Here is a 57,546-nt window from a genome sequence, read left to right as displayed (position 1 = left end):
GGTAACGGAGCGCATGTCAAGGGAACTGATACACAGGGCGTTCGGTCGTGCCGTGGCGACCCGAAGGAAGCAGCATGGCAACATGACCCAATTGGAGCTCGCTCAGAAAACGGGGCTCTCGCGTGCGTCGATTGCGAACATAGAGCGCGGTCAGCAGAATGTTGGCCTCCATCACCTTTATTCGATAGCCAACGCACTCGAAGTGTCTTCGTTATCTGACCTGCTACCTCCTCTGAGTATTGGTCAGGATAGGGAGGAAGAACCGCAAATGCGTACTAGCGAGAAACTGTCTGAAGCCAGCAAGGCAGGTGTAGAGCAACTCATCCGCAACGCTTTGAAACAGGGCGCGAAGCAGAGTACCGGACGATGAGTGCGGACAAAGAACGAGCAATCACGGCGGCGCGCAGAATCCTTGAAGAGCACAATATTCAACGAGCGCCAGTTCCCGTAGAGCGCATTATCAAGAGCCGGAACATAGTGCTTGATTACGCGCCTCTTGATGAGGACTTATCGGGTATGGCCTATAGCCAGGACGGTGTTTCGATGATCGGGGTAAACGCTTTGCACCATCCCAATCGACAAAGGTTTTCGGCGGCGCATGAGCTGGCACATCACGTATTGCATGAGGAAAGACTGCATGGCGAAGTCCACCTTTCCAAGGGATTGCGGGCATTGAGGCGCGATCAAGTATCTTCGCAAGGCACAGACCCGTTGGAGGTCGAAGCGAATACATTCGCTTCGGAACTTCTAATGCCTCACCAACTACTGCTGGATGCTTGTGGCAAAGAGGGCTTGGATTTGGATGATGAGGCCAAGGTCGAGAAGCTCGCCAAGAAATTTCGGGTCAGCGTGTCTGCAATGAAATACCGACTGGCCAGCCTCATGTGATTTTGGTGGCCACTTGTCGTTCATATTTTTTGACACTGAAACTACTGGTTTGCACGCTGGTTTCGATCAGATCGTTCAATTTGCAGCCGTCAGAACAGACAATGACCTCAACGAAACCGATCGGTTCGAATTGAGATCAAGAATCGATCCGAATGTTGTTCCGGACGTTCAGGCGATGCTTGCCAACGGTTTGTCAATTGAAGCACTGACAGACCAGCATCTTTCCACCCATTATCAAATGATGCGGGATTTGAATGAGCGGCTGGTGTCTTGGTCTCCAGCCATTTTTTTAGGATACAATTCCATAAGATTTGACGAAGAGTTTCTTCGCCATGCGTTGTATCGAACATTGCACCCTCCCTACCTTACGAGCTTTCATGGGAACGGTCGGAATGACGTTATGTCACTCGCTTTGTCCTGCTCGGCGTCTGGTGACAACGCCCTACGCGTGCCGCTCAAGGACTCAGGTGATCCAAGCTTCCGCTTGCATGATATTGCAGCGGCCAACGGCATTGCAGTGCTCAAGGCACACGATGCAATGTTCGACACGCAAACAACGCTTGAGCTCTGCCGCCTTGTGAAGAAGCTGAGCCCGGATCTTTGGCGAAGGTTTGTGCGTTTCTCCAACAAAGCTTCTGTTGCCGATTTTGTTACGTCGGACGAACCCTTCGTACTTACGGAGTTTTATGGAAACAGAGCATATCACACTCCTGTAGTTTTCGCTGCAAATGAACCCGACCAACCAAATGGCATGCTTTGCTTGAGCTTGGTCGAGCCAATCGAAGAGCTCGCATCAATGTCAGATGAGCAGTTGGCAATCTGGTTATTGAGCCCACCACGCCCAATCCGGAGAGTTCGATCAAACGCAGGTCCGACAATGATGCCACTTTGGGAAGCATCTGAGGAATTTTTCGTGGGCACCTCATGCGAAGAACTAGAGGATCGGGCCGCGCGAATTGTGGAAGACGAGGGGCTCAAAACTCGAATCGAGCGAGTCTTCTCAGAAAACCGTGCGCAGTATCCTGAGCCAGCTCATGTTGAAGAGATGTTGTACACCAAGTTTTCAAGTCGGAACGACGCCACGCTGTGTGATCGGTTCCACAGCGCTCCTTGGAACGAACGGCGCGCAATCGCACAGTCCTTCGAAGATGACCGACTCAAAGAACTAGCGCTGCGCATTTGCCACTTTGAATGCCGTTCTGCACTCGCACCCGAGTTGGTGCAGGCGATGGATGTCGATCTCGCGCATCGACTTATGTCTACCGACGCTCGGCCCCCGTCGGTTGAGCGGGCCCTAAAGAAAGTCGAAGAGGGGCGAGCGAGTTCCGAGTGTGAAGTGAGCGATATCGGGCTGCTGGAAGGCTATGGGGCCTTTCTTTCTGAGCGTCGGATAAAAATTATGAGGTTTCTTGAGGCGCAATAGGAGGTTGTAACGGTTCGTTGGGAAACCGCTGTATCGTATCAGGGAATGGCGACATTCTACTCCATAGGCGCGACGCCTCACCTACCCGGCAGATAGAACTCTGTAATCCCCCGCTTCCCCTCGACCCGCCCGAGCTGCACGATCACATCGATGGACTTGCGGATGTATTCCCGAACCTCGGCGAAGGTCAGCGGCGTTCCCGCCTGAAGCACCATGATCGCCAGCCGGTCGATGGCGAGTTCCGCGGTTTCCGCGTGGATGGTGGAGACCGACCCGCCATGACCGGTGTTGATCGCCTCGAGATAGGTCAGGGCTTCGGCACCGCGCAGCTCGCCGACGATGATCCGATCGGGTCGCATACGGAGCGAGGCCTGTAAGAGGGCGTTGGCGCCGCGTTGTGAGCCAGCACCGCGGTCGGCCAGAAGGGCGACGGTGTTCGGCTGGCCGGGGAAGAGCTCGAAGGCGTCTTCGATGGTGATCAGCCGCTCGTGCTCGCTCACATGGGTCAGAAGGTGGCGGGCGAAGGTTGTCTTGCCGGTCGAGGTGCCGCCGCTGATCAGAACGTTGAGCCGCGCCTCGACTAGGGTCTGTAGGGCGGCCTCGAGGTTTTCTTCGGCGAGACTGGCGATGTTTTTCATCTTCTCGGCGCGGAGCGCGTCGAGCGAGACGGCCTTACCGAAGAGATAGGCGGGGGCGTAATCCCGGACGCTGCCCGAGGCGAAGAGGCGGATGGTGATCGAGGCCCCGCGATCGATGGCGGGCGGCACGGCAACCTGGACCCGAAGGGGGCGGCCTGCATATTCCACCTTCCCGGAGACGAGGGGGTTCTTTTCAGAGACGCGGGCCTTGGCATCGCCGACGATGGTCTGGGCCATGTTGAGGGCTGTGGTCCGATCCACGGTCTGACCTTCGTGGCGCATGGTGGCATCCCCCGCGACCTCGAGCCAGACCTTGCCGTCGGGGTTGATCGCGATCTCGACCACGTCGTCACGCCGCAGGAGATCGCGGAACGGGTCGAGATAACGCTCGAGGTAGGAGGCTGGGCTTTCTGACTGGCTCAATAGATCACCACATCCCGGTCCACGAGCACGGTGACGGAGGCGCCCTGATCGACATAGATCGTGGGTGCGATCGACACCTGGTCGGCAATGACCGAACCGACAGCGTCCTGTAGGTCGCTGCCGACATCGCCCAGAACGATGCTGGTTGTTTCGTTGTTGGCACTCTCCGCAGCGACGGCCGGGGCCGCCCCGATCACGGAAATCAGCGCCGCCCCGCCGAAGCGCTCGGCAAACTTGGTGTCGACGAGACCAGTGAGGCCCGAGCGGCCAAGCTGGTCCCCGCCCACAGCGGCGATTTCCATCGAGGTGCCGTCCGGGGTCAGGACGCGGGTCCAAAGGATCAGGATGCGCTTCTGGTGCATTTCGATCTCGGAGCGGTATTGGCCAAAAAGGCGGGAGCCCCGGGGGATCAGGATCCGGTCCCCGGAAAACGCCGGAACCGGCTCGGAGACGACCGCGACCACGGAGCCGGGCAGATCGCTGTTAATAGCGGTCTGGAGCGCGGCCTGGATGACGGACCCTTGGGTCAGCGTGCGTTCGGGATGGGTGAGGCGGGCGGCTTCCTGCACTTCGAGCGGTCGCGCACTCTGCAGGAACGCCTCATTGCCTGAGAGGGCCGGTCCACTTGTGCCTGCGGCAGCAGGATCGGCCACCGCCGCGCCACTTTGGCCACCTCGCGGACCGTCGGCATAGACCACGGCTGGCGACTTGATCTGCGCGGTCAGAAGCTCCTCGGCGACCCGCTCGGCCTCGCGCTGGCGCTGCTCCTCTTCCTGACGGCGGCGTTCTTCGAGCAGACGTTGATCGGCGATCAGCCCTTCGCGGTCGAGCTCAGCCTCAAGGCCCTCGCGTTGCGCCCTCTCGGCATCGAGCATGGCTTGCAACCCGGCGATACGGGACTCGGTCTGGCGCTGCAGGTTGGCAAGCTCGGTTTCCTTCTCGGCGAGCGTCGCTTCTAGGGCTGACTTCTGTCCATCGAAGGCTTCGCGCAGGTCAGAAACGGCGGATTGGATTTCCGAGTTGCGCGCGGCCTGGCTGGCGGCGAGGGCCTCGCGGAGCTTGGCGATCTCGGCCAGCACCTCGGCGCTCGGTTCAGGGGCAGGGGCGGCGGGGACATCGAGCGCTGCCTCGACCGCAATCAGCGCGTCATTGACCCGCTGCTCGGTCTCATCAGGTGGAAACTCCAGCCGCCCGCCGGTGCCGGGGCGGCGATCCTGGAAGGTCTCGACATCGGAGGTCTCGAGCGCGCTGTCACCCTCCTGTAGCCCGGTGGCCAGGAAATACGCCACCCCGGCCCCACCAAGGGCGAGGGCGGCGGCGAGCGCGCCGACTCCGAGGCTGTTTCCCCGGCGTTTGGATTTGCCGCGCTGGTTGAATTGATCGAGGCGGTCCTGCAGGTCGGGAGGGGTTTGATCGGCCATGGTCAGTTGCTCACGTAAATCGCGCTGTCGTCGCGCCAGGCGCAGATCGCCTCATCGCCGATACGCAGCGTCCAGTAGGTGTTCACCCCGAGCACGCGGACGGTGTTGCCTTGTTGGGTCCAATTGACCGTGCGCTCACGGCCCTGATCGTCGGCTTTGAAGAGGGCGGGCTGGCGACCGTTCTCCGGGAAGACGAAATACGTGTAGCGCCCGTCGTCGTAGATATGGCTGGGGCGGAAATCCCCTTCTCCCGAGACGCGGTAATTGTAGTTCCGCGGGGCCTCAAAGCCTTTGGGCTGGGTGGCACCTGCCGCACGGCGCTCCTCGTCGGGGTAGCGGAAGCGCACCTCGAAGAACATGCCGGTGCGGTTCGGGATCGAACCTTCGCGCAAATGGAAGGAATAGGTGCGACGGTTGGTGATCACCGTCATGTTGGTTGAGGCCTGCGCCACATGCGGTTTGATTGTCAGCACATTGCCGAGCTCGGGTATCGGATCGACCTGAAAGCTCTCGGTGTCGCCGACGATCACGGCCTCGAAGCGCTCGCCTGCCCCAAAATGAATCGTGGTCGAATGCCGCAAGTCAGTTTCGATCCTGTAGACCTGGTTTTCATTGTAGATGGCAGTGCGGATGCGGATATCGAGCGGGCCGCCTTGCGGCGTGGCCTCGGCGAGGGCTGCAACAGGAAGGGCAAGCGCTAGGAGAAGCGCAGGTAGAGATCTCATTTGGGTCAGTTCTCCAGGGTCTCGGCGTCGACGCGGTAGGAGGTCACCACGAAGCCCAAGGGGTTGGCCCAGACGTCCTGAAGGCGCTGGCGGGTTTCGGGTTGGAAGTCGTAGCCGACGGTGGCCACGTAAGACCGGGTCACGGTGCGCGTGTCGCGCGGCCGGCGCAGCGTGCGGGTGAAACGGACCTGGGCCACGCCGCGCTCGATCTGGTTCACCGACTTGATCACCACCTCGATTTTGGCGTCGCGGCCATAGACGGTGATCGGGTAGTCTTCGTTGGTGGAGGACCAGAGATCGCGCAGAGTGCGGGCGGCATCGCCATCCGAGCGATCGAGGACCGAGTTGATGCGCTGCTCGCCGTCGGACAGGTCATAGGTCTCTCGATCATCCACATAGGCTACGAGATTGGCCTGGATGATGGCGTCGCTCTCGGAAAGCGTGAGCGCCTGGACAGCCGCAACCCGGTCCATCTCGCCGGTTTCCTTGTCGACCACAACGACGAAGGTCTCGGTCGTCTTGAGCGGAAAGAGGCTCGCGCCCGCGACCATGCCCGCCACGCCAACCAATACGCCTGCGGCTGCCACGAACCACGCAAAGCGCTCGCGCCGCCTTGGCCCGTAGATGAAATCCGCCTCGAAAGCGTCGCGGTCAGGCGCGGAGGAACTGGTCACAAGCTTCTTCAAAGTCGTCGTCTTTCAAATCAGAGTTTGCGGAAGGCCTTGGCGGCAGAGAGAAGCGCGCCGGGGCTTTGCCGGATCAACTCGCCGGTCTTCACCACGCCCGCATTGGCCATCTGGTTCAGCTCATGCGGGGATTTTCCGGTGACGAGGCGCGAGGTCGCGCCCGTGCCATACTCCCGCGTGTTCACAAAACCCTGCCGCGCGAGGCCCGTGAGGCCCACGGCATTCGAGGCAATGCCGACGACGCCGGTGAGGTTGGAGGCGATGTAGGGGACCGAGGCCATGATCCCGGCGCTGAGGATCAGGATGACGAGGAAGGGCAGGATGAGGCTGACGGTCTCCACGTCACCGGGATCGGCGGAGGCGTCCCCGATGGCTTCGGCGATCGCCACGATGATGCCTGCGGCCCCGGCGGCTGCGACGGGCATGAGCGCATAGCCGATGGTGGCGCGGGTCCAGGCCTCGAAGAGGGACTGGGTCGGTTTGAAGAGCGAGGTCACGATCATGAAGGGGGCGATCACGATCATCAGCGCGAAAACGATGCGAGCGAAAGCGATGATCCCGGCGGTGACAGCGGCAAAGACGGCAGAAAGGACGAAGAAGATCGCACCGAGGACCGCGCCGAAGACCCAGCCCGCGCGGTCGCCGATCGTGTCGCCATAGGCGGTGATGCGCGCGACCATGTTGTCGAGGCTCTCATAGACCCCGGCCTCGTCGCCCGAGCCGGTGAGCGCGAGGATCGAGGCACCGACGGAGTCGGGCACGCGCGTGACGATGTCATAGATGACGCTAAAATTGTCCCAACTCTGCGCGAATATCCCCACCAGTGCCACCTTCATCCCGAAGGCAAAGCCGGTGCCGAAGGGCAGGGGGCGGAGTTGCATCACCGCGTTGATCCCGAGAAGCACGACCAGGAGCGCGGCCCCGGCGGAGATCACGTCGCCAACGGCACCCGCCGAGGAGACAAAGCCGTCCTGTGCCACGGTATCCACCGCGGCGTCGACCTGGCTCAGAATGTCGCGAATAATGCCCATCTACTCGGCACAGCCTGCGGCAACTTGCGCCTCGAGTGCGTCGGCCTGTGCGTAGAGATCGAGCACCTTGAACGGCAGACGCGGATTGTCCGAGGTCTGGAACCGGGGCAGGGCGGTGAGCGCCTGATCCCAGGTGAAGTCGCCCAGTGGGCAGGTGCAGGGTTCCGAGGCGAGGGCTTCTTCAGCAACAAGGATGCGCAGGATCGCGCGGTAGCCGTTGCGCAGGTAGGTGGTTTCGGCCAGATCGGCGGGCGGTTTCGGGACACGGCATGCGTCGGCCTCGTCCCGCGCGATCGCCATCGAGCTGAAGGCTGTGTCGCCGGACGGGTCCGTGCTCGGTGCCTGGGCCAGCGCGGCACAGGGCAGGGCGGCCACGACAAGCGCGGCGAGACCAAGAGACCGAATTGGTGCCAAGCTGTGGGTCATGAATTGCCTCATGGATCCACCGCCATCGAGCGGAACTTGCGCTCGTCCGCGAGGGTCGCGGCATCGACAACGCCAAGTTGGCCGGCACTGACGCCTTGCGCCGCTTCCAGCCGCCAGATCTGGGTCAGGATGATGCCGAGCTCGGCGGTGACGCGGGTGTTGAGATCGACGGCGGCTTTCAGCCCGTCCTGATCGTCGATCAGCCCGACCATGGTCTCGAGCCGTTCAAGGCTTTGGCCCGCCTCTTCGTGGCTTTCCTGCGCGGCGACGGACAGCATGGCACTGGCCCCGGCCGAGGTGGCGATGCGGTTGTCGGCAGGCTGATCGGAGCCCGAGAGAGTGCTCAGGCGCTCCGAGTTGAAGCCGCTGCCCGACAGCACCCGTTCGACGGACGCTGACAATTCCGCGCCCGGATTGAACCCGCTCAGGAAATCGCCGCTGGCCAGCGACTGCGCGGTGTTGAGAGGGGCGACCAGCTTGCCGCGCAGCGCGCGGAATTCCTCGACGGTGGCGAAGAGTTCACCCAAGCCGCTGCCTTCAATGAGTGAGGTCAGTTGCGCCTCGAGGTTGGTGAGCTGCGACAGCTGGGTTTCCAGTTCCAGCCGCATGGTGGCCAGCTGCTGCATCTGGACGTTCAGGTCTTCCGCCATGTGCTCGAGCTGTGCCACGAGCTGACCAAGCTGCGATCCATCGAAGGTTGGGACGCCCTGGGCCGTTGCGGGTGAGGCGAGCCCGAGTGTGGTGACCGCAGCTACGGTCAGGAGAAGATGTCTCATTCGGGAACTCCCATTTGCATGAAGTCGCGCTCGGCCAGCCGGTCGGCGACGAGGTGCTGCGCATAGGCCGCCTCGCGCTGCTGGTTGGCGGCCATCAGCCGGACGCGGAGATTGAGGATGCGGCCGATCTCGGCCTTGGCGTAGGTGTTGAGCTCCCATGCCGCCTTGGCATTGGGTTGGGCGTCGATCTGCATGATGATCGCGCGCAGGCGATTGATGACCTGCTCGGTGGTGGCCGAACTGTCGGCGGCGTAATAGACGCCGGCCTCTGAGATGCTGGCATATTCGGCGAGCGCAAAGTCCGAGGGAGAGAGTGTGCCGAGCGCGTCGGCGCCGCCCACGACTGCCAGGTATTCGTTGTAGAACTTCGAGATGTTGCGCACGTAGCCTTGGGTCTCAGCAAAGGGCGGCACGCCGCCATACTCGATGACTCGACCCGGCCCCGCGTTATAGGCCGCAAGCGCATGGGGGATGTTGCCGAAGCGATTGAGCTGCGTGGTTATGTAGCGCGCGCCGCCACGCAAGTTGTCTTTCACATCGTAGCGGTCGACGCCGAGATCGGAGGCGGTGCCGGGCATGAGCTGGGTCAGGCCATAGGCCCCGACCGGGCTTTGTGCCGCGACGTTGAAACGGCTCTCCTGCTTGATCAGGGCCTGGAAGAGGCAGCGCCACTGGGTGGCCGAGAGGCCCGCGCGGGCCACACCCGGTGCGCCTGCGAACTCGCCCGCGACTTCGACGATCATCATCTCGACCGTCTCGCGGCCTTCGCCGAACAGACGGCTGTTCATCGGGTTCGGATCGGTGTTGGGATAGACCGCCGCCACCCCGAAATCCGCGTTCCCTTCGAGCGCACGGATATCGAAGCCGGGGCCGGTGATGGCCGCTGTCATCTCCTCGAGCACGCGCAGCTGGTCGGCCTGCACGTCCGCCAAGGTGGACTCGGTCCGATCCTTGTCCTGCTGGACGCCCAGATCCTCGGCCAGTGCCGTCACCCGCGCGATCGCGCGGCCAATCGCGGAATTATCCTGCGTCGGCACGCCCTGGGCATGCGCGGGCAGGACGCCAAGGCCAAGGCAGAGCCCGGCGGATATGATCGCCGCGCGGCTCATTCCGGACGGGGCAGGGGCTCGAAGCTGCAGTCGTGCTTGGCCGTTGCGTGAGCCGGTGCGCCCATGGTCGAGAAGGAGAGGGCGGCGCGCGTCACTTGCGGATCGCCATTGCGTCCGAAGCAGGGGGAGGTTTTCTCGGTGTATTTCTCGCAAGCCGAGAGAAGGCCTGCGGAGGCGCAAAACACGAGGAGGGGTTTTGAACTCATATCACATGTCTCCAGAAATCGGGATTGGCGCGCCAATCGGCGGGCACGCGGGCTTCGCCGGTGGCGCCACCGCCAAGGATGGGGAGAAGGTCTCCGAGCGCTGATAGGTCCGCATCGACGAAGACGCTGTCGCCGGCCGAGCGGACAAGCGCGATGCGCTGGCCGATGGTGGGCTGCACGAGGAGTGTCGCCTCCTTGGCATTAACGCGCAGAAAGTCGTAATCTGAGACCGTGGCGCGATCGTTCGGAAATAAGATCTGGGTCGGTACCGTCTCGACGATGGTCTTGCCGACGCGGGAATCCCGCAGCTGGCTCGGATATTGCGTCATCATGATCACGACGCAATTCATCTTGCGAAGCGTCACCAACCAGTTTTCCAGCCGCCCCCCGAAATACGGATCGTCCAGGAGCTTCCAGGCTTCGTCGAGCACGATGATCGTGGGGCGGCGGTCTTCGACCACGCGTTCGATCTGGCGGAAGATGTAGGAGAGTACGGCCATCCGCTCGGTGCTCATGTCGAGGATTTCGGTCATATCAAACCCGACGATATCGCCCGTGAGCTTGAGTCCCGCGCCTCGCTCGGGCTCGTCGAAGACCCAACCGTAGCGCCCACCCGGCGCCCATTCGGCGACGCGGCTTTGCAACTCGCCATCGTCATCGAGCGACTGGAACAGAGTCTCGAAACTGACAAAGCGTTGCAGGCCTGCCCCCGCGTCGGCGTTCTGGCCGACCGCGCTCTGGATATGGCGCGATTGCTCGCCCGAGAGCGTGCCGTTGCGCGTGAGAAGGGTCGCAAGCCAGTCCGAGAGCCAGGCACGGCCGCGCTCGTCGGTCTCGGTGGCGAGCGGGTTCAGCCCCGTGGGAACACCGGCCCGGATCTCGTTATAGCGCCCGCCAAGGGCGCGGACCGCCATTTCGAGACCGCGATCCTTGTCGAAGAAAAAAAGCCGTGCGCCGACCCTCTGCGCCTGGGCCGCAAGGAAGGCGGTGGTCAGCGTCTTGCCGGTGCCGGTACGCCCCAGAACCAGCGTATGGCCAACCGTGGGCTCCTTGCCCGGGTTGCCCGCCTCATGGAAATTGAAGCGATAGCCCGCGGTGCCGACCGTCGGCAGGACCGAGATGGTCTGGCCCCAGGGCGACTGGTCCGGCCCACGTCCCTCGACGCTGCCTTGAAGCGCCGCGAAATCAGCGAAGTTGGTCGAGGAGATCGGTGTCTTCCGCGCCCGGTAGCCGAAATTGCCGGGGGATTGCGCGAAGTATGTGGCTTTCAGCGCCATGTTTTCGCGCACGATGACCGACATGATCTCCTGGCCGACACGCTTGATCTGGGCGGCGGCGCGCTCGAGCGTGTCACGGTCGGGCGCATAGACGGCGATGGAGAGGTGATGATCGCCAAAGGCGATGCGGCCTGCCTCCTGGTCGTCGGCGGCTTGTCCCAGCTGTTCCCGCAAGGAGACGGCGGCATCGTCGGACGCCTGCATCTGCCGGATGATCCGCTGGATGCGCTCCGCCATGATGTTGTTCGGGATCGGGCTGAAGGAATTCGTCAGCACGATATCGAGGGGCAGGTCGAGTGCGTCGAGCAGCGTCACATCGGTCAATGCCGGATAGGTCTTCATGGAAAAGAGCGCGCCGTATTTGACGTGGCCGGTCACGGCGTCGGTCAGGGTGACGACATCGCCATCAAAGGTGGCGCGGCAATTGCTCAAGGTATGTGAGAGGGGCAGGGCGCTTTGCCCGAACGCAATGGGGGAGAATGTCCCAGCGTTCAGCGTGTTGAGATAGCCCAGCCATTCACCGCCCCTGCGGGTCAGCCGGACGGGATTGGCGGAGGAGAGCGCCACCTCGAAGAAGCCCATGACCTCGTTCAGCTCCTGCAGGCGCGTCGCGCGATCCTTGACCCAGGCCTTGCGGGCCAGCGCCCGCAAGAGCGGAATGCGCGCCGAAATATCAGGCCGCCGGATGACGCTGAGATAGAGTTGGCGCTTGGCCGGGCGCAGGTCTTTGACATGGGCTTGCCAGCGGGCATCGATTGCGGCGGCAAAGCTGTCCCCCTCGATGGGGCGCATCCCAAGATCCTGCGGCACGGAGATGCGGTGGATGTAGAAGCCGAAGGCGTTGCCGGTCTGGGCGACGATGGCGGCGACCGCGCGCTTGAGCGCGTCGAGCCGGGCGTCCTCAGTGGTCATCGGATTGAGTCCGTCGAGGCGCAGGGTCGCCAGGAGATCGCCCTCGCGCAAGATCATGACATCTTCATCGGCGAGCGCGAAATACGGCAAATGCTCCGCGAGATAGCTCTCCCGGGCGAACTCCCCGCCGCCGGCCTGAAGCAGAGCGGTTCCGTGAGCGGAAAGTGTGCCCGCATCAAGCGCCAAAGCTGTCGCCTCCATGCAGAGCCCGGTTCTTCGTCGGGCGCACCACGCCGTAGGAGACCCGCAGCACCTCGAAGAAATGCGGCTCGCGGTCGGCGACGAACCAGAGGATCGGATAGGCGACGAGACCAATCAGGAAGAAGACCATGGACTTCGTCCAGATGAACGGCAGAACGACCCCGGTCGCCAGCACCACTAGGTATCCGACAGGGAGACCCAGATACTTGGGCGGTCGGGCGAGGCCCAGAAAGAGGGGGGATCGTTCTGCCACTGCTCTACTCGGTTCTCAGGAGAAGCCGTCAACGATGGTGCCAGCCGAGAAGATCAGCACGATCCCGATGATGACCGAGGCGAACCAGCCCCAGTTCAGCCGCCCCATCATGCACATGAAGCCGGTGCCGATGACCGCGAGCGTCGCAACCGCGATCCCGATCGGACCGGTCAGCGCGGCCTCGACGGTTTCCAGCATGGTCTGGATCGGTGACAAGTCCTGCGCGAGGACGGGCGTTGCGAAAGCCGTCAAGGTTGTGGCGATGGGCAAGAGGCGGCTGAGGCGATGTCGAAGCATGCGAAGTTCCCTTGTTCTGCTGAAGTTCGATGAGGACCGGCGCGCGGGCTGGCACCCGGTCTGCGACGCGGGTGTCCGGGGCGGAAACGGATGTGCCTGCCAGCCGGGACCGGATCCGATGGATGCGTGCGATGTAGTCGCGGGTCTCGGTGAAAGGCGGGATGCCGGAGTACTCGACCACGCGGTGCGGCCCGGCATTATAGGCTGCGAGCGCCAGGTCGATGTCCTTGAACGTGGCAAGCTGGGCGAGCAGGTAGCGCGCGGCGCCGTCGAGGTTCTGGGAGGGATCGCGCGGGTCGACCCCGAGTGCGCGCGCCGTGTCCGGCATCAGCTGGCCGAGACCATAGGCGCCCTTGGGGCTCACGGCGGTCGGGTTGTAGCTGCTTTCGGCCTCGACCAGAGCGCGGAACAGGATCTGCCAGTCCTGCGCGTCGAGACCGACGCGACCCAAGGCACGATTGCCCGCATGGCGCTCTGCGGTGGTGCGGATCAGCGCGAGAATGTCGTCGCGACTGGAAGGCGGCGTGGCGGCCAGCGAGGCCAGAACGACTTCGGCCTCAGCGCTATCATCCAGCCCTGCCCAGGCAGGTCGTTCGCCATGAAAGGTCCAGCTAGAAGTCCGGGCCGTGCCATCGCGGCCGAAGGCGATGACGTCAGCCGCGCTCCTCGAGGGTGATGCTGTAGTCAGGACCAAAGCGCAGATCGCGCCCGTCACCGAACTCGAGATGATGTTTGAAGAGCCCCGGCCATATGTTGAAATACCGCGGCTCGGGCCCGTGCGGGGTGATCCGGGTCGAGACCAGAATGGCTTCCGGCTCGCCCTCGCGCAGGTAGATGCACTGGTAGCGCGGCTTGCCATCTTCCGTGAACCCCACGAGTTCATACCGGCAGCGAAACGCTATGCCCTGTTCGGACAGGTCTTTGACACCATCGATGGTGATCAGGATCTGGTTGCGCGCTATCGGCATGTTCGGACTCTCCCCACGAGAGCCCTTCTACTTCACGACACTAAGGCCATAAAGTCATATGGAGTCAATACAACATATTGCAGAAAAATACATATTGCACGATAGTTGCCGCAACTTTTGCGGGAGAACGACATGAAACGACAGGCGATGGCAGCTGCAATGGGAGTGATGGCGGTGTTCGGAGCCCCTGAGAAGGCGCAGGCCTATGACATCGACTGCGCCATCATGCTCTGTATGGCGGGAGGGTTCCCCCCGAGCGCTGTCTGCGCACGCGCATACCGCACCATGATCCGCCGCATCACGCCCTGGCCGAGCCTGCCGCCCTTCGGGGTCTGCACCTTTGCCCATGTGCCGGTCGAGTTGGGCGGGCCCGGCGGCGAGGGCGAGCTCGACACCAATCTGCCGGAATACGAATGGCTGAACCGCACTCATGTGATCTGGTTCACCGGGCGCTCCTACGAGCCGCGTGACGAGCCGCGACAATGGGATTGGTCGGTTCGGTCCTGCGATCGCGAGAACCGGACCTGTCGCTACATTCAGCGCGTCCACGGTTCCTACACGCCTTGGCCCGCGACATTCATCTCGGAAAGCGGTCAGGAGATCGCCTACCCAAGCGGTGGTGGCCTATGGCACTTTTATTCGCGCAGCATCATGGTCGAATACGGCGACCACGAGGGCAACATGGGCCACTCGGAGTGGTTTTCCTACTGATCCGAACGGCCCGATGCCTTCAGGGCGACTGGGCGAAGCTCGGCCAGACAAGCATCAAAGCGTTCCGGATCAACATGCCAACGGCGGCTCACCGAACAATCATTCCAACGGTAATCGGTGAACAGGTGGATCTCCTGTGTACCGTCGTTCAGAAACCCTTCCTGGAAAGGCCAGCCTGTCTTCTTCTTACCCATTGAACTCACTACGCTCCATTTGACTACCTCGTGAGACGTTCCGATCCAGGACGCATCAGGGGCTGGCAAATACTGGCTAGCGTTTTGTGAAAAGCTCTTCGGGATCGACATTGAGCGCTTTGGCGATACGTTCGAGAAGGTCGAGGGAGGCCGCAAATTTGGCGTTCTCGACCTTGCCCATATGGCCGCGGCTCACGTCGGCCCGATGAGCAAGCTCCTCCTGGCTGAGGCCGCGGGCGCGTCTCAATTCCTGGATGTTCAGTGCTACACGGTCCCGCAAGTTCATGCCCGCGAAACGGACACGGTGCGCGAAATATCGCCACGCGATATATGTTACATTCGGAGGCGCAGAGAACAATTCTTGGAACGGCGCGAGGTCGCCGGAATGGGATGCCTGCCGATATGCAGGTCACGGGATGTTCAGTCTCGCAAGCATTCTGGGCCGTTCAATTGTTCTTTCGCAAAAGGGCGGCACCGGCAATACCGGTGCCGCCAGTCGGTCGTCTACAGGGAGGTTGTAGAGGACGAATTCTACAGGGAAACTTGGGGTTGGTAAGAAAAGTAGTTGTGACACCCTTGAAGCCAAAAATTTATTTCGTTTGTAAGCACCCTTATTCCGATATGTGCTATGATGAAGTGCACTGGTCAGTGCAATTTGAGCCGAGGTCTGACGCGTCTCATCGCCTTGCCCAAGGCAGTCAGAACGACTGCGCGAAGCCAGCCCTGTACAGAACTCAAGTGCTGAAAGTGCAGGTATTTGTAGGCGCGACGTGCGAGCCATCCTTCGAAGGTAACGGTTCCGATTGCCTTTCCCATGAGAGCCGCAACCGCCCCTTCCTGACTGATCGCCACCAATGAGCCGCGATCAATATAGTGGAAATTCCGCAGAGGCGTACCGGCAAGATGCGCGGTGAGTTGCGTCTCAAGAAACTCGGCTTGCTGGGTTGCGACCTGTGCACGTGGCGGCAGAAATCCGTCCTTCTCAGGCCAGACGCATTCGGCACAATCGCCAATCACATAAATCTTTTCGTCATGCGTAGATTGCAGGGTAGGGCGTACCTTCAGCCGGCCAAGGCTACCGGTTTCAAGCGTCGAAAGCGTGCCGACGACCTCGGGTGCTATGATGCCGGCTGCCCAGATTGTCAGGGTTGTTGGAAGAATCGTTCCGTCAGCTAGGTGAACTTCTTGCGAGGTCACATGCTGGACGCGCGCATTGACCGAAACCGCAACCGAAAGTTCACCAAGATGTCGTGTGACTTTCTTCGAAACCTTTTCCGGAAGGGCAGCAAGAACTCTTGGGGCCGCTTCGATGATGCGAATGTGAACAATTCCGGGATCTCTCAGGCGGTCTATACCGCTATGCGCAAGCTGCTCGGTTGCTTCGCGCAGCTCGGCGGCCAGCTCCACACCGGTTGCCCCGCCGCCGACGATATTGATATTGATCGTACTGTGGTCTTTGCCCAAGGCACCTGTTTCGAGCCGCAGGAACAGGTTCAGTAGCTCAGATTGTAACCGTTTTGCCTGAGTTGGCGTGTCGAGCATCAGGCAATGTTCTTTGATCCCCGGTGTCCTGAAGTCGTTCGAGCGGCTGCCGATGGCCAGCACCAAGATATCGTAGGGCAGGGATCTGAGCGGCGCGAGAGGTCGGTTGTGCAGATCGTTGACAGGGTCAAGCTGCACCATGCACCGGTCCCGATCGATGCCCGCGAACCGCCCAAGGCGGAAATTGTAGCGATTTCGATGCGAATGCTCGAGCAGGCTGATTTCCTCGTCGCTTCCTTTTGTTCCGACAGCATATTCATGCAGCGAGGGTTTCCACAGGTGAGTCAGGTTTTCGTCGACAAGCGTGATTTCGGCGACTTTTTTCCTGCCGAGCGATCGGCTTAGCCTAGTGGCCAGGTTTAGTCCCGCAGCCCCTGCACCGACGATTACGATCCGTGGCGGGTTCGCCTTGCTAAGTGTCATATTCCAAGTGCCTTGTAGATCTCTGCAAGCCGCCTTACGGCAATGACGTAGGCCGCAGTGCGCAGGTCGGGGATTTCAGGATTGCTGTTCCAAAGCATCGACATCTCGGCGTAGGCAGACCGGATCTTGTCGTCGAGCCCGGAGCGAACAAGGTCAATTTCGCGCGCGCCGCTCATAAGTTCTTGGGCCGTTTCAGTAGGGAAGCTGCGGCCTGTCATATGTTCGATCGATTGGGTCAGCACCCTGTGACCGCGTTCGTCACGACGCCGTTCCATAAGGCCAAAGGGGATGTGGGTCAGGTTCTTGACCCACTCGAAATAGCTTACCGTGACACCGCCTGCGTTGGCGAAGAGATCGGGGATAACCACGATGCCTCGATTGCGCAGAATTGTGTTGGCATCATAGGTGATCGGGCCATTGGCTGCCTCGACAATCAGGCGCGCTTTTACATGAGGCGCATTGTCTTTGGTAATGACGCTTTCGAGCGCGGCGGGGATCAGGATATCGCAGGCGTCTGTCAGTGCGGCTTTGCCGTCTGCATCATGTGTCCCGCCAGCAAAGCCCGCCACGCCCCCCGTGGCCGTGACATGCGCCTTGAGAGCGTCGATATCGAGGCCGTCGGGATTGCGGACGACGCCATCGCGTTCGATCACCGCGATGATGCGGCAGCCATCCTCAAGACTGAGGAATTTGGCCGCGTGATACCCCACGTTGCCAAGGCCTTGGATCACGACCGTGCGATCCGAAAGCCCGTCGGGCAGCCTCGTGCGCTCCAGGTCCTGGGGATGGCGGAAGAATTCCTGAATGCCATATTGCACCCCACGTCCCGTTGCTTCGATCCGCCCCTCAATCCCACCCATGGCTAGCGGCTTTCCGGTGACGCAGGCGAGCGCGTTGATATCGCCGGACTTCATCCGGCGGTATTCGTCGGCGATCCAGATCATCGTTGTCTCATTGGTGCCGACATCGGGCGCGGGGACGTTTTGGCTGGGACTAAGAAAGTCGTGGCGTGCGAGCTCTTGCGCAAAGCGGCGGGTGATCCGCTCAAGCTCATGGGGCTCCCATTCGGAGGGATCGATTTTCAGCGCACCCTTTGAGCCGCCAAAGGGGATGTCCATCAGCGCGCATTTGTAGGTCATCAAAGCGGCCAGCGCTTCGACCTCATCGAGATCGGCATAGGGCGCATAGCGAATGCCGCCTTTGGCAGGGCTTGGGTGGTTCGAATGCACCGAACGCCACCCCTCGAATGTGTACATCTTCCCGCGCAGCCGTACGCCGAACCGGGTAATATAAGAGGCGTTGCAGACGTTGATTTTATTCGCCAGACCCTCCTCCATGGACATCAGCTGTGCGGCGTCCGAGAACATTTGGTTCACGTCATTTAAAAAAGAATGGTCGGAGGACATGTGTTGAGTTTCCGGGAATGGGGAAAGGGTTTGGGACGATGGCAGGAGGACCACCGTCCCAGAGATTGGGCGGACTAGGAGATTCCGCCCAAACAGACGTTTTTCAGTTCCAGGAAGTCTTCGACCCCGTATTTGGAGCCTTCGCGGCCCAAACCGGATTGCTTGATGCCACCAAAGGGCGCCACCTCGGTCGAGATCAGGCCAGTGTTCACTCCGACCATGCCCGACTCCAGCGCCTCGGCAACGCGCCAGACGCGGGAAAGGTCGTTGGCGTAGAAGTAGGACGCCAGACCGAACTCGCTGTCATTGGCCATATCGATGACCTCCGCTTCGGTGTCGAAGCGCACCAGCGCCGCAAGCGGGCCAAAGGTTTCCTCGTGGCAGATCAGCATGTCGCGGGTCACACCCTTGAGAACCGTCGGCGCAAAGAAGGTGCCGCCGGTGTTGGAGCGGTTGCCGCCGGTCGTCACCTCGGCCCCTTTGTCCAAAGCGTCAGCGATATGCGTTTCGACCTTGGCAACCGCGGCTTCGTTGATCAGCGGACCGGTGGTCACACCTTCTTCAAAGCCGTTGCCGACATGCAATTGGCGCACGGCCTCTTTCAGCTTTTCGGCAAAGGCATCGTAGATACCGGATTGCACATAGATCCGGTTGGCGCAGACGCAGGTCTGGCCGTTGTTGCGGAACTTGGCGATCATCGCGCCTTCGACGGCGGCGTCCAGACCGGCGTCGTCAAAGACGATGAAAGGCGCGTTGCCTCCGAGCTCCAGCGACATCTTCTTGATGGTGCCGGCGGCCTGTTCCATCAGGATCTTGCCGACGCGGGTCGACCCGGTGAAGGTGATCTTGCGCACCTTGGGGTTGGAGCAGAGTTCTTTCCCCACGCCCGAGGCATCGGTGGACGGGATCACGTTGAACACCCCCGCCGGAATGCCCGCGCGTTCGCCCAGCACCGCCATGGCCAGCGCCGACAAGGGCGTCAATTCGGCCGGACGGGCGACAAAGGTGCAGCCGGCGGCGAGTGCGGGGCCGACCTTGCGCGCGATCATCGCATTGGGGAAGTTCCAGGGCGTGATCGACCCAACAACCCCCACGGGCTGTTTCAGCACCATGATCCGCTTGTCGCGCTGGTGGCCGGGAATGACATCGCCATAGATCCGCTTGGCCTCTTCCGCGAACCATTCGATGAAAGAGGCCCCATAAAGGATTTCGCCCCGTGCCTCGGCCCAGGGTTTGCCCATCTCGGCAGTCAGGATCGTCGCCAGATCGTCTGCGTTCTCGATCATCAGATCGTTCCAGCGGCGCAGGATCGCGGCGCGTTCCTTGCCAGTCATCGCCGCCCAGTTGTGGCCTGCGGCATGGGCGGCATCCACCGCCCGCGCCGTTGCGGCCACGTCCAGATCCGCGACCGAAGCCACAAGCTGCCCGGTGGCGGGATCGAAGACATCAAAGCGCGCCTCGCCCTCGATCCAGGTGCCGTTCACATAGGCGCGGGTTTCCAGAAGGCTCGGGTCCTTCAGGGACAGGGTCATCATATCCTTCATCTCAGGCCCCTTTCACGGCGTCGATCGAGGCCTCAAGAATGTCCAGCGCCTCGGAAAAGATCGCGTCGGGAATGGTCAGCGGCGCAAGGAATCGGATCACGTTGCCATAGATACCGCAGGTCAGCAGGACGAGCCCGCGGGACAGCGCCTCGGCCCGGATGGCATTGGTCATCTCGGGGTTCGGGGCCTTGCCGTCGGCGGTGTTGAACTCGGCCGCGATCATGAAGCCGGGGCCGCGCACGTCGACCATTTCCGGTACACGCGACCGGATCGCATTCAGACGCTGTTTCAGGCGCGATCCCAGTTCGTTGGCGCGGTTGCAGAGGTCTTCTTCTTCGATCACATCCAGCACCGCATGGGCTGCGGCGATCCCCAGCGGGTTCCCGCCATAGGTGCCGCCCAGACCGCCGGGCGCGGCGGCGTCCATGATCTCGGCCCGGCCGGTCAGCGCGGCCAGCGGCAGACCCCCGGCCAGACCCTTGGCCATAGTGGTGATATCGGCGGCGACGTCATAGGCCTCCATCGCAAAGAGCGTTCCGGTCCGGGCGAACCCGGTCTGAACCTCATCCGCGATCAGCAGGATGCCGTGGGTGTCGCACAGTTTACGCAGCCCGCGCATCAGATCGGCGGGGGCGGGATAGAAGCCGCCTTCGCCCTGAACGGGTTCCAGAATGATCGCGGCCACGCGGTCGGGATCCAGGTCGGCCTTGAAGAGCTTTTCGATCCCCGCCAGCGCATCGGCGGTTGCGATGCCGTGCAATTCGACGGGGAAGGGCACGTGGAAGACGTCGGGCATCATCGCGCCAAACCCCTTCTTGTAGGGTGCGACCTTGCCAGTCAGGCTCATCCCCATGAAGGTCCGGCCGTGGAAGCCGCCGCCAAAGGCGATGACGGCGTTGCGCCCGGTGGCGGAGCGGGCGACCTTGATGGCGTTCTCGACCGCCTCGGCCCCGGTGGTGACAAAGACGGTCTTCTTGTCGAAACCGCCAGGCACCTTATCGTTCAGCCGTTCGGCCAGCCGGATGTAGTTCTCGTAAGGCAGCACCTGATGGCAGGTATGGGTGAAAGATTCCGTCTGGCGGCGCACGGCCTCCATCACCTTGGGATGGCAATGGCCGGTGTTGACCACGGCGATCCCGGCGGCGAAGTCGATATAACGCTTGCCTTCGACGTCCCAGACCTCGGCCCCGGAGGCGCGTTCGACATAGACCTGCGTCTGCATGCCGACACCCCGAGAGATGGCGTCATCGCGGCGGGTGGAGATTTCAGAGTTAAGCATTTTGATGACCCTTTTTTTTGCATGAACAGTGAACGCTCTGTTCCCCGACCGCATCGTTGCGTTCTTTAGGAATCAGAGGTCGTGAAGGGGACGTTGACGTGCTGGTTCTGGCCTTAACCCATTCTCTCACTTGCGTAGGTTCCAGGAGAGGCAGGAAAGACCACCGTCTTGTCGCCGTTTAGGAACGCTCGACGGTGAATGTGGGCATGAACCGCGCGTGCAAGCACCTGGCTTTCTACATCACGGCCTAGCGAGACATAGTCGTCGGGCGATTGCGCATGAGTTACGCGAATCGTGTCTTGCTCGATGATCGGGCCTTCATCCAATTCGGCGGTCACGTAATGCGACGTTGCTCCGATCAGTTTCACTCCGCGTTCAAAGGCTTGTCTATAGGGGTTAGCCCCCTTGAAGCTGGGCAGGAACGAATGGTGGATGTTGATGATCCGACCAGACATTTTCTGGCAAAGGCTGTCGGATAGGATTTGCATGTACCGCGCAAGGACGACCAGTTCAGCACCGGAATCTTCAACAACCTGCAAAAGCTGTGCTTCAGCTTCGGGCTTGTTGCTTTTTGTGACCTTGATGTGATGAAAAGGCAGATCGTGGTTCACCACCACTTTCTGGTAGGTCATGTGGTTCGAGACGACACCGACAATTTCGATCGGGAGGGCTCCGATGCGCCAGCGGTAGAGAAGATCGTTCAGGCAATGGCCGAAGTTCGAGACCATGATCAAGACTTTCATGCGGTCTGCGGTGTCGTGGATGCCCCATTGCATGCCGAAGGCCTCGCCGATCGGGCCGAACCCTTCTCGCAAGGCGTCAAGCCCTGTGCCGGTTTCCGGGACAAAACTGATCCGGGCAAAGAAGCTTCCGGTTTCGGCATCGTCGAATTGTGACGCGTCAGTGATATTGCATTCCTGCTCGGCGAGGAAACCGGACACGGCGGCCACGATACCCCGCTTCGAGGTGCAGTGGACAGTAAGGACGTAGGTCATGAGTTTTGTTCTTTCCTATCAATCACAGCGCTCAGACCGCGAGATCGCGTGGTCTGGGCAGCCCCTTCTGGTCGCAGAAGGCATTGAGCGTGTTGGCCAGAAGGCAGGCGATGGTCATCGGACCGACGCCGCCCGGCACCGGCGTAATGGCACCAGCCACCTCTGCGCAGCTGTCAAAGTGGCAATCGCCCACGAGGCGTGCCTTGCCCTCACCCTTCCCGGGGGCGTCGATACGGTTGATGCCCACGTCGATTACCGTAGTGCCTGGTTTGATCCAGTCACCCTTCACCATCTCCGGGCGGCCCACGGCGACCACCACTATGTCGGCACGCTTGACCACCGTCTCGATGTTCTTCGTTCGCGAATGTGCGATTGTCACGGTACAGCTGTCCTTGAGCAACAGCTGCGCCATGGGCTTGCCGACTATGTTTGAGCGGCCGATCACGACGGCATCAAGCCCAGACAGGCTGCCGTGGTAATCGCGTAGCATCATCAGGCAACCAAGCGGGGTGCAGGGGACCATGCTTTTTTGGCCCGTCCCCAGCAGACCGACGTTGGAGATATGAAACCCGTCCACATCTTTCGCGGGGTCGATCGCGTTGATCACCTGATTCTCGTCGAGATGTGCGGGAAGCGGAAGCTGCACCAGGATCCCGTGAATGGTTTCGTCCCTGTTCAGTTCGGCGAGGAGCCCAAGCAGATCGGCCTCGGACACGTCGGCCGGCAGCCTGTGTTCGACCGACTTCATTCCGACCTCGACGGTCATCTTGCCCTTCGAACGCACATAGACCTCGCTCGCGGGGTCCGCGCCGACGAGAACCACGGCCAGTCCCGGCTGGCCATGGGCGGCAAGGGCGGCAACCTGTTCCGCCACCCGGGAGCGAACGGTTGCGGCGAAAGCCTTTCCGTCGATGCTCCGGGCGCTCATGTCAGCTTCTCTATCATCATCGGCACAGCGTCGAACAGGTCGGCAACAAGACCGTAATCGGCCACCTGGAAGATCGGGGCCTCTTCGTCCTTGTTGATCGCGACGATGATCTTGGAGTCCTTCATCCCGGCGAGGTGCTGGATCGCGCCGGAGATGCCGACGGCGATATACAGCTCGGGGGCGACGACCTTGCCGGTCTGGCCCACCTGCCAGTCATTCGGGGCAAAGCCGCTGTCGACCGCGGCGCGCGAGGCACCTACGGCGGCGCCCAGCTTGTCGGCCAGCTTTTCGATCAGGGCGAAATCCGCTTCCGAGCCCACGCCACGCCCACCGGACACGACGATACCGGCGCTGGTCAGCTCGGGGCGGTCGCTTTCGGCAACCTTGTCTTCGACCCATTCGGACAGGCCCGGATCGCCGGCGGCACCGATGGTCTCCACGGCCGCGGACCCGCCGGTCGCGGCAGCGTCAAAGGTCGAGGTGCGGAAGGTAATGACCTTCTTGGCATCTTTCGACTTCACGGTCTGGATCGCGTTACCGGCATAGATCGGGCGCTCGAACGTGTCGCCATCGACAACGGCGGAGGCATCCGAGATCACCATCACATCCAGCAGCGCGGCAACGCGCGGCATGACGTTCTTGGCATCGGTCGTGGCCGGGGCAACGATATGGTCATAACCATCGGCCAGGCTGACGATGAGCGCTGCGGTGGATTCGGCCAGGCGATGACCCAGCGCCGCATCCTCGGCGACCAGCACCTTGGCAACACCGTCAATGGTTGCAGCGGCCTCGCCCGCGGCGGCGGCGGTGGCGCCAGCGCAGAGGACGGTCACATCGCCCAGGGCTTTGGCGGCGGTCACGGCCTTGGCGGTGGCATCCATCGCCAGTTCGCCATTATTGACTTCGGCAAGCAGGAGAACAGCCATTACACGACCCCCTTTTCTTTGAGTTTGGCAACCAGCGTATCGACGTCGGCAACGATTTCCCCGGCCTGACGGGCCTCGGGTTCGCTGGTCGAAACGATTTCAAGGCGCGGGTGCACATCGACGCCGTAATCGTCGGCGGTCTTCTCATCCAGCGGCTTCTTCTTGGCCTTCATGATGTTCGGGAGCGATGCATAGCGCGGCTCGTTCAGGCGCAGATCCACGGTCACGATGGCGGGCATCTTGACCTTGATCGTCTGCAAGCCGCCATCCACTTCGCGGGTCACGGTAGCGCTGTCGCCGTCGATATCCACGGCCGAGGCAAAGGTCGCCTGGGACCAGCCCAGCAGCGCCGAAAGCATCTGCCCGGTGGCGTTCATGTCGTTGTCGATGGCCTGTTTCCCGGCCAGCACGAGGCCCGGCTGTTCCTCTTCGACGACCTTGGCAAGGATCTTGGCCACGGCCAGCGGCTCGATATCCGTATGCACGTCATCGGCGGCGAGAACCAGAATCGCGCGGTCTGCGCCCATGGCCAGCGCCGTGCGCAGGGTTTCCTGCGCCTGCTTCACGCCAATCGAAACGGCCACGACCTCGTCGACCTTGCCGGCCTCCTTCAGGCGGATTGCCTCTTCCACGGCGATCTCGTCGAACGGGTTCATCGACATTTTGACATTGGCGAGATCGACACCGCTCCCGTCCGCTTTCACACGGACTTTCACGTTGTAGTCGATCACGCGCTTCACGGGCACGAGCACCTTCATGGGCGATAATCTCCATTTGATCCTGCGGACCTGTTGATCCTGCGGACCTGTTGATCCTGCAGACCTGATTTTTCGCACCATGAGTTTCTAAAAGTGAAAAATCAAGTACAAAAGTTCACCAGCGGTATAAGCCGGGCGCGCGGGGATAGATGAGGAATGCCAGACGCTTCGATGGAACCGCAGCAGGGAAGGGATGTGTGACAGCTACGATCACAAAAATAAAAATTCTCCATCGAAAGTTCATTTTCTATTGCTGCCTGCGCCGGAACCGGGCCATCATACTTGTCCACGACCAATGAAAAGTACCGGCTCCATGAACAAGAAGACACCGTCACTGGCGAGATCCACTGCGCTCCGCGGGCCCATTCAGGCCGAGCCAATTCAGGATTTGGGTGAAGTTCTGGAAGCCGGGGCGCTGGTCGGTCAGGAGATCAAGGATCTGAGGCGCGCAAGCAACGTCACGCTGAGCGAGCTTTCAGATGCCACCGGTCTGTCCAAGGGCTACCTCAGCCAGATCGAACGCGGAATTTCTTCGCCCTCGATCAAGGCATTGCATTCGATCAGCCGTGCACTTGGCGTGAACATCTCATGGTTCTTTCCGTCCCCGGCCGAGGATGACGATGAATTCCGCGAGTTCGTCGTGCGCCGCGACCGGCGGCGGCGCCTGGAATTCGAGAGCGGCATATGTGACGAGCTTCTGTCGCCAAACCTGGCGCGCGGCATCGAATTGTTGCGCTGCACGTTCCGTCCGCATTCCTTCAGCGGCAAGGAAGATTACAGCCACAAGGGCGAGGAGGCGGGATTTGTCGCGTCGGGCAAACTCACGCTTTGGCTCGACGGCAAGGAAATCTCCCTGTCGTCCGGTGACAGTTTCGCCTTCGAAAGCTCGATCCCGCATCGCTACGCCAATGAAAGCGACGAGGAGACGGTGATCATCTGGGCGATCTCGCCACCGTCTTACTGATTCGACCCTTAGTCGGGTCAACGGCCTCCGGTTTCTCAAACGCTTGCCGTGTTCGGTGTCCGCCGTCTGATGTCGCGCCGAACGGGCGGTGGCGTCGTGACCAGCGCCCCCGCGTGATCGTTTCCGTGCCTTTTTGTCCGCACTTTTAGGGATTGGCTTTGTATGGGCCAAAACCCTCGTCTGAGGCGCGTCCAGGCGATCTCAGCTCAGGCTTCGTGCCAAAAAATGGGTCAGAAATTTAAAAAAATAAAAACTTGACACATGAGTGACAGTGAAGTGAACATATGATAATGAAATTTCACAAACAGGGAGAAACGCATGTGGCGCGTCGGAATTGATGTTGGTGGGACGTTCACCGACTTCTTTGCATGGAACGAAGAGGATGGGTCTTACAAGACCGCTAAGGTCCTGACCACGAAGGATGATCGCTCGCGCGGGGTTCTTCAATCCATTGAGACCGCGGGTATCCCGTTCGACCAGATCTCGTTTCTGATGCACGGAACGACAACTGCGACCAATTCGCTGATCGAACGCGATTACCCCGATGCGGCCTTTGTCACGACCGAAGGGTTCCGGGACACGATCGAGATCGGGCGTCAGCACCGCAAGGCGCTCTACGACCCGTATCAGACCAAGCCCAAGCCGCTGATCCGCCGTCGCCATCGCTTCACCATCGACGAACGCATGTCGGCCAAGGGAGACGTGCGCCGGGAACTCCGGGAAGACGCCGCGCGGGAGATCGCACGCGAGATCAAGGCGCGTGGCTATGGCTCGGTCGGGGTCGGCTTCATCAACTCCTATGCAAACGACGCGCATGAGAGAAAGATGCGCGACATCATCCTCGAAGAGGCACCCGGCGTGCATGTCGTCATTTCGTCGGACACCCGCCCGGTGTTCCGCGAGCACGGCCGGTTCACGACGACCGCGATCCGCGCCTGCCTCATGCCGATCATGACGCATTACTTCGACCGTCTGTCCGAGGTTCTGGCCGAGCGGGGCTTCACAGGAAAGCTGCTCATCCTCAAGAGCAACGGCGGCGTCATGGGCGCGCAAAACGCCAAGCTGCGTCCCGAGGAGCTGATCGAATCCGGGCCGGCAGGCGGGGTGGCCTATGCCTCCTACCTGTCCATCCATGCAGGTTTCGAAAACATCATTCATACGGATGTCGGCGGCACCAGCTTTGACGTGTCCATCGTCGAGAAGGGTGAGGGCCTCATCACCCGCGACCATGAGCTGGAATGGGAAGTTCCGGTCGCCGTGCCGATGCTCGACATCCACTCCGTCGGCGCCGGTGGCGGCTCCATCGGTTGGGTCGATGAGGGCGGATCGCTGCGGATGGGACCCCAATCGGCAGGCTCGACACCTGGCCCTGCCTGCTACGGCCGGGGCGGAACCGAGCCGACGATCACGGACGCGAACCTCGTTCTCGGACGTCTGAACCCGTCGCTCAGCGACAAGTTCGAACTGGACAAGGCGGCTGCTGAAGCTGCCATCGATCGCCTAGCCAAGAAAATCGGGTTGTCGCGTCTGGAAACGGCCGACGGCATGATCAAGATTTCCTGCGAAACCATGGCGCAGGCGGTGAAGGGCGTGGTCGTTGCCAGGGCCCGCGATCCGCGCGATTTCGTGCTTGCCAGCTTTGGCGGCGCGGGGCCGATGCATGCCTGTTTCGTGGCCCAGGCGATGAGCATTCCGCAAGTGGTGATCCCGGGCGCGGCCGGTGTAGCCTCGGCCTTCGGCGCCACGGCCATGGACATGCGCCACGATATCGAAACCTTCCACTACGCGGCGCTCAGCGATGTGAAGGTGGCCGATCTGAACCGGCTCTATGACCGGATCGAAGCGGATGCGCGCGCGCGTCTCGCCGCGGACGGCATCTCCGACGACAACATGGAGCTGCGCCGCACGGCACAGATGCGCTATGTGGGCCAGACATACGAGGTGGAGACGGATATCCCCTCGGGTGAACTGACCGACGCGCATATTCCGCAGATTGCCAACGCGTTTCACGCCGCGCATGAAAAGGAATACGGGGTGTCGAACGAAGCCTTCGAGATCGCCTTCGTGTCCCTCAGCGTCACCGCGGTCGGCAAGATGAAAGAACCGCCGGTCTACGATTTCAGCGGTCAGCAGTCTGTCGAAAGCCACGCCACCCGGCCGGTCTATTTCGATGGCACCTGGCACGACACCGAACTTTACGACGGCAAGAACATCGCGCCCGGCGCGCGTATGCAGGGCCCTGCCGTTGTCGAGTATCTCGACTCGATCGCTGTCATTCCGCCGAACTGCTCCGGCGAAGTCGACAAAAGCGGCAACCTTGTCGTCACCATCGGGAATTGAGGAGAACAACCATGTCTACCGAAACCAAAGGACGCTTCGGCGACGTCGACGCCGTCACTTTCGAAGTGCTGCGCAATACGTTCGAATATGCGTGCAATCGCATGTCCACGATCATGCAACGCACCTCGTTCTCGCCGATCCTGGCCGATATCCTAGACTTTTCGAATGCGGTCTACGACCCCGAGCTTCGCCTTCTGGCACAGGCCGCGAACTGTCCGGTCCATCTGGCGGCGATGCAGTACAGCGCCGACGCGGCGGCCCGAAAGTATCCAATCGAGACTATGAAACCGGGCGATATCTATGCGCTGAACGATCCCTATCAGGGCGGCACGCATACCAACGATATCACCTTCATCATGCCGGTCTTCTACGAAGAGGAAGTGCTTGGCTTCGCGGTGAGTCGCGGTCACTGGATGGACCTGGGTGGCGGTGCCGCGGGGGGGATGTCGTTCTCGACCCACGTGGCCGCCGAAGGGCTGCGCATCCCGCCGATCAAGCTCTATGAGAACTATGAAATCAATCCCGATTTCCTGGCGATCATCATGAACAATACGCGGACGCCCTTCTTTATCGAAGGCGACCTTCAGGCGCATCTCGGTGCGTTGCGGGCCGCCGAGCAGGAACTGCAGCGCGCCGCCCGGCGGTATGGGCTGACGACGGTGAAGGCCGCGATGAAGGAGTTGATCGGCTATACCGAACGCATCATCCGCAAGTCGATCGAAGAGATCCCCGACGGTGTCTATTACGCCGAGGATTTCGCCGATACCGACGGCTTCTCGCCCGATCCGGTCAAGGTTGCGGTGCAGCTGACTGTCAAGGGGTCGAACATCCATGTCGACTTCAACGGGTCGGACCCGACCTGCAAGGGCTCGATCAATTCGCCCTACGCCAATACGGCCTCGGCGGCCTATTACTCGCTTCAGTTCTTCCTTGCGCCGCATGCGCCATCGAATGCCGGGATGTTCGTGCCGATCACGCTCGATATTCCCGAAGGAACCTGGCTGAACCCGCAATGGCCGGCGCCGACGATCGGGTGTACCACGCTGACCTCGTCCAAGATCACCAGTGCGATCTGGCAGGCGCTGGCCCAGGCGATCCCCGACCGCGTCACCGGCTCGACCTGTTCAGAATGCAACTGGTTCGTCTCCTCCACGAAGGATGAGCACGGCAACGCGAACGTGTTCTCGGATCTGCCGGCCGGTGGCTGGGGTGGCACGCCCTATAACGACGGGATGAGTGTTACGATGGACCCGCTCGGCAACTGCATGAACATGATGGCCGAAACGGCGGAACTCTTGTTCCCGATCGAGTACGAAGCCTTCGAATTGCGGCCCGACAGTGCCGGTGCCGGCAAGTTCCGCGGCGGCCTGGGAGCGAATTTCAAGGTCCGCTTCCTGTGCGAGGGCGAGATGAACATGGAAACCTCGCGGACCCGCGAAGGCAGCCCCGGCGTGAACGGCGGTCTGCGCAGCGACGTGCAGCGCTCCAAGCATCTCTATCCGGACGGGCGCGAGATCGTGATCGGTGGCCTGACCGAGAACGGCGACTGGTGCAGCCCGCTGCTGTCCAGCCACCCGTTCAACTACGACGAGGTGTTCCAGTTCGAAAGCACCGGCGGCGGCGGCTGGGGCGACCCGCGCGAGCGGCCTGCCCAGAAAGTCCTGGACGACGTTCTGGATGGTTATGTGTCCATCGAAAAGGCTCGGGACGCATACGGTGTCGTGATCGATCCCGAGAACATGACACTGGACGAAGCGGAAACGGCGCGCCTGCGCGCCGCCTAGCGAATACCCGGCGCCCCATGTCCTGGGGTGCCGGTCTCTTCGGGAAATCCACCGAAAACCACACGGCGCGACTGCGTGCGTGAACAAAGAAAAATTGCCAACAGGGATACCAGACCATGGAAAAGAAAATCAACTCACCGGCTGTGCTCAGCACGCGCCGCAAGTTCCTGGCAACGGGTGCCGGAACCGCTTTCGGGGCTGGGCTTTTGGCCTCTGTCAACGAGGCCAACGCTCAGCAATCGGGAACCATCCCGATCGGACAGATGGCATCGCTCACCGGTCCACTGGCGGTCGACGGAATCGAACACAAGAACGGCCTGGAAATGGCCTGCGAGGAGATCAACGCCGCCGGCGGGATCCTCGGTAAGATGCTGGAGCCGACGACGCTCGACAGCAAGAACCAGACCGCCGAGGAGGTCAGCGCCGCCGCACGGCTGCTGATCGACCGCTATGGGTCGCACGCGATCATCAACGGCTACAATGTCGGCGCCAATCAGGCGGAATACGATCCCATCGCGGATGCGGGGATTATCTACATTCACTACAACACGTCCATCGGGCACCATGAAGCGTTCCAGAGTGATCCCGAGCGCTACACAGGTATCTTCATGGCGGATCCCGCGGAATACTACTACGGTGTGGGCCTGCCGGTGATGCTGGCCTCGCTACGCGACCAGGGTCTTTGGAAGCCCGACAACAACAAGATCGCGCTCGTCACGGGCTCGCTTCCCTATTCCACGGTGATTTCCAACGCGATCCGGGATACCGCGCCGCAATACGGTTTCGAAGTCTCGTTCGAAGAGATCGTTCCTGTTCCGACTACCGAATGGGGCGCCGTCCTCAACAAGGTGCGCGCCGAACAGCCTGCCGTGATCGCGAACACCCATTTCTTCCCTGCGGATCTGGCGCAATTCCAGATCCAGTTTGCCGAGAACCCGACCAACAGCCTTGTCTACATGCAGTATGGGCCGCTGCTCAAAGCCTTCTCGGAGATCGCGGGCGAGGCCGCCCGGGGTGTCATGTCGTCATCGGTCATCGGCATTCTGCCCGACGAGATCGGCAATGCCTTCCGCGACGCCTATTGGGCCAGGTTCGGGGAGACCGCCGAAGCCGACCCGGGTGCATCGACCTATTCCGAGATGTATCACTACGCGATTGCGGCCGCTCTGGCCGGCGGAACCGGGGAGCCGGGCGACTACGAGCAGAACCGCAAGATCGCCGACAACCTGCGCCGCTTCTCATTCCGCGCGCCGTTCGGCACCTTGCGCTATGCTAAGGAGTTCAACGCAGCCCTGCCATATCCGACCATCTCACCGGATGCATCTCTGGCCATGCCGCATCTGCTCTACCAGATCAAGGACCCGGCCGCGGCCGTGCCGAAGAAGCTGATTTTCCCCGAACCCTATAACGAGGTCGCGTTCGAAACCCCGCCCTGGTTCACCTGAGCAAGACGCATGACGTCGCGCCTCGGGGCTCTGCCGGAGCCCCGAGTGCAAAACCACCAAGGAAAAACTGGAGCCAGGCGATGGAGCTTCTGACTGGAATTTTGACCAGCACGATTGCGTTGGGCGCGATCTATGCCGCGAGCTCGGTCTCGCTGGCGCTGCTATGGGGCAGCATTTCGATGCTGAACCTCGCGCATGGCGCCATGATCGTCATCGGGGCCTATGGCTCGGTGGCCGTCGTGACAGGGCTGGGCCTGCCTTGGTGGACGGGGCTTCTGGGCGGCATGATTGCGGGCGCTGCGGGCGGACTGCTGCTCTACGTCTCGCAGGTCCGGTGGATCTTCGGCAAGGCGAATTTCGATCTGCGGATCATCATCCTCACCATGGCGTTCAGCACCATCGTGGTCGATCTCATCAACAACCTGATAGGCGCAAAGATCCTGCGACAACCGTTTCAGGTCGAGGGTCGGTTCGACCTCGGCGCGCTGTCCATCGGGCACCAGACCCTGCTGGTCGTCTGTTGCAGCGCGCTCATGGTGCTGCTGCTGCAACTCGTCGTGCACAAGACCAATCTCGGCCGGCTCATCCGGGCCGTCTCGCAGGACATCACCGCCGCTCGGCTGAACGGCGTGCCGGTGCAGGCGGTGATTTTTCAGGTGACGGTTCTCGCCGGGATCATCTCGGGCGCCTCCGGCGTGCTGCTGACAAGCTCGACGACCGTCTATCCCGGTGCCGGGTTCGATCCGCTGCTCAAGGCGCTGATCGTCTGCGTCCTGGGCGGGCTCGGCAGCATTCCCGGTGCGCTGGCCGCGTCATTCGCGCTCGCTGGTCTGGAAACCACCGTGCAGTACACGCTCGGTGTGAAATGGGGGTTTCCCGTGTCGCTTCTCGTCGTGGTGCTGGTGCTGGTCTACCGACCGACCGGTCTCTTCGGGCGCCAGGAACTGGAGAGGAATTGACCCATGCGTTCAATGAAATCCCGCGATCTTCTGATCCTTCTTCTCTTTGTCGGCGTCCTGAGCCTTTTGCCCGCGCTGGGACTGAGCCGCTACGTTCTGGGGCAGATCACCCTGTTCATCCTGTGGGCGGCCGTCGTGTCGCAGTGGAACCTGGTCTTCGGCGTCGCCGGCATCCTGTCGATCGGCCATATGGCTCTGTTCGCGGTGGGCGGCTATGCCACCGCGCTCATGGGCCTCTATTTCGGCATGTCGCTATGGTGGACCCTGCCGGTGGCGGCTCTGGCGGGGCTGCTGATGAGCCTCGTCATGGCCTTTGCCACGTTCCGGCTGCGCGGCGCTTATGTCGTCGTGGTCACGCTCGCCATCGCCATGACGGTCTATCAGCTTCTGGTGACCGATGTGGCCTGCTTCCGGCAGACCCAATCGGTTTGCTATTCCTTCTCCGGCGGCGCCCGCGGCCTGTCGCGTTTCGGCGATTTCGGGTTTCGCGAGCTACTTGGATACAGCAGTGCGCCGCTTGGCAATTTCTACCTGTCGCTCATCATGCTCGCGCTGTCGATACTGGTCGCGATCATGGTCGTCTACAGCCCCTATGGGCAGGCCTTTAAGGCGATGCGCGACAACGAGGTCTGCGCCGCGTCGCGAGGTATCGAGATCCGGAAATATCAGGCCATCGTCTTTGCCGTCTCCGGAGTGTTCACCGGTTTGAGCGGAGGCGTCTATGCCGGGGTGATCGGCACGTTTGGTCCGCAGGTTCTCGAATTGCCCACGCTGCTGTTCCTGCTGTCGATGATGGTCGTCGGCGGCCGCGGCACCATTTGGGGCCCGGTGGTCGGCACGATCGTGCTGGCGCTTATCGACGAGGGCTTCCGCGACCTCGCGGCATGGCGCAACACCGCCTATGCGGCCGTTCTTTCGATCATCCTGCTCACATTGCCGGAGGGCCTGATGGGCGGTTTCGCGTCACTCAGGAAGTGGGCCTTGAGCCCCAGGAAGGAGGGCTGAAACGTGACCCATTCACCGCAACATCTGCTCGAGGTGCGCGGCCTGACCAAGGCCTATGGGGCCATGAAGGCGACGAACGATCTCAGCTTTCATGTCGACCGCGGCGAGGTGCTCGGCATCGGCGGTCCGAACGGCGCCGGGAAGACCACGCTGTTTGATCTCTTGTCCGGGGTGACCCCCCCGACCGCCGGGAGGATCCTGTTCGAGGGCGCCGATATCACCGGGCTCGGCGCCTCGGCGATCTGCCATCTCGGCATTAGCCGCACCTTCCAGCTAAACGCCGTCTTCAACTCGCAGACGGTCGCCGACAATCTGAAGACCTGCGCCTATTTCGGCAGCGAAAAGCGGCTCGTGCCCGGGTTGAGCTATGACCGCAGGTCCGAGATCCGCGCGGCCGAGGTACTCGATCTGACCGGTTTGACGGACTATGCGGATGTGATGGCGGGTGCCTTGCCGGTCTTGCAGCTGAAGCTGTTGATGATCGGATGCGCCATCGTGAGCCATCCCAAACTGCTGCTGCTGGACGAACCGGTCGGGGGGCTCAACCCGGCCGAGATCGAAACCTGCGCGGCGGTCTTCAGACAGCTTCGGGATTTTCACGGGACCACCATCGTCGTGATCGAACACGTGATGAGCTTCATGACAGCCTTTGCGGACCGGATCATGATCCTGCACCACGGTGCGAAACTGCACGAAGGGGCGGCGGGCAGTCTCGCCGACAATCCCGAGGTCGTGGATGTCTTCCTCGGTGTGTCCGGCGCTGCAGACAGCCGCAAGGGAGCACAGGCGGAGGAGGTCGGAAATGCCACTTCTTGAAGTCAAGGATTGTCACGCCGGTTACGGCACGGGGTCGATCCTGAACGGGATCGACCTGACGGTCGCGAAAGGCGAACTGATCGGCATTGTCGGCCCGAACGGTCATGGCAAGACGACGCTGCTGCGCGCGATATCGGGCCTGTTGCCCAGGACCCAGGGCAGCATCGCGCTGAACGGTCGATCCATCCTCGGGCTGGCGCCGGAGAAAATCGCGCGGATGGGGCTGGCCCATGTGCCGCAGGGCGATCTGGTCTACAAGAACATGACCATTCTCGAAAACCTGCTGGTCGGCGGCTATGCCAACCGGTCGGATGCAAGGTCCCAGGCGCAACTAGACAAGGTCTTCGCGCTCTTTCCCAAGCTCGAACAGCGCGCGGAGCAGATCGCCAGCTCCCTGTCGGGAGGTGAGCGCCGGATGCTGGGCATCGGCCGCGGCCTGATGATGGGGGATTGCCGCCTGCTGGTGCTGGACGAGCCTTCGCTCGGCCTGGCGCCGGTGGTGATCGACCAGATCTATGCGGCCATCGACGAATTGCGCGCGACAGGGATGACGATCGTCGTGGTCGAAGAGAATATCGCCCGGGTGGCCAACCATGCGGACCGGCTGCATCTGATGGATGGCGGCCATTTCGTCTGGTCCGGTGTCCCCGCGGAAATGCATGAAAATCGGAAAATAATCGACACCTATCTGGGTGCTTGAAAGACAGGAGCTACATTTATGGGCATTCCAAACAAGGCAGATGTGGTTATCGTTGGCGGCGGCGTTGCGGGCTGCTCCATCGCATATCACCTGACCAAGCTGGGGATTACCGATGTCGTGTTGTGCGAGCGCAAGCAGCTCACGAGCGGCACGACCTGGCATGCGGCTGGACTAGTGACGCAGCTCCGCGCGACGCGAAACATGACAGAGCTTGCCCAATACACCGGCGAGCTGTTTCGCGATCTGGAGGCGGAAACGGGGCAGGCGACGGGCTTCAAGCAAAACGGCGCGCTGCGCCTTGCCACGCATGACGCGCGCTTCGAGGAACTGAAACGTGGCGTGTCCATGGCCCGAAATTTCGGGCTCGAGGCCGACGTCGTCTCCGCCGGCGAAATCCGCGAACGCTGGCCGCTGGTCGAAGTCGGCGACATCGTCGGCGGCATCTGGATGCCCAATGACGGGCAGATCAATCCCGCCGACGTGACGATGGCGATGGCCAAAGGCGCGCGTATGCGCGGCGCGCGGATTTTCGAACAGACCCCGGTCGAGCGCCTGATCGTCGAGAACGGAAAGGTGCGGGGCGTGAAACTCGCCGATGGCGAGATCCGCGCCGACCGCGTCGTCATCGCGGGTGGCATGTGGTCGCGGGAATTCGCGGCGCAAAGCGGCGTCTCCCTGCCGCTCCACGCGGCAGAGCATTTCTACATCGTGACCGAGCAGATGCCCGATCTGCCCCGCGAACTGCCGGTGCTGTTCGTCGCCGACGAGTGTTCCTATTACAAGGAAGACGCTGGCAAGCTGCTGCTGGGATGCTTCGAGCCCGAAGCGAAACCCTGGGGGCACAACGGCATCCCCGAGGACTTCTGCTTCGACAGCCTGCCCGAGGATTTCGATCATTTCGAACCGATCCTCGACATGGCCGTCAAACGCGTGCCGGCGCTGGCTAACGCGGGTATCCAGCTGTTCTTCAACGGCCCCGAAAGCTTCACGCCCGATGACCGCTACCTTCTGGGAGAGACGCCCGAAGTTGAGGGGTTGTTCTGCGCCTGCGGGTTCAACTCGGTCGGCATCCTGTCGTCCGGTGGCGTCGGCAAGGCGCTGGCGGATTGGATCAACGACGGTCACCCGCCGATGGAGCTGGCAGATGTCGACGTGCGCCGCATGCATTCCTGGCAGTCGAACAAGAGCTATCTCTTCGACCGGACCAAGGAAACGTTGGGCTTGCTCTACAAGATGCATTGGCCTTACCAGCAATATGAAACCGCGCGCAATGTGCGCCAAAGCCCGTTTCACGACCGCCTTGTCGCTCTCGGGGCCTCGATGACCGAAGCTGCCGGATATGAGCGGCCGGGCTTTTTCGCGCGCGATGGCCGCTCGACTGAGATCGGCTATTCCTTCGGCCCGCAAAGCTGGTTCGAAGACGCGCGCGCTGAATGTTTGGACACGCAATCAGCCGTGACCGTTTTCGACCAGAGTTGCTATGTGAAATTCCGGGTCGAGGGCCGAGACGCTTGCCGCATTCTCAACAACGTGTCAGCGGGAAATGTTGATGTTGCTATGGGCAAGGTCGTCTACACCCAGTGGCTCAACCCGCGCGGGGGTATCGAGGCGGATGTCACGATCACCCGGCTTTCAGAAACAGCCTATCTAGTCGTCACCATAGCCGCCAGCCAGACACGCGATCTGTCGTGGTTGCGCCGCCACATTCCCGACGATGCGGCTGTCGTTGTCACCGATGTTACGCCCGGCCTACCGATGCTAGCGATTATGGGGCCCAAATCCCGTGCGCTGCTTGAGAAGGTTTCCGGTGCCGACCTGTCGAATGCCGCCTTCCCGTTCGGGACGAGTCAGGAGATTGCCGTCGGATATGCGACCGTCAGGGCGAGTCGGCTGACCTTTGTCGGCGAGCTTGGGTGGGAACTCTATATCCCGGCGGATTTCGCGATGCATGTCTTCGACAAGATCGTCGAGGCCGGTCAGGAATTTGGCCTTAGCCATGCGGGGTTCTTTGCGCTCAACAGCCTTCGGGTAGAAAAAGGTTATCGGCACTGGGGGCATGACATTGGCGAAGAAGACACTCCGATCCAGGCGGGGCTCTCGTTTGCCGTGGACTATAATAAAGCTGAATTTGTCGGCCGTGATGCTCTCTTGCGTGCGCGAGACGCCGGTGTGCCTACAAAGCGGCTTGTACAATTCCAACTGCCCGACGGATGTCGAAAGATGCTCTATCACGAAGAGCCAATCTACAAGGAAGGTAGGATAATCGGATCTATTACCTCTGGTGGATATGGGCACAGGCTCGATCGATCGATGGGCATGGGATACATCTATAACGCCGACGGTGTCACTCGCGACTTCATCAATGCCGGTGGATTCGAGATTGAGATCGCCTGTGAACGTTACAAGGCAACTGCGTCACTCTCACCTTTCTTGGACCCAAAGAACGAGAGGATCAAGGTGTAGACAATGAATGGCAGAGGTGACGGAAATGACGCGCTGGGAGTAGGTCTGCTTTCTCCCCCAGTGCTGATTGGCTGTCTTACTAACAGCTGCATGGGTGTAATGTATGCGTGGAGCTTGTTCCTGTTACCGATGGAAAGGGATCTCGGGCTGAGCCGGGCTGAGTTAAGCTTGGCTCCGTCATTGGCACTGGCGTGTTTCATGCTGGGAATGATGCTACAAAAGGCAGTATCAACGAGATTGACCTTACGCGGCACTGCTTTGCTTTGTTTTTCACTGGCTGGTGGCGGGCACTTTCTGTTTGGCTTTTGGCCAACATTGACGTCGCTTATTATTGGCTATGGCATGGCTTTTGGGACCGGCTCAGGCTTGGGGTACGGGTTCGCGCTTGAAATGGCTCAATTCGCAAAAGAGCGAAATCGTTCCCTAGCGATTGGTGTCATAGTGTCGTGTTTTGCCTTGTCTGGGATCCTTATTTCTAGCGTTTTTGCACGGGCGATTCTGCACAGTTCTCCAGCGACATCATTTCTTGTCATCGGTTTCGGAATACTTCTGCTCGGAGTTTTTGTTGTTTCTAAAATTGATGGTTCTTCTCTGACGCCTACAGAAGAAATTCAAGAGCCTACTGGCTCTGAAGTCTTTACGCTTCGCTTTGCGATTATGTCCTACTGTTTCTTCGCAATTTGCTTTGCCGGGCTGTTAACTATCTCGCATATATCCGGTATCTTGGAAGAAATTGGCGTTCCAAGTAGGCTTCTTGGACTAGGCGCGGGCTTGTTGAATTTAGGATATATAATAGGATCCATTTTTGGTGGCAGGTTTGTCGATTGGGTTCAAGGCAGAAGTGCGTTGTTTTTTGTCTGCTTGCTTACGGTCGCTGCGTTATTGATGATACGTTCGGACAGCTTCTTGATCGTTTGCGTAGCGACCGTATTTGTTGGACTGTGCTTTGGTGGCTCGGCGTCGCTGATACCTGTATTGATCGGGCGTGAATACGGCATCTCGCAGATTGGGAGGGTCTATGGTAAAATGATCTTCTCATATGGCCTCGCTGGGCTGATAGCTCCTTGGGTAGGAGGGCTTCTATATACCCAAACAGGTTCCTATTCGGTCCCGCTTGCGGTCACCACTGTATTGGCTTTCGTGGGTTTAATCGCTTCTATCTACTTTAGCTTTGCGCTCATGATGAAGCGCTAGTACTGATTGAAGCATGGTCGAATCAGAAATAGCGCTTGATATTGCGATTGATTTTTGAAAGCGCGGGACTCGACCGCCCCACAAATTCGCGTACATGCATTTGGTTTCACGCTACTTGGCAACCGGTTTCTGTGCCTGGAAATTCAAGCGAGGGTAGCAGCGTCCCAATGGCGGTCCTTCGTGCAGCATTGAGTTTTCATGAACAATTGTCACTTCGGATTTGAACCAACGCGACTATTCTCGACCGGCAAGAGCTCAAGAAAGGGAAGCCCGGGTGCCGGGCTTGAAAGGATAGAGAGAGGCTCATCCGGGTCCGGCGTGACAAGGACTCTGACCATGGCCAAGACCCGTCCGAAACCCACCACCTCCAAGAAGACCGAAGCATCCGGATCGGCCGCGCCTGACGGCGCCGCCGACATCCGAATGATCCCGCTCGACCAGCTGGAGCCGAGTGCTCTCAACGTCCGCAAGGTAGCCGCGAGCGCCAGCGACGACGCCGAACTTCTTGCCAGCATTCGCGAGACGGGCATCAAGCAGAACCTGGTGGTTCATGCGCTGTCTGAGACACGTTTTGCGGTCGATGCCGGAGGTCGCCGCCTCAAGGCGCTGAAACAGCTCGCTGAAGATGGCGCCATTCCTGCCGATCACCCGGTGCCCTGCCTCGTCGAAGATGAGCGCAACGCCGTCCTCACCTCCGCGACAGAAAACCTCCAGCGCGCGGCGATGCATCCCGCCGACCAGTTCGAAGCTTTCGACAAGATGATCGCCGAGGGGCGAAGTGAAGACGAGATCGCGCTGAAGTTTGGCGTCTCGGTCGACCTGGTGCGCCGCCGGTTGAAACTCGCCCGTGTCGCCCCCGAGATCATCGAGCAGTTCCGCGCGGGCGACCTGACTCTCGAATGCGTGATGGCCTTCACGCTGACAGACGACCATGATCGCCAGCTCGCGGTTTGGAACGCGGTGAAGGGCGGCTATCACGTCCATCCGCAAAGCATCAAACGCCAGCTGACCGAGACGGCGCATTCGGCGAACTCGGGCCTTGGGCGTTTTGTCGGTATCGAGGCATATGAGGCGGGAGGCGGTGTCCTGCTGCGCGATCTCTTCGACGACCGTGCCAGCGCCCATATGGAAAACACTGAGCTTCTCGAGCGCCTCGCCATCGAGAAGCTGCAGGCTGCGGCTAAAACCTTCGAGGGATCGTGGAAATGGGTCGAGGTGCATCTCTCGGTGGACTATGGCGCGTTTCGCAGTTTCGGGCGGGTCTATCCGCAGGACATCGAGCCCGATCCGGATCTGCTTGCCGAAGAGGAGCGTCTCATCGCGCGGGAGGAAGAACTGGCGGCGCAGAATGATGGCGAGGATTGGACCGACGCCGAGACTGAAGAATATTACGCTATCGAGCCGCGCCTCCGCGAGATCGATACCCTGCAGCGCGAGCGGCAACCCTATGCTGATGAGGACCGCGCCATCGCCGGCGTGGTTTTGACCATCGGTCATGACGGGGCGTTGCGCGTCGAGAAGGGCCTAGTGCGGCCCAAGGATATTCCCACCGCGCCCGAGCCGGACGAGGATAGTGCTGATGCGGGTGATGCCCCCTCCCCTGCCCGCCCGCACGTGACGCCGCCCACTTCCTCGACGCCAGTACCGACTTCCGATCCGGCCGCGACTTTGCGGAAGGCGGATGGGATTTCGGCGAGCCTGGCGGATGATCTGCGCGCGACGCGTCAGCACATCCTGCGGGCGCATCTGGTGGCGGATTTCGAGGTGGCGTTCGACGCGATGCTCTACGCGCTCTGCGAGCAAGCTCTGGGGCGGTCCTACAACAACGAGGCACTCGATATCTCGATCCGGCCTTTCCAGGCGCAAAACCGCGAGATGCTGCATGCGGACACAGTCGCACAGAAGATGCTCGAGGCGCTGGAACAGGATCTCGCCACTGACTGGATGAAGCTGGAGAAACCCGATGACTTCCGGGCGATGTCGGCGCTGCCCATCGCGGACAAGCAGGCGCTGTTCGCCTGGGCGACGGGCCTGGCGATCAAGCCGCAGCTCTCCTCCGACAATCGCCCCTCTCCGATCATCGAGGAGATCGGCGCGCGGCTCGATGTCGATGTTGCAGCCTGCTGGCGCCCGACCGCGCAGAACTACTGGGGTCGGGTCAACAAAGGCCATGCGGTGGCCACGGCGCGCAAGAAGATCGGCGACGACTACGCCGAAGATCGCAATCGCGAGCGAAAGGGCGATCTCGCAGCCGCGATGGAACGGGCTTTCGCGGAAACGGCCGGCGAGACGGAAGGTTTTGACGCCGCCACGGTTGCGAAGACGATGCGGTGGCTGCCCGACGGGATGCTGTTTGCTGGTGCAACTGAGGCCAATGCCAACACGGTTGGCGATGCGCCGGAGACCGAGGAAGGCGTCGCGCCCGCCGCAGATCCTCTGACAAATGTCGAGAGCGAGGAACCGTCGTCCTTGCCCGCCTTCCTCAGTGGGGATGCAGCCTGAGGGAAGGGTTGTCGATCCGATCACGACATGAGCTTTGGGCCGTCCTCATATCGAGGGCGGCCCTTTCCGGCTGGCGGGTTGCCTACAGCCGATATCGGATCGGCTGGCCCGTCTCGGAGACATCCCATGACCACAACCCTCGGCCTCGATCCCGTTCGGGAAGCTGCACTGATCGCCGCGCAGAATGATGCGTTTCGACACTCTATCCTCGGCAATCCTCCCGTTGCCGATTCCCCGCAGGGCCAGTTCGTGATGACACGTGGCGTCGCGGCGCTTGGGATCGATGCGCAGCTGGAACTGACCCGCCGTGTTGCCGCCTTCGACGGGTTCAATGCCGACAGCGACCCGCAGGGATGGCACGAGATGGGGGTCATCGACCTCGATGGCACGACGGTCTGGTTCAAAGTCGATCTATATGACGTCGACTATACATACGGCTCGCCCGAGCCCTCTGATCCCGCGCAGACGCGTCGCGTGCTGACCCTGCTTCTCCCGTCGGAATACTGACGCCTCCAATTACTACTCACCGCCCCGGACCGCCCTTGCACAAAGGGCGGTCCTTTCGGGCTGGCCGGTTCCAAGGGGCGCGATGATCGCGTCCGGCCTGCCGCAGGAGACCAGAGATGGCCAAGACAGTCGACTACCAGATCACCCTCTATCCCGCGCATCGCGATGGCGCCTTCGTCGTCACCCAGTTCCAGATGATGGGCAGCTACCCCGAAAAGCGCATCCAGGCCGCGGGCATGGATGACCTGATGGACAAGGTGACGCAGTTCGCGATGGAGCACGGTGAGAGTTGCAGTGCTTCGGTGCGTTGTCTCGCCCCGCGCAAACCGCCTGGGTTCAAGCGCGCGACCGAGAACCTCTATTTCAACCTGGTTGACCGGACGGGTGAGCTGCGCGGCGACGCTGCTGCCTGAAGCCCGCACAGTAAACCACCGGGGCGGCCTCGCGTAGCGGTCGCCCACCTCTCCCCCCGATTCCAAAGGACCAAAGACATGACACAAGCGACTGATTTCTACGCGCAGATGCTCGAATCCCAGAGACTTGCGGTGGAGCAACGGGTCGAGACCCGCGCGGCCCTTCTCTCTGAGCTGCGCGCTCTCGGAGTGACGAGCATCGAGGTGCAATACGAAGGCTACGGCGATTCAGGCAATGTCGAGGATGTCGTCGTGACACCTGGCACGATCACCCTGACGGATAATCTTCGGCGCCGCGTCGAAGACTTCGGTTGGGACTTCGCCTATGCGCTGAGCCCGGGCTTCGAGAACAACGAGGGCGGCTATGGCGAACTGACCTGGGCACTCGAGGCGGACAAGATCGATGTCAGCCACTCGAACCGCTATATCGAGACCGACACCACCGAACACGAGGGGCTCTGACATGGCACATCCCCTCCATCACGCAGAAAGCTCGGCCCGAAAATTCGGCGGTGTTCCGGATGATTACCAGCATGTGCATGATTGGTTTGACTCATCCAAAGAGCACCTAGGTCTCTTTGTTCACAGAGCCTATCGCCATCATACGTTATCCTGACTCTATGGAAACGTCTTATTCCTGTGCATTGTGCGGGTTATGCGGAACCGTTGGATTGAGAGATGAGCCAGCCCCGGCCCGCTCTCCATCAAAAGGGCCGTAGGGACGGGGCTGGCGGCGTTTCGGTTTTAGAGCAACTGGAGTCGCGGGCGTCGTTTGCTGGACGCGAACGCCTTTGGAGGATGGATGACGCAGCTTTATTTCACCGATGGATCGGCGCTGCGCGCGCCCGTTTCCGTCGAAGGCGTTTCGGTCGATCTTTCCGTGTCCCTGACCGAGGCCGCTGGCAGGATCGGCCTGATGGATGGCATGCCGTTCTTTCTTGATCGAGACGGAAGCTACTTGTATGCAGTGAACCGGTTCTTTCGCGCCTGTCCGACCATGGGGGTGCGTTCGCGGCACAGTTTGCGCGCCTACGCCCATGACATCTTCGTCTGGATGCGGTTTCTGGAAGAACGGCGTGGTGGCAAGCAGCTTTGGCGTGCCGATTACAACGATGTCATCGCGTTTCACCATGCACGGCGTTTGTCGGATGCACCGTTCCGGATTTCGGCATCCAGTTGGAACAGGGCGATCGCGGCGCTCGACAAATTGTATCGATGGGCGCTCGAAGAGGGCCTGATCGCATCCTCCCCGTTTCGTTACGACCTGTCCTTTCGTCATGGGCAAGGGCGGGGAGCGCCCAAGGTGGTTGAGGGCAACAGGGCGCGGGAACGTGCCGCACGCCCGCATGACATGCAATTCGTCGATATCGGCCGCTACCTCGCGTTCCGGGATATCGGCCTGAGAGGAAGATTGCCGGACGGGTCCGAGGACCCAGCCTGGCGCGGCCGCAATGGCCAGCGGAATGCCGTCTTCGCGGAACTGCTCGTAACAACGGGGATGCGCCTCGGTGAGGCTGGCAGCTTGATCATCGACGAACTGCCTCGGTTGACGTCGGACAGCCCGCGGATACTTCTTTTCGATCTTCCGGGCGCTATCACCAAGGGCGAACGCCCGCGCCGCATCCGGTTGCCGCGCCGTGTGCTCAAGCTGATCGGGGATTATTGCGATATCGAGCGCCACGTTGCCGCCGCCAAGGCGTCGCCTCCTCCGGGCGTCCCCCTCGTATTGTCACCCGATGGCCGCAGCGCCATCGATGGCAGTGGCCGGCGCATCGCGCTGACCAAGCTCCGGCCACAAGACCGCCAACGGCTGCTGCGATCGCCTGATGGGATGCCTGAACACGCATCGCTTTGGCTCACTGAGCGTGGTCAACCCGTGTCGTCCGGAACCTGGGAGGTTGCTTTTCGCAGGGCAAGCCAGCGATGTCAGTCCTTCGGTCTCGATATTACTGTCACGCCGCACATGCTGAGGCACACCTTTGCCGTCAACATGTTGTCGATGCTGATCCGCGAACAGGTGGGCAGGATCTTCAACCCGACCGATGCGCATGGTGCTGCCTATCGCCAGATGCTTGGCGATCCGCTCCGCCATCTCCAACACCTCCTCGGCCACGCGAACATCACCAGCACCTACATCTATCTCGACAGCCTTGCCGAGGCGCAGGAACTCGTCGATGCGGCGGCGGATCGCTGGACCGACGAACTCATGGCGGACGAACAATGACCGGGAGAGCCCGCGTCTCACAGCCCCGCCCGGGACGGAGGGCAAGCTTTCCCGAACACCTTCCAGATCCCGGCCCCGCTGCGGCCATTGCCATCGCCGCGGGCCGTTTCGAGATTACCCTGGCCGGACGGACCGCGACGATGGACCTGACGCGTTTGCCGGGTCGCAATTCGCTTGCGCGGGCCTTCACGCAGGCACTCTGGCAGGCATGTCAGGTCGGTGGCCCCGCCGGCACCGTTCGCACCGCCATGTCATTGGCCGAAGCCATCCATCGGTTCTGGCGCTATCTCGATGCGACGGACTCATCCGTACAGGTGCTTGCCGAGATTGATGTCGCTACCATCGAAGGCTTCGACGCCTGGATGGATGAGTGCGGGCAGCATCCCAACCATCGCCGCCACCAGATGGGAGATGTAGTGATGCTGCTGCGGTTGGCGGATTCGGGCGAACCAGGCCGCCTTTCCGAAGAGGCTTCCCGCCGATTATTCTATGTCAGTACGCGGCCGGGTGTACCGCCGCGCCCGCGCGATGCCTACAGCGACAATGTCCGGGCGGACCTGAAGGCGGCCGCGCGCGCTGACGTCGCAGCGATCGTGCAGCGGTTTCGGTCGATGCCCGTACAGAAGTGCGAGACGCGGATCGATCGGTTAGAGATGGACGCCTTCGCCGAGATCGACCGCGTCGGGTTCATTACCGTCAAGAGCTTCCTATTCCGCCAACTCTACGCGGCGCGGAACTTTGCAGGGATTTCGAATGAGGGACTGAGCGACAGGATGCATGGCACACGGCATCTGCTCCTCGGCGACCTGATTGCTCTGTTCGTTCTGCTGTCGCTGGAGACCGGTCTCGAGATCGAGGCGATCAAAACCTTGCGCGCCGATTGTCTCAAAAACCCTTCCAACGGCTATGTCGAGATTGAGTATTGCAAGCGCCGCGCCCGTCATGCCGAGTGGAAGCGGCTGCGGGTTCGGGACGGAGGGTCAGGCACCCCAGGCGGCCTCCTGCGCCTCGCAATTCAGTGGACCGCAACGGCGCGCGGTCATCTCAAGAGCGAACAGCTTTTCACGTATTACTGCCGCGGCCGCCTGACCGATGTCGTTCTGCCGATGCAATCGGCCAGAAAGGTCTGGGTCAAACATCACGGGTTGCAGGATGATGACGGAAAGCCGTTGAAGCTCTGCCTCTCACGTTTGCGCAAGACCCACAAGGCTGCGTGGTATCGCAAGACCGGCGGTCAGGTGCGCCGGTTTGCGGTTGGACATACCGTCGAGGTTGCTGCGAACCACTATGGGGACATTCCCGCCTTGCGGCCGATCCACGAAGCCACGATCGCCGAGGCGCTGATGGACGCTCTCGAAGATGCGTTGCAGCCTACCGTGTTGACCCCGGAGGCCGAGGCCGAAGTCTTGGCAGCTCCATCTTCGGCTCAGCCCGGTTTTCCGGAGGGCTTGGCGACCGATGTTCCGGCATTGCTGGCAGGCGAACAGGATGTATGGCTGGCAAGCTGTTCCGGCTTCTACAGCAGCCCGTTCGCCACGTCGGGAGAGGCCTGCCCGGTGCCGTTCTGGGGCTGCCTCGAATGCCGCAACGGCGTCATCACCACTCGCAAGCTTCCCGCGCTGATGGCGTTTTTGGATTTCGTGGTGGACCAGCGCAAGGTTTTGTCCGAAGCAGATTGGCAGGCGAAGTTCGGGCGGGTCCACCACAGGATCTCTGCGCAGATATTGCCTCAATTCTCTGAGCCCGATCTCGCCGCCGCGCGTGCCCTCGCGGCCAGTCAATCGGCACAGATCTACCTTCCCCCGGAGGCGGGTTTCGCATGAGGGCAAATCCAGACTTCACGACCGCTAGGCCATCGCTGCCATCGGCAATCCATCCTGACGACACCGACATCCTCGCAGGCAGACCGCTCAGACCGGGATCGGAGCGGTTGATGCTGTCCCGCTTCGGCGACGATGTCTGGGATCTCAGTCCGGCGATGTTTCGGGCCAACGCGCGTCCGGCCGCGTTTCGTGTTGATTTCGGGGCCATTGCAGACCCCGCGCTTCGACGGCTCGCCAAGGAGTATATGCTTGCCCGCCTTCAGGCGCCGCTGCGCAGCTACCGGGGCCCTTGCGGCCCCTCGACCGCAAAGGGCACATTGCTGTTCCTGCGCCATTTCGGAGAGTTCCTGCAAGATCGTATCGGTTCCGTCGAACTGGCGCGCGTCGACCAGCAAGTGCTGGACGCGTATCTGGCGCATCTGGGGGCAGACGGCGTACGTTCATCGCACCAGATTCGCCTCTATGTCGATGTCCCCATTGACCTCCATCATTTCGGGCCATGGGTGACCGGGGGCGGCATTCCCTTCCTGCCTTGGGGTGGGCGCACGGCAAGCAATGTCAGCGGTCGGAGTCGGACGAGTTCGGAGAACACCACGCCGCGCATCCCCGAACCGGTCATCGGCGCCTTGCTCTACTGGTCGATGCGATACGTCGATGTCTTCGCCCCGGATATCCTCGCGGCGCGCGAAGAGCTGGATCGCCTTGAAGCCCGCGCTGCCCAGATTATTGCCGAGGATGCGCGTCAGACCCGCCACGAACGGTTTCGCTACCGTCTTCGTACCTGGCTCGAGGCCCGCCGGGCGGAAGGGCGGGGCGTGCCAATCTGGGAGCGCCGTCCAAACACCACCCGCGGTGTTCCCGATGTTAAGGAAGGCAACGCGTATAATTTCAGGCTGATGTGCCTTCAGGTCGGGTGCCCCCAAACTGGGACTCTCAGCAAGTCTACCGCGATCATCAGGATGCTGGACCAGATGGCGGGTGAGATGGGAACCGAGGTCGGCGGCATGGATACCCCGATCAGCCTCGATCCCGATACCGGCCTGCCCTGGAGGGAGCGTTTCGACACGGACAGCCTGCCACATGAAGAGCAGATGCTGCAGGCGGCCTGCTACATCGTCTGTGCCTACTTGACGGGCATGCGCGACAGCGAGTTGCAGGACATGGAGCCGGGCTGCGTTTCGGTTGAACGCAGTGCTGACAACCTGATCGAGCGCTATCGAGTACGCAGCAACGTCTATAAGCACCGCGAGGCGGCGGGTGTTTCCGCCGACTGGATCACCATCGCTCCGGTCGCACGAGCCGTTGAGGCCATGGAAGCCCTGTCGCGTCGTGCGCGCGGCGACCGTGATCTTCGATCCCTCTGGGTCTCGCTGAAGCCATGGGATTGGACGGCGGATTACCTTGCCGCGCAGGCGTCACCGATCATCAAGATGTTCCGCGACGGTCTGGATGCAAAGGTCGCAAACCCGCCCGCAATTCCACATGTCGACGGACGCCCATGGCATTTCAGCACCCGGCAGTTTCGGCGCACCATCGCATGGTACATCGCGAACCGCCCCTTCGGCGTGATTGCCGGAAAAATCCAGTACAAGCATGCCTCCGTGGCGATGTTCGAGGGCTATGCCGGCGCGCCGCACGGAGATTTTCGCCGGGCGGTCGAGCAGGAACGGGCGCTTGGCCAATTGGACGATGTGGTCGCCTATTATGAGGCCTACCTGCAGGGTGACGAGCCCGGCGGCCCGGCATCGTCCCGTCTCAAGCAGGAGTTCTCCCACATCCGGGATACCCTCGGTGATCTGCCCGGGCGCATCCTCGATCAGAAACGCCTGCGAACGATGCTGGCGCATCTTGGGAAGACCCTGCATGTCGGATTTCTGAACGATTGCTTCTTCGATCCCGCCAGCGCCCTCTGCCTTCGGCCTGACGACAAGCCGGTGGCCCCGGTGATTTCGCGCTGCAGCCCGGACCGCTGCCCCAATTCCTGTCTGACCACGCGTCATGTGTCGCCCTGGCAGGCTTCGATCGAAGAGGGTGAGCGCCTCCTGCAGGGCAACACCCTGTCAGCGGTTCAGAAGGTCGCAATCACACAGGACAATGATCGAAAGCGGCGGCTGATCGCTCATCTGGAGGACCCAAAGGTATGACACGGCCCGTCAGTCAGAAGACCGAAGACGCCTTGCGCGCCGCCATGATGCGACTGCTCGAAGGAACCTCCGTCCATACCGACGGGCGCCTCACCGTCGCCAATCTCGCGCGCGAGGCCGGTGTCAGCCGGGCAACGGCCAACCGGGCCACCGCCGTTCTTGCGGAGTTTCGTGCGGCGGAGGCGCGGTTCCGGTCGGGATCTGTCGCGGGCTTGAAGGAGCGTATCCGCGAACTCGAAGCCGAACTCCGGACCGCACGCGGTGGCGAGATGGCCGAGTTGCGCGCGACCACCAAAACACTGGCGCAACAAATCCAGATCCTCGCGCTGGAGGGTGAAGAACAACGCCGCCTGATCTCGGTTCTGGAAGAGCAGATCGCGAGGGGTGACCCGAAAGTCCTGCCGTTCAGGCCGCCGTCCCAGGGCGGCACCTGAGGTCACAATCAGAAAGAGAAAGAGGTGAGCAGGGTGGGGGTGAAACAGGGATAAGAAGAGAGGGATCCCCCATGAACTGTCTCACCCATGCCGAACAGGAAAACCTCAATGAGGGCAGGAGGTTTTTCCGAAGAGACAGCTTGACTGTCCAGATAACATGCGGCCGGAATCTATGATGCCCAACGGATCTTCGGACACAGCCTGACCAACAGCACGGGCCGGGTCGTCCCGATCCGCTGGATCGGCGAGCAACATGTGCGCGAAGACTGCCAGGGGCGTATCCCGTCGCTCGCAGATTGGCTCGGACGCATTCAGCCGGAGCCGTGGATGGCCAATGGCCGGATCGACAACGAACCGACGCAGATTGGTAGCGATCCGCGCGCGGCCTGGATCGAGGCGGTGGCCAATCACCAGACCATTCTCGGCTTTGAGGATTGGCTGCTGAAGGTTTCTGTCGAGCACGTCCAGCATCGTCAGAACCGCGCCGCCGCCTGATCCGCCGGGCGGCAAACTCGCCAACCATCTGACCACGTCCAAATCGACCCGCCTGCGGCCTCAGCTGGCTCGGCGGGTCGATTGCGTTTCAAGAAAGGATAACGACATGCAAGACCCTGTCTACGAGGAGGCCTACCAAGGCCACACTATCAAGATCTACCATGACACCGACACGGAAAGCCCGCGTGAGTGGTGCAACCTCGGCACGCTGATCTGTTGGCATCGGAGATACCGGCTTGGCGACGGCCATCCGTTCGACAGCCCTGAGGCGTTCCTGCGCGACCTCGCCGGTGTTTCGTATCAGAGCGATCTCTCGATGGAACAGTTGCGCCACCGTGCGAAGCGCAAGGCGATCCTGCTGCCCGTGTTTCTCTATGATCATTCCGGGCTCGCCATGAACACCATCGGATTCCACTGCCCGTGGGATTCCGGCCAGGTTGGCTATATCTATGTGACGCTTGAGGCGGTTCGGAAGGAGTTCGGCGCGAAGCGTGTCACCAAGGCTCTGCGCGAAAAGGCTGAAGACATCCTGCGCGGAGAAATTGTCAGCTACGACGCCTATCTCGGCGGGCGGGTCTATGGCTATGTCATCGAGCGGGACGGCGAGGAGGTCGACGCCTGCTGGGGGTTTGTCGGCGACTATGAGCTGGACTGTCTGCTCGAGGCGCGCCGGGAGGTGCCAGCACCGTTGCCGAGTCAAACACGCGAGTCCGCTGCCGCTCAAGCGCGGGCTCACCCTTGGGAACCGGCACAGGTGGCATACGCTCCCTTTCTTGCGGGAATCCCAATCGGTCTCGCATTGCTGCAATGCAGAAGTATCATGACCCGGCTATTGTGCGGTCGCAGCATGACCACTATGTTTTGAATGTGATCGGTTCTCTCCTCCTCCCTGAACCGATCAAAGCTAAGCGGCGGCATCCACCTCCTCCCGGATGCCGCCTTTTTTTCAAAGCTCTTCCCGAAGGTTGTCCAAGTTTTGTCAGCAGCCGCTCGGTGGACGACGTAACCGTTTCGGATGCGCAGGCCCCAAACCGCCCAAAACTTTGGCGAGTTGGTAATACGCCAAGCCGACAAGGACTACCGCGATAGCGCCCACAGACCCATCCCCAGATTCTGGGGATAACTTTCCGCTGCCGGGACGGAGTTCAGCAATCCCATGAAAGAGCGAGAGGCAGGGCGGGAGGGGTGACCCCTCCCGGGCGAGAGAGTGCGCGCGGGGCTCGGGGCCAACCCTCAACCCCGGAGATTGCCGATGAACGCTCACCCCCATTCCGTCCCGCTTGCGCCCGAGGCCGAGGCCCCTGCCCGCCCGGAAGCCTCGCGCCTCGCCCACAACCTGATCCAGGCTGCGAGAACCCTCGTCCCCCTGTTCGAGGCCGGCAAACCCATCGACGCTGCCGTGCTGCGCGCCGCGATGGAAGATGCCTTCGGAGCGAATGATACAAGTGGTGCCTGGGTCTGGAAGGACGCCTATGAGGCCGCTGAGATCGCGCAGATCCTGATGCTTTCGCGCTATGGCGCATTGGTGCAACGTCAGGCATCCTCGCCGCAAGCCTTCCTCACAACGATCGAACGACTCGCCGGTCTGGCCCCCTCCCACACACGGCGCTCTGAGGACAGCGTCCGTCTGCAACAATTCTCGACACCTCTGCCTCTTGCCGCCATCGTCGCGCTGGCGGCGCGGTTTCGGACCGACGATCTGGTGCTCGAGCCCTCGGCCGGGACCGGCATGCTGGCGATCTTCGCCCGGATCGCAGGCGCGCGCCTGGCGCTGAATGAGCTTGCCGAGACCCGCCGCGCCTTGCTGGAGAACCTGTTTCCCGGTGCCGTGGTCTCGGATCACGATGCCGCGGCGATTGACGACCGCCTCGACCGTTCCATCACGCCCTTTGTCATCGTGATGAACCCGCCCTTTTCCGCTGCGAACCATGTCGAAGGCCGGTTCCGTCAAGCAACCAGTCAGCATGTGCTTTCCGCCCTGGCGCGCCTCGCGCCGGGCGGACGTCTTGTCGTCATCACTGGCGAAAGCTTCCGCCCCTCCACGAAATCCTTCCAGTCGACGTTTCAGCGGATCGCACAAAGCGCTGATGTGGTGTTTTCCGCTGCAATCGACGGCAAGGTCTTCGCGCGGCATGGCACCATAATCGACACGCGGCTCACCGTGATCGACAAGCGCGCGGCTGGCGCTGAAGCGACCGCACCGGTCGACATCGAGGCCGCCTATCATCCGATCTGCGCGACAACGGCCGATCTCCTCGCGTCAGTTCTGACCCATTGCCCGGAACGTCGCAGCCCGCCGCCCTGCCCCACCAGCGCGGCTTTTGCGGTGCCGAAACCCGCGGCGCGGACCAACCTGCACGCCCTTCGCAACGCAGCACGCAAGGAAACCCGCGCCATCGCCGAAGAACGCGCGAAGCACCCTTTCGATGACATCGAGACGGCACCGCTCGACTACCTGCCAAAAGCCTGGAGCGAACCAGAGGGCACGCTGCAAGACACGGTCTACGAGGCCTATGATCTTCAGGCGATCCGGATCGACGGCGCGGCGGAACATCCGACAGCGCTGGTCCAATCTGCCGCCATGGCCTCGGTTCCGCCACCTGTCCCGACCTACCGCCCGCTCCTGCCAAAGACCCTCGTCGCGGACGGTCTCCTCTCCGCGCCGCAGCTCGAAAGCGTCATCTACGCGGGCAACGCGCATCAGACGCATCTCAAGGGCTGGTTCAAGCGCGGTGAGATCGAAGGCCAGCTGATGGCCGCGGCCGAGGGCGATGAAGGCGCCTTCCGTCTGCGCAAGGGTTGGTTCCTTGGTGATGGCACGGGCTGCGGCAAGGGGCGGCAGGTCGCGGGCATCATCCTCGACAACTGGCTGAAGGGGCGTCGCCGGGCGGTCTGGGTCTCGAAGAGTGACAAGCTCATCGAAGATGCGCGGCGCGACTGGATGGCGCTCGGCGGGCGCGAAAGTGATATCGTGCCGCTCTCGAAATTCCGACAGGGGAGCGACATCCGTCTGCCCGAAGGCATCCTCTTCGTCACCTATGCCACGCTGCGCTCGACTGAGCGCGAGGGCAAAGCCTCCCGCCTCGACCAGGTGACGTCCTGGCTTGGCGAAGGGTTCGATGGCGTCATCGCTTTCGATGAAAGCCACGCCATGGCAAATGCCGCGGGCGAGAAGTCGGAGCGCGGCGACAAGAAGGCGTCCCAACAGGGTCTTGCTGGTCTCGCGCTGCAAAACGCGGTTCCTGACGCCCGCGTGCTCTACGTCTCGGCCACCGGCGCGACGGTCGTCGGCAATCTCGCCTATGCCTCCCGTCTCGGTCTCTGGGGCACGGGTGATTTCCCCTTTGTTACGCGGGCCGAATTTGTCGCCGCGATGGAGGCTGGGGGAATTGCCGCCATGGAGATGATCTCGCGCGACCTGAAGGCGCTCGGGCTCTATCTCGCGCGGTCCCTCTCCTATGCCGGGGTCGAATACGAGATGCTGGTGCATGAGCTGACGCCCGCCCAGGTCGCGATCTACGATAGCTACGCCGATGCCTACCAGATCATCCACAACAACCTTGAGGCAGCACTACAGGCATCCGGTATTTCCTCCGAGACGGGCACCCTGAACGCCCAGGCGAAATCTGCCGCGCGTTCGGCCTTCGAGAGCAACAAGCAGCGCTTCTTCAACCATCTCATCACCGCCATGAAATGCCCCTCGCTCATCCGCGCGATCGAGGCGGACCTGGCGGCGGGCCATGCGGCGGTGATCCAGGTGGTCTCGACCAGCGAGGCAGTGATGGAGCGCCGCCTCGAAGACATCCCGCCCTCGGACTGGGACGACCTGCAGGTCGATTTTACGCCGCGCGAGAACATCATGGACTACCTGATACATTCGTTCCCGACGCAGCTCTTCGAGCCCTACACCGACGAGAACGGCGACCTCCGCTCGCGCCCTGCCCTCGACGGCGATGGCAATCCCATCATTTGCCGTGAGGCGGAGCGGCGGCGGGACGATCTTGTCGAGCATCTGGGGGCTCTCGCCCCAGTGCAGGGCGCGCTCGATCAGATCCTCTGGCATTTCGGTGCGGACGCCGTGGCCGAGGTCACGGGGCGCAAGCGGCGCATTGTGACAACGCGCGAGGGGCGGTTCAAGGTCGAGAACCGCCCTGCTTCTTCCAACCTTGGTGAAACGCAAGCCTTCATGGATGAGGCCAAGCGCATCCTGATCTTCTCTGATGCGGGTGGCACCGGGCGCAGCTATCACGCCGATCTTGGGGCCAAGAACCAGCGTCTCCGGGTGCACTACCTGCTCGAGCCCGGCTGGAAGGCCGACAACGCGATTCAGGGGCTCGGGCGAACCAATCGCACCAATCAGGCGCAGCCGCCGCTCTTTCGCCCCGTCGCCACAGACGTGAAAGGTGAGAAGCGGTTTCTCTCCACCATCGCGCGGCGTCTCGACACGCTCGGCGCCATCACCAAGGGGCAGCGCGAGACCGGCGGGCAGAACATGTTCCGCGCCGAGGACAACCTCGAGAGCCCTTACGCGCGCGCGGCGCTGCGGCAGTTTTTCTACAAACTGCGCGCGGGCAAGATCGAGGCCTGCTCCTACGCGCAGTTTCAGGAGATGACCGGGCTGACGCTCGATGAGGCGGACGGCACCATGAAAGAAAACCTGCCGCCGATCCAGCAGTTCCTGAACCGCTGTCTCGCTCTCCGCATCGACATGCAGGACGCAATTTTTGATGCCTTCGGCGGGTTCCTCTCAGCCATCATCGAGGATGCGCGCCAAGCGGGTACGCTGGACGTCGGGCTTGAGACCCTGCGCGCGGAGAAATTCGAGATTGTCGACCGCAAGGTCATCTTCGAGCACGACGCGACGGGGGCGACGGCCACCGCCCTGACCGTTGAGCGGACTGATCGCAACGATCCGCTGACCCTGCCCCGGGTTAGAGCGATCTGCGCCGATACGAAGGGCGCGACGCTGTGCTGGAACAAGACGTCCAAGCGCGCGGCACTCATGGTGAATGCGCCGGCCTTCATGGACCAGGACGGTGTGCCGATCCTGCGGGTGAAGCTCCTGCGCCCCATGGCGACCGAGATCCTTGCGCTCACCGAGTTCTCGAAATCACACTGGGAAGAGATCGATGATGCGATGTTCGAACAACTCTGGCAGGCCGAGGTCGACGCGGTGCCGGAGTTTACAATCTCGAAGATCACGCTGATCTGTGGGTTGCTCCTGCCGATCTGGGACCGGCTGCCCGCCGACAACATGCGCATCTATCGCCTGCAGACCCAAGACGGCGAGCGCGCCATTGGGCGCCTGGTCAGCCAGGAGCAGCTTCTGAACGTCTACGAGCGGCTCGGTCTTGATTGTCAGATCGAGATGACGCCGCAGGAGGTCTTCGGCGCGGTCATGGACGCGAAGACGACCCTCAGCCTGCTCGGCGGCTACCAGTTGCGCCGGTCGCTGGTCATGGGACAGCCGAGGCTCGAGCTGATCGGCGCGTCGGGCGCGGCCCTGCCCAGTCTGAAGGCCATTGGGTGTTTCACCGAGGTGATCCAGTGGAAGACGCGGGTGTTCATTCCGGTGGACGGTATTGACGCGCTGGCGCGCGTGCTCACCGAGCATCCGGTTGGTGGCAGCGCCGCGGATGTTGCCGCATGAGCGCGCGGCGCAGCATCGCAGACCTCTCGGCCGATCTGGCTGATCGGGCCGAGAGTTTCTGCCGCCAGTATTTTCCCGAGGGGCGCAAGCAGGGCAATTATTGGCAGGTTGGCGACACCTCTGGCGCAAAGGGGCAGAGTCTCGCCATCCGCCTACAAGCGCAGGGTGGGCGCAAGGCCGGATCCTGGGCCGACTATGCGACGGGGCAATATGGCGATCTGATCGACCTGCTACATGAACGGCTTGGGTCGGTCACGCTCAAGGAAACGCTGAGGGAGGCCCGGTCCTTTCTCGGCGAGGCCCCCTGCCCTGCCGTATCTCGTGAAACCCAACGGGCTGAGCGCCCAGATGTAGCCTCCCGCAAACGCATCGCGCGGGCACGCAAACTCTTCGCCGCTGGGAAGCCGGTGCTCGGCACATTTGCTGCCACCTACCTGCAAGGGCGCGGGATCACACGTCTTGGCCCGGCCCTGCGCTATCACCCGCGGGTCTTCCTGCGGAAAGGTGAGGACGATCCCGATCCGCCGCAAAGGGCCCCTGCCCTGCTCGCGAAGATCACCGACAATCGGGGCCAGATCACCGGATGTGCGCGGCTCTATCTCGCCCCGTCCACCGGCGGCTTGGCCGAGATCGAGAGCCCGAAACGGATCCTTGGGCAGCTGCACGGTCATGCCATCCGCTTCTGGTCCGGCACCTCGCGCGCCGATCTCATCGTGGGCGAAGGTCTCGAGAATACCCTCTCGGTTGGCACGGCTCTGCCCGAGTTCGACCTTGCCTCCTGTCTCACGGCTACCCATCTCGGCCTCTTCATTCCGCCGCCGGGGATCCAGCGCATCTGGATCGCGCGGGATAACGACGAGGCTGGACGTAACGCATCCATGAGATTGCGTAACCAACTGGAATCGAAGGGAATTGCCGGTGGTGATCTAGTGCCGCAGTTGGGCGATTTCAACGACGATCTGCGGGCTTTCGGCAAGGATGCGCTGCGCCGGTCTCTGCTCAAGGCCATGAAAGAGCAGGGTCTGGAGATCGGGGACGGGTGAGCGCCAACCTCCCCGGTGATGCCCGACGGGGCAAAGGTTCCGCGGGTTCGATCTGATCCCGTTTGGAAAAGGGGAGCGATGGACCGGCGGGTTGGGGCTGAGTGCCCCTCGCCCAGGCAGCAATGCGCCGCTACCCGGAAAATTCCCCTGAGCCTTCGGCTCATTCCTCGCGGGAACAATTTTCCGGCCCGCGGCGCATTCTCCGCTTTGCTCCGATCCTGACGGATGCGGCCCGGTCGCCGCCGGTCCTGTTATCGCCCCATCCAAATCGGGTCAGATCAAACAGAGGAACCAGACAATGCCCCATCAGACAGACATCCAAGAGGAGACCGGCGTGACCTCTGCCATCCTCGACCATCTCGCACTTCACGGCGCAACGCCCGGTCCCGGCGAGACCGATCACCGCCCCCTGCCCCAGCCCGACGAGGTCGAGCTCGCCATGGCGACCCTCTTCGACACCACCACTGGCCTCCTCACCGGCAGCCAGTTGGAAGACAATCTCGAAGAGATGCTCTGGTCCCTCACCTCGATCTTCCATCGCCGGCTCACCCATATCCAGAAGCTCCTCGACGACAACGAATTCGAGGTCCGGGAAAGTCTGGCCATCCAGGACGGCTCCGAGGTCGCCTCGGTCGAACTCGAGCGCCTCCAGATGATCGGGCTCAAACTCTGGGACCATCGCGACGCTTTCGAGCAGATGCGCGATCTGGCCGTGGACCACTTTTCGGCCGCCACGGGTTCACCCTGGCTGCCCCGCACAGGATCCAAGGTCTCTCATCGCGGCCTCACTTCCGCCGTGGTGGACAGCCGCGCCTATCTCTCGGCCAAACGCCGCAAGGAGACCGAGGTGCACTGCCCCGAAGGCACGCGGATCGCCTTCTCAGGCGGGGACTATCAGGCCTACGATTTAATCTGGTCCGTACTCGATGCCACCCATGCGAAATACCCCGACATGGTGCTCTTGCATGGCGGTACGCCCAAGGGTGCCGAGATGATCGCCGCCCGTTGGGCAGATACGCGCGGTGTGACCCAAGTGGTCTTCAAGCCCGACTGGAAGAGCCATGGCAAGGCGGCTCCCTTCAAGCGCAATGACAAGATGCTCGAGACCATGCCGCAGGGTCTGATCGCAACGCCCGGTTCGGGCATCACCGAGAACATCGTCGACAAGGCCCGCAAGCTCGGGATCCGCATCAAGAGGATCGGGGCTTAGGCCCCGGTTCTAACATGACATCAGTCTGAGCGCCTTGTGCGGTTCGCTCTTTGAGTTCACAGTTCTGCGTGATTTGGTCTGTCAGACTGCTGAGTGTGCGGATGAGTATTCCTATCTGGTTGCCGTCGCGGGCCTTCCTGATGCCTTGTGACGCTCGCGTCGTCCGGCCGTCAGTGGGATATTCGCCGAGAGGCACCCCATGTCGGCCAGGAAACTGACCAATCCGACGATCGTCTTGAACTCGCGCAATTTGAAGATGCTGCGGCTTGTCACAAGCATCTTCGCATCCTGACCATCCTTCGTCACCATGTGCACGACCCAGGAGCCATACCAGCTGTTATGGCGTTTCTCGGCGGTCTGGTTGCAGATTACCTCGATGAGATAGCCATCTGAGAGCAGGTCGCGCAGGCCGTCCTCGGCGACCACATTCGGTGTTGCGTCGTCCAACAGCTTATCCTCTTCACTTATGCCGACACGCAACAGGATTGGAGCGGGCCCGAGCAATTGCTCGATCTTCCGAGTCGCAAGCGTCGTTGCTCAGTTTCGCGCTGCCATACGGGACATTCTCGAAGTTCGCAACGCGGCCGGGATTGAAGCCGTCGGGGACAGTTTCGCGTTTCCTCGCCCTGGCATTTCATCTTCTCCAGCCTGTCAGATCGCTTTCTGCTCGAGGCCCCTTGTGACTCGACCGAGGAAATGAATACGGGCCGGTGCCGCGTTGCGACGGGTCGTGGTGTATTTCGAAAGATCAGGTGTGACTGTGCAAGGATAGCTTTGGCGTTCTTGACTTTCGGCTGTTCACCCACCTTCCTTCATGGCCACCGCGCTTCTCCTTTTGTCTGAGTTGCATGACATGCTGGTCGCAGCTGTCGTCCCGTCCACAAAGGTTGTCACCGATCTTTTTCCCCTGCCCCTGCGGGTCATTCCTCGCGCACCAAAAAGACTGGCGCCTGCCCCTCTCCGCTACGCTTCGCCTTCGGTGTGGCCGGGCCTTGGCCAGCTGCAAGGTGACCATCATTGCAACGCAAACAAGGAGAAGAGCAATGACCACGAACTGCATCAAAT

The 57,546-nt window shown here is 61.6% G+C and carries 51 protein-coding genes and 3 pseudogenes (1 of these 54 only partly in view); 30 read left to right on the top strand and 24 right to left on the bottom strand.

What is annotated here, in order from left to right:
• The 3 genes in view from RBB18_RS17525 to RBB18_RS17515 are tightly spaced (at most 13 nt apart) and all read left to right on the top strand, a layout consistent with a single transcriptional unit that may run on beyond the window.
• On the top strand, positions 1–370 hold the 3' portion of the coding sequence (locus RBB18_RS17525) for a helix-turn-helix domain-containing protein (RefSeq protein WP_371931675.1). Its footprint begins 11 nt before the window's first position; the window shows 370 of its 381 coding nt (coding positions 12–381); its start codon lies off the left edge, out of view; the stop codon is at positions 368–370.
• The gene (locus tag RBB18_RS17520; RefSeq protein WP_089423616.1) at positions 367–888 is read left to right on the top strand and encodes an ImmA/IrrE family metallo-endopeptidase; all 522 of its coding nucleotides are present in this window, start codon (positions 367–369) and stop codon (positions 886–888) included. The genes RBB18_RS17525 and RBB18_RS17520 overlap by 4 nt, the downstream gene beginning before the upstream one ends.
• A 13-nt stretch (positions 889–901) precedes the next feature.
• The gene (locus RBB18_RS17515; protein ID WP_306111776.1) at positions 902–2,311 is read left to right on the top strand and encodes an exonuclease domain-containing protein; all 1,410 of its coding nucleotides are present in this window, start codon (positions 902–904) and stop codon (positions 2,309–2,311) included.
• A gap of 77 nt (positions 2,312–2,388) precedes the next feature.
• On the opposite strand, the gene RBB18_RS17510 is transcribed toward RBB18_RS17515, so the two are convergent.
• The 13 genes and pseudogenes from RBB18_RS17510 to RBB18_RS17450 all read right to left on the bottom strand — a co-directional run bounded on the left by RBB18_RS17510 (position 2,389) and on the right by RBB18_RS17450 (position 13,660).
• On the bottom strand, positions 2,389–3,372 hold the full coding sequence (locus RBB18_RS17510; protein ID WP_306111775.1) for an ATPase, T2SS/T4P/T4SS family: 984 nt from the start codon (positions 3,370–3,372) through the stop codon (positions 2,389–2,391).
• The gene (locus RBB18_RS17505) at positions 3,369–4,793 is read right to left on the bottom strand and encodes a TrbI/VirB10 family protein (protein WP_306111774.1); all 1,425 of its coding nucleotides are present in this window, start codon (positions 4,791–4,793) and stop codon (positions 3,369–3,371) included. The genes RBB18_RS17510 and RBB18_RS17505 overlap by 4 nt, the downstream gene beginning before the upstream one ends.
• A 2-nt stretch (positions 4,794–4,795) precedes the next feature.
• Entirely contained in the window at positions 4,796–5,518 is a 723-nt protein-coding gene (locus tag RBB18_RS17500; protein WP_306111773.1) for a TrbG/VirB9 family P-type conjugative transfer protein, read from the bottom strand.
• A 5-nt stretch (positions 5,519–5,523) separates the two neighbouring features.
• On the bottom strand, positions 5,524–6,204 hold the full coding sequence (locus tag RBB18_RS17495; RefSeq protein WP_306111772.1) for a virB8 family protein: 681 nt from the start codon (positions 6,202–6,204) through the stop codon (positions 5,524–5,526).
• Between the two features lie 17 nt (positions 6,205–6,221).
• Complete coding sequence (locus tag RBB18_RS17490) at positions 6,222–7,235, bottom strand: type IV secretion system protein (RefSeq protein ID WP_306111771.1); 1,014 nt, start codon at positions 7,233–7,235, stop codon at positions 6,222–6,224.
• On the bottom strand, positions 7,236–7,661 hold the full coding sequence (locus RBB18_RS17485; protein WP_306111770.1) for a hypothetical protein: 426 nt from the start codon (positions 7,659–7,661) through the stop codon (positions 7,236–7,238).
• 8 nt (positions 7,662–7,669) lie between these two features.
• Entirely contained in the window at positions 7,670–8,437 is a 768-nt protein-coding gene (locus RBB18_RS17480) for a type IV secretion system protein (RefSeq protein WP_306111769.1), read from the bottom strand.
• A complete protein-coding gene (locus RBB18_RS17475) occupies positions 8,434–9,546 on the bottom strand; it encodes a lytic transglycosylase domain-containing protein (protein WP_306111768.1) in 1,113 nt (370 codons plus the stop codon). The genes RBB18_RS17480 and RBB18_RS17475 overlap by 4 nt, the downstream gene beginning before the upstream one ends.
• Positions 9,547–9,748: 202 nt before the next feature.
• Entirely contained in the window at positions 9,749–12,142 is a 2,394-nt protein-coding gene (locus tag RBB18_RS17470; protein WP_306111767.1) for a type IV secretion system protein B4, read from the bottom strand.
• Complete coding sequence (locus RBB18_RS17465) at positions 12,117–12,395, bottom strand: type IV secretion system protein VirB3 (RefSeq protein WP_306111766.1); 279 nt, start codon at positions 12,393–12,395, stop codon at positions 12,117–12,119. The genes RBB18_RS17470 and RBB18_RS17465 overlap by 26 nt, the downstream gene beginning before the upstream one ends.
• A gap of 15 nt (positions 12,396–12,410) precedes the next feature.
• On the bottom strand, positions 12,411–12,692 hold the full coding sequence (locus RBB18_RS17460) for a TrbC/VirB2 family protein (RefSeq protein ID WP_306111765.1): 282 nt from the start codon (positions 12,690–12,692) through the stop codon (positions 12,411–12,413).
• A gap of 220 nt (positions 12,693–12,912) precedes the next feature.
• Positions 12,913–13,056, bottom strand: a pseudogene (locus tag RBB18_RS17455) (lytic transglycosylase domain-containing protein); the annotation flags it as partial.
• 289 nt (positions 13,057–13,345) lie between these two features.
• A complete protein-coding gene (locus tag RBB18_RS17450; RefSeq protein WP_306111764.1) occupies positions 13,346–13,660 on the bottom strand; it encodes a hypothetical protein in 315 nt (104 codons plus the stop codon).
• A gap of 132 nt (positions 13,661–13,792) precedes the next feature.
• Between RBB18_RS17450 and RBB18_RS17445 the strand changes: the two genes are divergently transcribed.
• Entirely contained in the window at positions 13,793–14,371 is a 579-nt protein-coding gene (locus tag RBB18_RS17445; protein WP_306111763.1) for a hypothetical protein, read from the top strand.
• Here RBB18_RS17445 and RBB18_RS17440 read toward each other — a convergent pair.
• The 10 genes from RBB18_RS17440 to RBB18_RS17395 all read right to left on the bottom strand — a co-directional run bounded on the left by RBB18_RS17440 (position 14,365) and on the right by RBB18_RS17395 (position 24,366).
• Positions 14,365–14,565, bottom strand: a complete 201-nt coding sequence (locus RBB18_RS17440; protein ID WP_306111762.1) for a hypothetical protein — start codon at positions 14,563–14,565, stop codon at positions 14,365–14,367. The genes RBB18_RS17445 and RBB18_RS17440 overlap by 7 nt on opposite strands.
• A gap of 76 nt (positions 14,566–14,641) precedes the next feature.
• The gene (locus tag RBB18_RS17435; protein ID WP_284376377.1) at positions 14,642–14,851 is read right to left on the bottom strand and encodes a helix-turn-helix domain-containing protein; all 210 of its coding nucleotides are present in this window, start codon (positions 14,849–14,851) and stop codon (positions 14,642–14,644) included.
• Positions 14,852–15,210: 359 nt separating this feature from the next.
• Positions 15,211–16,530 (bottom strand): NAD(P)/FAD-dependent oxidoreductase, encoded by a 1,320-nt coding sequence (locus RBB18_RS17430; RefSeq protein WP_306111761.1) that lies wholly within the window; start codon positions 16,528–16,530, stop codon positions 15,211–15,213.
• Entirely contained in the window at positions 16,527–17,936 is a 1,410-nt protein-coding gene (locus RBB18_RS17425) for a Glu/Leu/Phe/Val dehydrogenase (RefSeq protein ID WP_306111760.1), read from the bottom strand. The genes RBB18_RS17430 and RBB18_RS17425 overlap by 4 nt, the downstream gene beginning before the upstream one ends.
• A gap of 74 nt (positions 17,937–18,010) precedes the next feature.
• Complete coding sequence (locus RBB18_RS17420) at positions 18,011–19,471, bottom strand: NAD-dependent succinate-semialdehyde dehydrogenase (protein ID WP_371931676.1); 1,461 nt, start codon at positions 19,469–19,471, stop codon at positions 18,011–18,013.
• A 10-nt stretch (positions 19,472–19,481) separates the two neighbouring features.
• Positions 19,482–20,759 carry a 4-aminobutyrate--2-oxoglutarate transaminase gene (locus RBB18_RS17415; RefSeq protein WP_065331526.1) on the bottom strand — a complete coding sequence of 426 codons (1,278 nt, stop codon included), beginning with the start codon at positions 20,757–20,759 and terminating at the stop codon, positions 19,482–19,484.
• Between the two features lie 113 nt (positions 20,760–20,872).
• Positions 20,873–21,754, bottom strand: a complete 882-nt coding sequence (gene purU, locus RBB18_RS17410) for a formyltetrahydrofolate deformylase (RefSeq protein WP_306111758.1) — start codon at positions 21,752–21,754, stop codon at positions 20,873–20,875.
• Between the two features lie 31 nt (positions 21,755–21,785).
• Entirely contained in the window at positions 21,786–22,682 is an 897-nt protein-coding gene (folD, locus tag RBB18_RS17405) for a bifunctional methylenetetrahydrofolate dehydrogenase/methenyltetrahydrofolate cyclohydrolase FolD (protein ID WP_065331524.1), read from the bottom strand.
• A complete protein-coding gene (locus tag RBB18_RS17400) occupies positions 22,679–23,608 on the bottom strand; it encodes an electron transfer flavoprotein subunit alpha/FixB family protein (RefSeq protein ID WP_306111757.1) in 930 nt (309 codons plus the stop codon). The genes folD and RBB18_RS17400 overlap by 4 nt, the downstream gene beginning before the upstream one ends.
• Positions 23,608–24,366 carry an electron transfer flavoprotein subunit beta/FixA family protein gene (locus RBB18_RS17395; RefSeq protein WP_306111756.1) on the bottom strand — a complete coding sequence of 253 codons (759 nt, stop codon included), beginning with the start codon at positions 24,364–24,366 and terminating at the stop codon, positions 23,608–23,610. The genes RBB18_RS17400 and RBB18_RS17395 overlap by 1 nt, the downstream gene beginning before the upstream one ends.
• A gap of 313 nt (positions 24,367–24,679) precedes the next feature.
• Here RBB18_RS17395 and RBB18_RS17390 point away from each other — a divergent pair, with 313 nt between their 5' ends.
• The 25 genes and pseudogenes from RBB18_RS17390 (at position 24,680) to RBB18_RS17280 (ending at position 56,481) form a co-directional block, all read left to right on the top strand.
• Entirely contained in the window at positions 24,680–25,330 is a 651-nt protein-coding gene (locus tag RBB18_RS17390) for a helix-turn-helix domain-containing protein (protein WP_081288598.1), read from the top strand.
• A gap of 318 nt (positions 25,331–25,648) precedes the next feature.
• Complete coding sequence (locus RBB18_RS17385) at positions 25,649–27,670, top strand: hydantoinase/oxoprolinase family protein (protein ID WP_065331521.1); 2,022 nt, start codon at positions 25,649–25,651, stop codon at positions 27,668–27,670.
• A gap of 11 nt (positions 27,671–27,681) precedes the next feature.
• Positions 27,682–29,454, top strand: a complete 1,773-nt coding sequence (locus tag RBB18_RS17380; RefSeq protein ID WP_065331520.1) for a hydantoinase B/oxoprolinase family protein — start codon at positions 27,682–27,684, stop codon at positions 29,452–29,454.
• A gap of 116 nt (positions 29,455–29,570) precedes the next feature.
• A complete protein-coding gene (locus RBB18_RS17375) occupies positions 29,571–30,899 on the top strand; it encodes an ABC transporter substrate-binding protein (RefSeq protein ID WP_082852035.1) in 1,329 nt (442 codons plus the stop codon).
• An 80-nt stretch (positions 30,900–30,979) separates the two neighbouring features.
• Positions 30,980–31,858: a branched-chain amino acid ABC transporter permease gene (locus RBB18_RS17370; protein ID WP_065331519.1), complete on the top strand. Its 879-nt coding sequence runs from the start codon at positions 30,980–30,982 to the stop codon at positions 31,856–31,858.
• Between the two features lie 3 nt (positions 31,859–31,861).
• Entirely contained in the window at positions 31,862–32,863 is a 1,002-nt protein-coding gene (locus tag RBB18_RS17365) for a branched-chain amino acid ABC transporter permease (RefSeq protein WP_065331518.1), read from the top strand.
• Between the two features lie 3 nt (positions 32,864–32,866).
• Positions 32,867–33,679 carry an ABC transporter ATP-binding protein gene (locus RBB18_RS17360; RefSeq protein ID WP_068248267.1) on the top strand — a complete coding sequence of 271 codons (813 nt, stop codon included), beginning with the start codon at positions 32,867–32,869 and terminating at the stop codon, positions 33,677–33,679.
• On the top strand, positions 33,666–34,379 hold the full coding sequence (locus RBB18_RS17355) for an ABC transporter ATP-binding protein (RefSeq protein ID WP_065331517.1): 714 nt from the start codon (positions 33,666–33,668) through the stop codon (positions 34,377–34,379). The genes RBB18_RS17360 and RBB18_RS17355 overlap by 14 nt, the downstream gene beginning before the upstream one ends.
• 18 nt (positions 34,380–34,397) lie before the next feature.
• Positions 34,398–36,842 (top strand): FAD-dependent oxidoreductase, encoded by a 2,445-nt coding sequence (locus tag RBB18_RS17350; protein ID WP_306111755.1) that lies wholly within the window; start codon positions 34,398–34,400, stop codon positions 36,840–36,842.
• Positions 36,843–36,845: 3 nt separating this feature from the next.
• Positions 36,846–38,036, top strand: a complete 1,191-nt coding sequence (locus RBB18_RS17345) for an MFS transporter (RefSeq protein ID WP_306111754.1) — start codon at positions 36,846–36,848, stop codon at positions 38,034–38,036.
• Between the two features lie 336 nt (positions 38,037–38,372).
• On the top strand, positions 38,373–40,538 hold the full coding sequence (locus tag RBB18_RS17340; RefSeq protein WP_306111753.1) for a ParB/RepB/Spo0J family partition protein: 2,166 nt from the start codon (positions 38,373–38,375) through the stop codon (positions 40,536–40,538).
• A gap of 126 nt (positions 40,539–40,664) precedes the next feature.
• Positions 40,665–41,045, top strand: a complete 381-nt coding sequence (locus tag RBB18_RS17335; RefSeq protein ID WP_306111752.1) for a DUF3768 domain-containing protein — start codon at positions 40,665–40,667, stop codon at positions 41,043–41,045.
• Between the two features lie 116 nt (positions 41,046–41,161).
• Positions 41,162–41,458, top strand: a complete 297-nt coding sequence (locus tag RBB18_RS17330) for a hypothetical protein (RefSeq protein ID WP_306111751.1) — start codon at positions 41,162–41,164, stop codon at positions 41,456–41,458.
• A 78-nt stretch (positions 41,459–41,536) separates the two neighbouring features.
• Positions 41,537–41,920, top strand: a complete 384-nt coding sequence (locus RBB18_RS17325; protein ID WP_306111750.1) for a DUF6878 family protein — start codon at positions 41,537–41,539, stop codon at positions 41,918–41,920.
• Between the two features lies 1 nt (position 41,921).
• Positions 41,922–42,062, top strand: a pseudogene (locus RBB18_RS23220) (hypothetical protein); the annotation flags it as partial.
• Between the two features lie 276 nt (positions 42,063–42,338).
• The gene (locus tag RBB18_RS17320; RefSeq protein ID WP_306111749.1) at positions 42,339–43,682 is read left to right on the top strand and encodes a tyrosine-type recombinase/integrase; all 1,344 of its coding nucleotides are present in this window, start codon (positions 42,339–42,341) and stop codon (positions 43,680–43,682) included.
• Between the two features lie 140 nt (positions 43,683–43,822).
• Positions 43,823–45,505, top strand: coding sequence for a hypothetical protein (locus tag RBB18_RS17315; RefSeq protein ID WP_306111748.1), 1,683 nt, complete (start codon positions 43,823–43,825; stop codon positions 45,503–45,505).
• Positions 45,506–45,615: 110 nt separating this feature from the next.
• Positions 45,616–47,649, top strand: coding sequence for a hypothetical protein (locus tag RBB18_RS17310; protein WP_306111747.1), 2,034 nt, complete (start codon positions 45,616–45,618; stop codon positions 47,647–47,649).
• On the top strand, positions 47,646–48,083 hold the full coding sequence (locus RBB18_RS17305) for a hypothetical protein (RefSeq protein WP_306111746.1): 438 nt from the start codon (positions 47,646–47,648) through the stop codon (positions 48,081–48,083). Before RBB18_RS17310 ends, RBB18_RS17305 begins: the two co-directional genes overlap by 4 nt.
• A gap of 168 nt (positions 48,084–48,251) precedes the next feature.
• Positions 48,252–48,401, top strand: a pseudogene (locus RBB18_RS23215) (hypothetical protein); the annotation flags it as partial.
• Positions 48,402–48,410: 9 nt separating this feature from the next.
• Positions 48,411–48,578, top strand: coding sequence for a hypothetical protein (locus RBB18_RS23210; RefSeq protein ID WP_371931674.1), 168 nt, complete (start codon positions 48,411–48,413; stop codon positions 48,576–48,578).
• Positions 48,579–48,684: 106 nt separating this feature from the next.
• The gene (locus RBB18_RS17295) at positions 48,685–49,443 is read left to right on the top strand and encodes a hypothetical protein (RefSeq protein ID WP_306111745.1); all 759 of its coding nucleotides are present in this window, start codon (positions 48,685–48,687) and stop codon (positions 49,441–49,443) included.
• Positions 49,444–49,830: 387 nt separating this feature from the next.
• A complete protein-coding gene (locus RBB18_RS17290) occupies positions 49,831–54,228 on the top strand; it encodes a strawberry notch-like NTP hydrolase domain-containing protein (protein ID WP_306111744.1) in 4,398 nt (1,465 codons plus the stop codon).
• The gene (locus tag RBB18_RS17285) at positions 54,225–55,271 is read left to right on the top strand and encodes a toprim domain-containing protein (RefSeq protein ID WP_306111743.1); all 1,047 of its coding nucleotides are present in this window, start codon (positions 54,225–54,227) and stop codon (positions 55,269–55,271) included. The genes RBB18_RS17290 and RBB18_RS17285 overlap by 4 nt, the downstream gene beginning before the upstream one ends.
• Positions 55,272–55,569: 298 nt before the next feature.
• Entirely contained in the window at positions 55,570–56,481 is a 912-nt protein-coding gene (locus tag RBB18_RS17280) for a DUF2493 domain-containing protein (protein WP_306111742.1), read from the top strand.
• A gap of 111 nt (positions 56,482–56,592) precedes the next feature.
• Here the strand turns inward: RBB18_RS17280 and RBB18_RS17275 are convergent, their stop codons facing one another.
• Positions 56,593–56,928, bottom strand: coding sequence for a hypothetical protein (locus RBB18_RS17275; protein ID WP_306111741.1), 336 nt, complete (start codon positions 56,926–56,928; stop codon positions 56,593–56,595).
• Between the two features lie 367 nt (positions 56,929–57,295).
• Between RBB18_RS17275 and RBB18_RS17270 the strand changes: the two genes are divergently transcribed.
• The coding region (locus RBB18_RS17270; protein WP_306111740.1) for a hypothetical protein at positions 57,296–57,546 on the top strand (251 nt) is incomplete at its 3' end.

The sequence above is a fragment of the Roseovarius sp. MMSF_3298 genome (assembly GCF_030733705.1).
GTDB lineage: Bacteria > Pseudomonadota > Alphaproteobacteria > Rhodobacterales > Rhodobacteraceae > Roseovarius > Roseovarius confluentis.
Note: the sequence above shows the minus strand (reverse complement) of the source record. Positions and strands in the feature narration are given on the sequence as shown.

What these genes read in the sequence shown, in the direction of transcription:
- RBB18_RS17445 (WP_306111763.1), top strand. Translation starts at nt 13,793, where the DNA reads ATGAAACGACAGGCGATGGCAGCTGCAATGGGAGTGATGGCGGTGTTC.
- RBB18_RS17435 (WP_284376377.1), bottom strand. Translation starts at nt 14,851, where the DNA reads ATGAACTTGCGGGACCGTGTAGCACTGAACATCCAGGAATTGAGACGC.
- RBB18_RS17290 (WP_306111744.1), top strand. Translation starts at nt 49,831, where the DNA reads ATGAACGCTCACCCCCATTCCGTCCCGCTTGCGCCCGAGGCCGAGGCC.
- RBB18_RS17485 (WP_306111770.1), bottom strand. Translation starts at nt 7,661, where the DNA reads ATGACCCACAGCTTGGCACCAATTCGGTCTCTTGGTCTCGCCGCGCTT.
- RBB18_RS17380 (WP_065331520.1), top strand. Translation starts at nt 27,682, where the DNA reads ATGTCTACCGAAACCAAAGGACGCTTCGGCGACGTCGACGCCGTCACT.
- RBB18_RS17340 (WP_306111753.1), top strand. Translation starts at nt 38,373, where the DNA reads ATGGCCAAGACCCGTCCGAAACCCACCACCTCCAAGAAGACCGAAGCA.
- RBB18_RS17425 (WP_306111760.1), bottom strand. Translation starts at nt 17,936, where the DNA reads ATGTCCTCCGACCATTCTTTTTTAAATGACGTGAACCAAATGTTCTCG.
- RBB18_RS17350 (WP_306111755.1), top strand. Translation starts at nt 34,398, where the DNA reads ATGGGCATTCCAAACAAGGCAGATGTGGTTATCGTTGGCGGCGGCGTT.
- RBB18_RS17330 (WP_306111751.1), top strand. Translation starts at nt 41,162, where the DNA reads ATGGCCAAGACAGTCGACTACCAGATCACCCTCTATCCCGCGCATCGC.
- RBB18_RS17385 (WP_065331521.1), top strand. Translation starts at nt 25,649, where the DNA reads ATGTGGCGCGTCGGAATTGATGTTGGTGGGACGTTCACCGACTTCTTT.
- RBB18_RS17375 (WP_082852035.1), top strand. Translation starts at nt 29,571, where the DNA reads ATGGAAAAGAAAATCAACTCACCGGCTGTGCTCAGCACGCGCCGCAAG.
- RBB18_RS17500 (WP_306111773.1), bottom strand. Translation starts at nt 5,518, where the DNA reads ATGAGATCTCTACCTGCGCTTCTCCTAGCGCTTGCCCTTCCTGTTGCA.
- RBB18_RS17390 (WP_081288598.1), top strand. Translation starts at nt 24,680, where the DNA reads ATGAACAAGAAGACACCGTCACTGGCGAGATCCACTGCGCTCCGCGGG.
- RBB18_RS17280 (WP_306111742.1), top strand. Translation starts at nt 55,570, where the DNA reads ATGCCCCATCAGACAGACATCCAAGAGGAGACCGGCGTGACCTCTGCC.
- folD (WP_065331524.1), bottom strand. Translation starts at nt 22,682, where the DNA reads ATGAGCGCCCGGAGCATCGACGGAAAGGCTTTCGCCGCAACCGTTCGC.
- RBB18_RS17345 (WP_306111754.1), top strand. Translation starts at nt 36,846, where the DNA reads ATGAATGGCAGAGGTGACGGAAATGACGCGCTGGGAGTAGGTCTGCTT.
- purU (WP_306111758.1), bottom strand. Translation starts at nt 21,754, where the DNA reads ATGACCTACGTCCTTACTGTCCACTGCACCTCGAAGCGGGGTATCGTG.
- RBB18_RS17310 (WP_306111747.1), top strand. Translation starts at nt 45,616, where the DNA reads ATGCTGTCCCGCTTCGGCGACGATGTCTGGGATCTCAGTCCGGCGATG.
- RBB18_RS17355 (WP_065331517.1), top strand. Translation starts at nt 33,666, where the DNA reads ATGCCACTTCTTGAAGTCAAGGATTGTCACGCCGGTTACGGCACGGGG.
- RBB18_RS23210 (WP_371931674.1), top strand. Translation starts at nt 48,411, where the DNA reads ATGGCCAATGGCCGGATCGACAACGAACCGACGCAGATTGGTAGCGAT.
- RBB18_RS17470 (WP_306111767.1), bottom strand. Translation starts at nt 12,142, where the DNA reads ATGGAGGCGACAGCTTTGGCGCTTGATGCGGGCACACTTTCCGCTCAC.
- RBB18_RS17450 (WP_306111764.1), bottom strand. Translation starts at nt 13,660, where the DNA reads ATGCCGATAGCGCGCAACCAGATCCTGATCACCATCGATGGTGTCAAA.
- RBB18_RS17475 (WP_306111768.1), bottom strand. Translation starts at nt 9,546, where the DNA reads ATGAGCCGCGCGGCGATCATATCCGCCGGGCTCTGCCTTGGCCTTGGC.
- RBB18_RS17315 (WP_306111748.1), top strand. Translation starts at nt 43,823, where the DNA reads ATGGACCTGACGCGTTTGCCGGGTCGCAATTCGCTTGCGCGGGCCTTC.
- RBB18_RS17505 (WP_306111774.1), bottom strand. Translation starts at nt 4,793, where the DNA reads ATGGCCGATCAAACCCCTCCCGACCTGCAGGACCGCCTCGATCAATTC.
- RBB18_RS17335 (WP_306111752.1), top strand. Translation starts at nt 40,665, where the DNA reads ATGACCACAACCCTCGGCCTCGATCCCGTTCGGGAAGCTGCACTGATC.
- RBB18_RS17415 (WP_065331526.1), bottom strand. Translation starts at nt 20,759, where the DNA reads ATGCTTAACTCTGAAATCTCCACCCGCCGCGATGACGCCATCTCTCGG.
- RBB18_RS17460 (WP_306111765.1), bottom strand. Translation starts at nt 12,692, where the DNA reads ATGCTTCGACATCGCCTCAGCCGCCTCTTGCCCATCGCCACAACCTTG.
- RBB18_RS17305 (WP_306111746.1), top strand. Translation starts at nt 47,646, where the DNA reads ATGACACGGCCCGTCAGTCAGAAGACCGAAGACGCCTTGCGCGCCGCC.
- RBB18_RS17490 (WP_306111771.1), bottom strand. Translation starts at nt 7,235, where the DNA reads ATGGGCATTATTCGCGACATTCTGAGCCAGGTCGACGCCGCGGTGGAT.
- RBB18_RS17325 (WP_306111750.1), top strand. Translation starts at nt 41,537, where the DNA reads ATGACACAAGCGACTGATTTCTACGCGCAGATGCTCGAATCCCAGAGA.
- RBB18_RS17370 (WP_065331519.1), top strand. Translation starts at nt 30,980, where the DNA reads ATGGAGCTTCTGACTGGAATTTTGACCAGCACGATTGCGTTGGGCGCG.
- RBB18_RS17520 (WP_089423616.1), top strand. Translation starts at nt 367, where the DNA reads ATGAGTGCGGACAAAGAACGAGCAATCACGGCGGCGCGCAGAATCCTT.
- RBB18_RS17440 (WP_306111762.1), bottom strand. Translation starts at nt 14,565, where the DNA reads ATGGGTAAGAAGAAGACAGGCTGGCCTTTCCAGGAAGGGTTTCTGAAC.
- RBB18_RS17395 (WP_306111756.1), bottom strand. Translation starts at nt 24,366, where the DNA reads ATGAAGGTGCTCGTGCCCGTGAAGCGCGTGATCGACTACAACGTGAAA.
- RBB18_RS17285 (WP_306111743.1), top strand. Translation starts at nt 54,225, where the DNA reads ATGAGCGCGCGGCGCAGCATCGCAGACCTCTCGGCCGATCTGGCTGAT.
- RBB18_RS17420 (WP_371931676.1), bottom strand. Translation starts at nt 19,471, where the DNA reads ATGATGACCCTGTCCCTGAAGGACCCGAGCCTTCTGGAAACCCGCGCC.
- RBB18_RS17480 (WP_306111769.1), bottom strand. Translation starts at nt 8,437, where the DNA reads ATGAGACATCTTCTCCTGACCGTAGCTGCGGTCACCACACTCGGGCTC.
- RBB18_RS17295 (WP_306111745.1), top strand. Translation starts at nt 48,685, where the DNA reads ATGCAAGACCCTGTCTACGAGGAGGCCTACCAAGGCCACACTATCAAG.
- RBB18_RS17430 (WP_306111761.1), bottom strand. Translation starts at nt 16,530, where the DNA reads ATGACACTTAGCAAGGCGAACCCGCCACGGATCGTAATCGTCGGTGCA.
- RBB18_RS17400 (WP_306111757.1), bottom strand. Translation starts at nt 23,608, where the DNA reads ATGGCTGTTCTCCTGCTTGCCGAAGTCAATAATGGCGAACTGGCGATG.
- RBB18_RS17365 (WP_065331518.1), top strand. Translation starts at nt 31,862, where the DNA reads ATGCGTTCAATGAAATCCCGCGATCTTCTGATCCTTCTTCTCTTTGTC.